Genomic DNA, 56,680 nt, shown 5'->3' with positions numbered 1-56,680 from the left:
CAGCACCAGGTCGAAGGTTTCCTTTTGCACCGCCTTGACCGCCGCATAACCGCTTTCCACCGCCAGCACCTTGGCGCCCATGTCTTCGAGCAACGTTTGCACCAGCAGCAGGTTGGCCGGGTTGTCGTCCACGCAAAGCACTTTGGGCGCGCGGCTGCCCACCGGCTCGTTGGGCTCGTTGCGAGGTGGGCGCGGGTTGACCAGGTCGGAAAGCGAGCGGCGCAGCTTGCGGGTGCAGGCCGGCTTGGCCTGCAATTGGCTGTGGGGGTTGGGCACGGAGAGGTGGTACAGCGTCTGTTCAGTGGTGGGACACAGCACGAGTACCTTGCAGCCCAGATGCTCAAGATCCCAGATGTGCTGGCTGAGGCGTTCCGGCGGCATGTCGTTGCTGGTGATGCCCAGCACGGCCAGGTCGATCGCCTGGTCGGTCTGGTGGGCGACGGTCACACCGTTGGTCAGGTTTTCCAGGGTGTTGAACGGTGTCACTACCAGACCGCAGTCCTCGAGCTAGTGTTGCAGGGCCTGACGGGCCAGTTCATGGTTTTCCAGCACTGCTACGCGCCGACCCAGTAACGGCGGGCCAGGCAAATCCTCGGCGTCGTCACGGGTCTTGGGCAGGCGCAGGCTGATCCAGAACTCCGAGCCTTCGCCCGGCGTGCTGTCAACGCCGATTTCGCCACCCATCTGCTCCACCAAGCGCTTGGAAATCACCAGGCCCAGACCGGTGCCGCCCGGTTGCCGGGACAAGGAATTGTCGGCCTGGCTGAACGCCTGGAACAGGGCCCGCACGTCCTGGTTCGACAGGCCGATACCGGTGTCCTGAATGCTGATGCGCAGTTGCACGCTGTCTTCGTGTTCGTCTTCCATCATGGCGCGGGCGATGATAGTGCCTTCGCGGGTGAACTTGATGGCATTGCTCACCAGGTTGGTCAGGATCTGCTTGAGGCGCAGCGGATCGCCCACCAGCGACAGGGGCGTGTCCCTGTAGACCAGGCTCACCAGCTCCAGTTGTTTGGCGTGGGCGGCGGGGGCGAGGATAGTCAAAGTGTCTTGCAACAAGTCCCGCAGGTTGAACGGAATGTTGTCGAGCACCAGTTTGCCGGCCTCGATCTTCGAGAAGTCGAGGATCTCGTTGATGATGCCCAGCAGGCTGTCAGCGGATTTTTCAATGGTGCCCAGGTAATCGAGCTGACGCGGGGTCAATTCGCTTTTCTGCAGCAAATGGGTGAAACCGAGGATGCCGTTGAGCGGCGTACGGATTTCGTGGCTCATGTTCGCCAGGAATTCGGATTTGATCCGGCTCGCTTCCAGGGCTTCCTTGCGGGCCAGGTCCAGTTCGATGTTCTGGATCTCGATGGTTTCCAGATTCTGGCGCACGTCTTCAGTGGCCTGGTCGATGCTGTGCTGCAACTCTTCCTGGGCGTTCTGCAAGGTGCTGGCCATGCGATTGATGCCTGACGCCAGCTCATCCAGTTCCTGGCTGCCCAGTGGTGGCAGACGGGTTTCCAGGTGACCATCCTTGAGTTGCGCCACGGCTTGCTTGATCTGGCTCAGGGGACGATTGATCGTGCGACCCATGCGCAACGCCAGCAGTGCGGTCAGGCACAGGCCGGCGCTGATCAACAGCAGGCTGGCGAACAGGCTGCGATAGCCGCGCAGTAACATGCCACTGTGGGACAACTCCAGTTCGACCCAACCCAGCAGCCGATCGGCTTCTTCGGGAATCAGCTCGCCGGCCAGGTTGCGGTGCTTGCCGAATACTGGCAGCAGGTAACGCGTGGCATCGTTGCCGGTGCGTTGCAGTAATTGGGCACTGTTGCCCTCCGGGGCGCGGTTGAGCATGGTCGGGCCGGCGTGGGCCAGCGATGTGCGATCGGGGGCCAGGAAGGTCACGGCGCGCACGTCCGCTTGCTCGAGGGACTGGGTGGCGATCCGCTCCAGCAGATCGGTGTCCTGGTGGCTCATGGCTGGGGCGACCAGCGGTGCCAGCTGTTCGGCGATCATTTCGCCTCGTTGCAACAACTGGGCGTGCAGGTCCGATTGCTGCATCCAGGTGAAGTAGCCGCCCAGGACCAGCGCCATCAGGCTGGTCGGCAAAAGGGTCAGCAACAGCACGCGGCCTTTGATTCCCAGTTTCTTGAGCACACTTTTCTCCTGCATCCAGCGGTCTGTTTGAGCTTTGCGCGCATCCGGCACGCAATACCTGCGCAGTGTAGCGACTTGCGGGCGGGCAATCTTCGTAAAATTCATGTCGCCGTGCATCGGTCTCGCGGGTTACCGTGCCTCGGCGATACCGTCAATTCAATCAATTCGCCCTAAATGCGCATGATTGCTGAGCTGCAGCTTGCAGCCCCATTTCGTGGCTTATTCCCATAAGCCATAACCACCACACTTTGCGTGATATGGCCGCGCCGGGTTTGCCGGTATGATAGGCGCCCCCGCAGTCCGGATTGCGAATACGCCATGACCGTGCAGTACCCCACTATCGCCGATTGCGTCGGCAACACTCCGCTGGTTCGTTTGCAGCGCCTGCCCGGCGTGACCAGCAACACGCTTTTGCTCAAGCTCGAAGGGAATAACCCGGCGGGTTCGGTCAAGGACCGGCCGGCGCTGTCGATGCTCACCCGTGGCGAATTGCGCGGGCAGATCCGGCCCGGCGATACGCTGATCGAGGCGACTTCCGGGAACACCGGCATCGCCCTGGCCATGGCGGCGGCGATCAAGGGCTACAAGATGATCCTGATCATGCCCGACAACTCCAGTGCCGAGCGCAAGGCCGCGATGACCGCCTATGGCGCCGAATTGATCCTGGTGAGCAAAGACGAAGGCATGGAAGGCGCCCGGGACCTGGCTGAGCGCATGCAAGCCGAGGGGCGCGGCAAGGTGCTCGACCAGTTCGCCAATGGCGACAATCCCGAAGCCCACTACACCACCACCGGCCCCGAGATCTGGCGCCAGACCGATGGCACCATCACCCATTTCGTCAGCTCGATGGGCACCACCGGCACCATCATGGGCACCTCGCGCTATTTGAAAGAACAGAACCCGAACGTGCAGATCATCGGCCTGCAACCGATGGAAGGCGCGGCCATCCCCGGTATCCGTCGCTGGCCCGAGGAATATCTGCCGAAGATCTACCAGGCCGACCGCGTGGACCGCATTATCGACATGGCCCAGAGCGAGGCGGAGGACATCACCCGTCGTCTGGCCCGTGAAGAAGGCATCTTTTGCGGCGTCTCTTCGGGCGGTGCCGTGGCGGGCATGCTGCGCTTGTCCCAGGAAGTCGAAAACGCGGTCATTGTCGCGATCATTTGCGACCGAGGCGACCGCTACCTGTCGACCGGCATTTTCGACGCGCCCAACTGATGGCCAAGCAAGAAAGAGGTCTGCGCTTCCAGCCCAGCGGCGGAAGCCGGGCCCCGCAGGTGCCTGCCGGAAAGAAGCAGCGCTTGACCATCGAACGCTTGGCCAACGATGGGCGCGGGATTGCCTTTGTGGACGGGCGCACCTGGTTCGTGATCGGCGCCCTGGCCGGCGAAGAGGTCGAGGCGCGGGTGCTGGGGGCCCATGGCAAGGTGGTCGAGGCCCGCACCGAGCGAGTGTTTCTGTCCAGTGAACTGCGCCGTGCGGCGCCGTGCGTCCATGCCGGTCGCTGCGGCGGTTGCAGCGTCCAGCATTTGCCCCACAACGAACAGCTCGCCCTGAAACAGCGCATGCTCGCTGAGCAGTTGTCGCGGGTCGCCGGCGTGCAGCCGGATGAATGGGCCGCGCCATTGAACGGGCCGGAACTGGGTTACCGGCGTCGCGCCCGCGTGGCGGTGCGCTGGGACCAAAAGGCGAAAAAGCTCGACGTCGGATTCCGTGCCGTGGGCAGCCAGGACATCGTTGCCATCGGCGATTGCCCGGTGCTGGTACAGCCCTTGCAACCGATCATGAGCGGCTTGCCGCAGATGCTCCGTCGTTTGAGTAAACCCCAGGCGCTGGGCCATGTGGAATTGTTCGCCGGCTCGTCCCTGGCAGTGTTGCTGCGGCACATGTCGCCACTGTCGGCACCTGACCTGACGATTCTCAAGGATTTCTGCGCCACCCACCAAGCCCAGTTGTGGCTGCAGGGTGAGGGCGAGCCGCAACCGGTCGAACCGGGACAGACGCTGGGTTATCGCCTTGACGCCTGGGACCTGGAGCTGGCTTACCGGCCGGGTGATTTCATCCAGGTCAACGCCGGGGTCAACGCGGCGATGGTGGCCCAGGCACTGGATTGGCTGGCGCCCAAACCCGAGGAGCGGGTGCTGGACTTGTTCTGTGGTCTGGGCAACTTTGCCTTGCCCCTGGCCAAGGTTGTGCGCCAAGTGGTGGCGGTGGAAGGTGTACAGGCCATGGTTGACCGCGCGGCAGCCAATGCCGTCAGCAACAATTTGAATAACACTGCCTTTTTTCAGGCCGATTTATCCCAGCCGTTGTCGGGTGCCGAGTGGGTCGGCGAAGGCTTTTCTGCGGTACTCTTGGACCCACCCCGCGACGGTGCTTTCGAGGTGGTGCGCAAACTGGCATCCCTGGGCGCCAGGCGGTTGGTATATGTATCGTGCAACCCGGCAACTTTGGCCCGGGACACGGTCGAATTGATCAAGCAGGGCTACCGGTTAAAACGTGCCGGGATTCTCGATATGTTTCCTCAGACGGCACATGTCGAGGCCATGGCGTTATTTGAAGCGAGCCAGGATGGCTTGTCCGACTGACCCGTTCGTGCCAACCACCACAGCCCTGGGCGGGGGCACGGGCAACGAAGGTCAGCGTTATTGACGCATTGAATCTGCGTCATAGGGAAGGTATGTAAAGATGGTACAGGTGAGAGCACACCAGCCGATCAACACCGACGGCAGTATCAATCTCGAGGCTTGGCTCGATCACGCGGTCAGTATCGACACGGCACTGGATCGCGAAGCCTTGAAAGAAGCCTGTGAGTTCGCGCGTGAAGCGGAACAGCAACACAACGCGGCGAAGAACCTCTGGTCCGAAGGCACCTCGAGTTTTCAGACGGGCCTTGAGATCGCCGAAATCCTTGCCGACCTCAAGCTCGACCAGGATTCCCTGGTGGCTGCGGTGCTTTACCGTGGTGTGCGCGAAGGGCAGATCCAATTGCCGGTGGTCAGCCAGCGCTTCGGCACGGTGGTCGCCAAGCTGATTGACGGCGTGCTGCGCATGGCGGCGATCAGTGCCAGTCTCAGTCCGCGCCAGTCCATGGTCCTGGGCACCCAAGGCCAAGTGGAGAACCTGCGCAAGATGCTGGTGGCCATGGTCGACGACGTGCGCGTCGCACTGATCAAACTGGCCGAACGAACCTGCGCGATCCGCGCGGTGAAGTCCGCCGACGACGAAAAGCGCAACCGCGTCGCCCGGGAAGTGTTCGATATCTACGCGCCACTGGCCCATCGCCTTGGCATCGGCCATATCAAGTGGGAGCTGGAGGACCTGTCCTTCCGCTACCTGGAGCCCGACCAGTACAAGCAGATCGCCAAGTTGCTGCATGAGCGGCGCCTGGATCGCGAGCGTTTCATCACGGATGTGATGACCCAGTTGCGGGAAGAATTGCAGGCCACCGGCGTGGAGGCCGACATCAGCGGCCGGGCCAAGCACATCTATTCGATCTGGCGCAAAATGCAGCGCAAAGGCCTGGAGTTCAGCCAGATCTACGACGTCCGCGCTGTTCGCGTACTGGTCCCGGAAATGCGCGACTGCTACACCGCGCTGGGTATCGTGCACACCTTGTGGCGGCACATTCCCAAGGAGTTCGACGACTACATCGCCAACCCGAAGGAAAACGGCTATCGCTCGCTGCACACGGCGGTGATCGGCCCGGAGGGCAAGGTGCTGGAAGTGCAGATTCGCACCCACGCCATGCACGAGGAAGCCGAGCTTGGGGTTTGCGCCCATTGGAAATACAAGGGCACCGACGTCAAGTCGGGCTCCAACCACTACGAAGAGAAAATCTCCTGGCTGCGTCAGGTGCTCGAGTGGCATGAAGAACTCGGTGACATTGGCGGTCTGGCCGAACAACTGCGGGTCGATATCGAACCGGATCGGGTCTATATCTTCACCCCCGACGGCCATGCCATCGACCTGCCCAAGGGCGCCACGCCGCTGGACTTTGCCTATCGGGTCCACACCGAGATCGGCCACAACTGCCGTGGCGCCAAGATCAACGGGCGGATCGTGCCGCTCAACTACAGCCTGCAAACCGGTGAGCAGGTCGAGATCATCACCAGTAAACACGGCACACCGAGCCGCGACTGGCTGAACCCGAACCTGGGCTACATCACCACATCGCGAGCGCGGGCGAAAATCGTTCACTGGTTCAAGTTGCAGGCTCGCGACCAGAACGTCGCCGCCGGCAAGACCCTGCTCGAGCGCGAACTCAGTCGCCTGGGTCTGCCGCAGGTGGATTTCGACAAGCTGGCCGAAAAGGCCAACATGAAAACCGCCGAAGACATGTTCGCCGCTCTCGGTGCCGGCGACTTGCGCCTTGCGCAACTGGTCAACCTGGCTCAGCAACTGGTGGAGCCGGAGCGCGGCAACGAGCAGTTGGAACTGATCCCGCGCAAGGCCACCGGCTACAAGCCCGGCAAGCGCGGCGACATCCAGATCCAAGGCGTGGGCAACCTGATGACCCAGATGGCCGGCTGCTGCCAGCCGTTGCCTGGGGATGCGATCGTCGGCTACATCACCCAGGGCCGTGGGGTGAGCATTCACCGCCAGGACTGTGCTTCGGTGCTGCAACTGGCCGGCCGTGAGCCGGAGCGGATCATCCAGGTCAGTTGGGGCCCGGTGCCGGTGCTCACCTACCCGGTGGACATCATCATTCGCGCCTACGACCGTTCCGGCCTGCTGCGTGACGTGTCCCAGGTGTTGCTGAACGAGCGGATCAACGTGTTGGCGGTCAACACCCGTTCGAACAAGGAAGACAACACGGCGCTGATGTCCCTGACCATCGAGATTCCGGGGCTGGATGCGCTGGGGCGGTTGCTGGGGCGGATTTCCCAACTGCCGAACATCATCGAGACCCGGCGTAATCGTACGCCGGGGTGATGAGGCACTGTTAAACCCTGTCCAGTGTGGGAGCGAGCCTGCTCGCGATCGCGGTGTGTCAGCGCACATTGAAGTTGGATGTGCCTCCCTCATCGCGAGCAGGCTCGCTCCCACAGTGACTCATGTAATGAGATGGATTGATGTATAGCCTCGAAGACCTGCTGCACCTGATGAACCGTCTGCGCGACCCGCAGTACGGCTGCCCGTGGGACATCAAGCAAACCTACGAAACCATCGTTCCCCATACCCTGGAAGAAGCCTATGAAGTGGCCGATGCCATCGAGCGCGGCGACTTCGATCACTTGCAGGGTGAACTGGGTGACCTGTTGTTTCAGGTGGTGTATTACAGCCAGCTGGCGCGAGAGGAAAACCGCTTCGAATTCGCCGGAGTGGTCGACAGCATCACCCGCAAGCTGATTCGTCGACACCCTCATGTGTTCCCTACCGGTGATCTGTATGCGCCCATGGACTTGCCGCGATTGAGCGAAGAGCAGGTCAAGCAACGCTGGGAAGAGATCAAGGCCGAGGAACGGGCCGAGAAGGCCGCCGCGCCCGAGCAGTTGTCGCTGCTCGACGATATACCGGTGGCGTTGCCGGCGCTGTCCCGTGCGGCGAAGCTGCAAAAACGTGCGGGGCAGGTCGGTTTCGACTGGCCGGGCCCGTTGCCGGTGCTCGACAAGGTCCGGGAGGAGTTGGACGAAGTCCTCGAAGCGATGGCTGACAACGATTCGGTGGCCATCAGCGATGAGATCGGCGACCTGCTGTTCAGCGTAGTGAACCTGGCCCGGCACCTGAAAATCGACCCGGAAACGGCCCTGCGTGACGCCAATGGGAAATTTGAGCGACGTTTCCGATTTATCGAACAGGCATTGCGCGACACCCACCGTCCCATGGAAGATTGCACCCTCGAAGAGTTGGACGCCTTATGGGGCGAAGCCAAACGTCAGGAAAAGAATTTGCCCAGCTGTGGCTGAGGCTGTTGCCTAAGTGAGTAAGCACCATGAGCCTTTCCCTTCGCGACCAGTTGCTCAAAGCAGGGCTGGTCAACCAAAAGCAGGCCAAGCAGGTCGGCAAAGAGAAACAGAAACAGCAGCGTCTGGCCCATAAGGGTCAGATCGAACTGGATGACTCCCAGCAGCGTGCCGCCCAGGAGGCGATGGCCGAGAAGGTCAAGCGCGATCAGGAACTCAACCGTCAGCAGCAGGAAAAAGCCGAGCAGAAAGCCCGGGCCGCGCAGATCAAGCAACTGATCGAAGTCTCGCGTTTGCCGAAGCTGACCACTGAGGACTATTACAACTTTGTTGACGACAAGAAGGTCAAGCGCATCTCGGTCAACACGCTAATGCGCAACAAGTTGAGCAGCGGCTCGCTGGCGATCGTCCATCATGCCGGCGGCTACGAAGTGATCCCGCGCGAAGCGGCCCTGAAAATCCAGGAGCGCGATCCCAAGCGCATCGTGCAGCTCAATACCCAGACCGAAGAAGTGGACGCGGATGATCCGTATGCGGCGTATCAGATCCCTGATGATTTGATGTGGTAAGGATGAACTGAACACTAAACTGTGGGAGCGAGCCTGCTCGCGATGGCGATCTGTCAGCCAACATTGATGTTGCTGATCTACCGCTATCGCGAGCAGGCTCGCTCCCACAGGGATTGTTATCGTTCAGGATTCTGCCATTTCCCGCGAGCGCTGCCTTTCCTGGCATTCCAGCTCGGCCTTATAGCTATTGGCATCCGTCTCGGAGTGGAACATCCCCACCAGCAGGTCCTGTTGATGTACATCCCAGATGCGGATCCCGGCGGCAATACCTTCATGGGACATGTGAGCGTCATCGCGTTCAGTTACTTTCACAGTCATCTTGCAAGCTCCAATCTCTGTTATCTGCAGCAAGGCGTGTGCAGGACTTTGTTATAGATTTGGGTAGCCGGCTAAGTAAATGCCTGGGTCTGTTAAGAAAATTTCATGAAAAGCTCAGCGATCCCGCAGGCCAGGCAATGCGCGGCATTCGGTCGCAGGTGTTTTTCATGAAGAAGGTTTCATGTTTCGGGGGCGAAATGTGAGGCGTCACCTTGTGGGAGCGAGCCTGCTCGCGATAGCGGTATGACTGATACACCGCTATCGCGAGCAGACTCGCTCCCACAGGTTTATCTTCTGCAGGTGCAGTTTTAGTGTTCAGGAAATCCGGGCATAAAAAAGCCCCGCACTGGGCGGGGCTTTCCTTGGTGTCGGCGTCGGTCAGCTGCCTTTGACAGCCTTGCCGTTAACCGTACCGTCCTGGAGCATGATGTTGTACTCCTTGCCGTCGGTCTCGACCTGTTGCAGGCGTACCAGCAGGTAATCCCAATCCTTGGCGAACCAAAGCACCGTGATGCGTTTGCTTTTTGTCGGGTCGCGCACGCGCTCGACCTTGATCGCGTCGATCTGGCCGGCCTTGGTGTCGACCTTCTCTGGGCCCAGTACGCGGAAGTCGTAGGTGTCGATCTCGCCATCATCGACAACCTGATAGCTCATGCTTTTCTTGCCGGCCGCTACATCGTGCTGCAGGGCCAACTGATACGTGGATTTATCGACCATGCCACGGTTGAGTGGCAGTTTGACCGGATCGCCGCGATCGGTGCCGGTGACCATCTTGGTGTTCCAGTCGAAATCCAGGTCGGCTTTCTTGGCCTTGCCCAAGCCGCCACGTTCAAAGTGGTAGGACTGTGGCAGCAGCGTGTCCTTGTCCAGGGTCAGGGTGCTTTCTTCCGTCAGGCTGGCGATCATCATCGAAGCCTTGAAGCTCAGCTTCCAGGTGCCGTTGGCCTCTTTGGTCAGGCTGCGCTCGGCGGTGCCGCTCATGGGCAGCTGTTTCCAGTCGGCGGTGTAGCTGGCGGAGAACGGTTGAAGGTCTGCGGCCTGTGCCAGGGGCAGGGCAAGCAGAGCGCAAGCGAAGAGCAGGGCGCGACGCATAAAATCTCCTAGTATCGAATCAAATGGCCGCTGGCGGCGAGCAACTGGCCGTCCAGTGAGGCACCGCGATCGTCGAGGGTCAGCCGGCCTTCGGCAAACCAACGCACGGCCATCGGGTAGATCTGGTGTTCCCGGGCGTGAACCCGTTGGGCCAGGCTTTGCGGCGTATCGTGCAACTCTACCGGTATTACTGCCTGTACGACCAGTGGTCCGCCATCGAGTTCCTCGGTGACGAAGTGCACCGAGCAGCCATGCTCCGTGTCTCCGGCCTCCAGCGCGCGCTGGTGAGTGTGTAACCCTTTGTATTTGGGCAGCAGCGATGGATGGATATTGAACAGGCGGCCCTGGTAGTGACGCACGAAGCCGGCGCTGAGGATGCGCATGAAGCCGGCCAGAACCACCAGTTGCGGATTGAACGTGTCGATCTGTTCGATCAGCGCGGCATCGAAGGCTTCGCGGCCATCGAACGCTTTGTGATCCAGGACGCGGGTGTCGATCCCCGCGTCCCTGGCGCGTTGCAGGCCGTAGGCATCGGCGCGGTTGGAAATCACCGCGCGGATGCGGACCGGGCTATCGCCGGTCCGCGTGCTGTCGATCAGGGCCTGCAAGTTGCTGCCGGTGCCGGACAACAGCACCACGACATCACAGGTTGCAGGCTTCTGTTCTTGCATCAGTGAGCCTTAAGGTTTTTCAGCTCGACCTGGGCAGCGCCTTCGGCGGCGGTACTGATCTGGCCGATGACCCAAGGTTGCTCGCCGGCTTCACGCAGTACATTCAGGGCCGTTTCAACGTGCTCCTGGGCTACGCAGATCACCATGCCCACGCCGCAGTTCAGCACGCGGTGCATTTCGGTTTCATCGACGTTGCCTTTCTCTTGCAGCCAGTCGAACACGGCCGGACGGGTCCAGCTCGCCACGTCAACCACCGCCTGGGCGCCTTTTGGCAATACGCGCGGGATGTTGTCCAGCAGGCCACCGCCGGTGATGTGGGCCATGGCCTTGACGGCGCCGGTGTCCTTGATCAGCTTGAGCAGCGGCTTGACGTAGATGCGGGTCGGGGCCATCAGCAGGTCGGCCAGTGGCTTGCCGTCGAGCTGGGTGTTTTCGATGTCGGCACCCGAGACTTCGATGATCTTGCGGATCAGCGAATAACCGTTGGAGTGCGGGCCGGACGATGGCAGGGCGAGCAGGGCATCGCCAGTGGCGACTTTCGAACCGTCGATGATTTCGGATTTTTCCACGACACCGACGCAGAAACCGGCCAGGTCGTAGTCTTCGCCTTCGTACATGCCTGGCATTTCAGCGGTTTCGCCGCCGACCAGGGAGCAGCCGGACAGCTCGCAGCCGGCGCCAATGCCGGTGACCACCTGGGCGGCGGTGTCGACGTTCAGTTTGCCGGTGGCGTAGTAGTCGAGAAAGAACAGCGGCTCGGCGCCGCAAACCACCAGGTCGTTCACGCACATGGCCACCAGGTCGATGCCGATGCTGTCGTGCTTGTTCAGGTTCAGGGCCAGACGCAGCTTGGTGCCGACGCCGTCAGTGCCCGAAACCAGCACTGGTTGCTTGTAGCCGGCCGGGATCTCGCAGAGGGCGCCGAAACCGCCCAGGCCGCCCATGACTTCCGGGCGCGCAGTGCGCTTGGCGACGCTCTTGATGCGTTCGACCAATGCTTCACCGGCGTCGATGTCTACACCGGCGTCCTTGTAGCTCAGGGAGGGTTGCTTGCTCATGATCCAGGCCTTTAGGGGGGATTTCTGGGTAACGACCGACCGCCGGGGCCATTGAATAACCGTTGTACGAATTATTCCGGGTGCCCAGCCATTGCCGGTCTGCGAAGGCGCGCGATTTTATCAGGCTTGAGGGGCAGCGGCCATCCTCGCGCCGACGGGCAGGGACATATCCTTGGAAAAAAACCGATATTTCTCCTATTGGTGCTGCGCCATGCGTCTGTATAAGGTGTAGCGGTAACCGGCTATGGTGATGACAGTGCGAAACTTCCAGCGGGCGTGTGAATGTTTTGCCAGGTGCTGTGGTCACAGCCATGCTCATTTTCTTCACACGGCCTGTTCCAGCCGTTATGTCCGGGAATCTTCCATGCGTTTTTTCAAACTCTTGTCTGTGGGTTGCCTGTCGTTGATCAGCGTGGCGAGCCATGCCGAAAACCTCAATAACCTCTATCAGGTGCTCGAGCCGGTCAGCAGCCAGGCCCCGCAAGAGCGTGACCAGGCGACTCTGCGCGCCCTCGACACGCTGGTGCTGCGCCTGACCGGCGATGCCAAGGCCGCCCAGAATCCCGGTCTGGCGGCGATCCGCAAGGACCCTCAGCAGATCATTCTTCAATATGGTTACGATGCCGGGCCGCCGGAAAGCCTCAAGGTGGATTTCGATCCAGCGAGCACTGACCGGGCCTTGCGCTCGGCGGGCTTGTCGCTGTGGGGCGCGAATCGGCCTGCGATTCTGGGCTGGTGGCTGAACGACTCGGCTGAAGGTTCCAACCTGGTGGGCGATGGCCAGGGCAGTGCCGAGCCACTGCGCCGCGCCGCCCAGCACCGTGGCCTGCCGCTGCACCTGCCCCTGGCGGATTTGAGCGAGCAGATCGTTGCTACCGCGCCAAACCTGGAAGGCAGTGACCCGGCCCCGCTGCGCGAAGCATCGCAGCGTTATGGCGCAGACGCCTTGTTGGCGGTCCATGCCAAGGAAGAGGGCGGCCAATGGCAGGCGACCTGGCGCTTGTGGCAGGGTGACCAGCGCGAGCAGGGCAATGCCCAGGGCGCCGACCCTGCCGCCCTGGCTGATGCGGTGATGCTGGCGGTGAGCCAACGCCTGGCGCCGCGTTTCGTTACCAAGCCGGGCGTGGCCACCGAGCAACTGCTGGAAGTGCAGGGCATGAACCTGGAACGTTATGCGGCGCTTGGGCGTTTGCTCGAGCCGTTCGGTGGGCAGTTACAGCGGGTTGAAGGGGACCGGATCATTTATCGGGTCAACGGCAGCGCCGAACAGTTAAAAGCGCAATTGGCCCTGGCGAAACTGCAGGAAATTCCTGCCGACGAAGCCGTCGCGCCAGTGCCTGTGGCCCAGCCAGCCGCTGATGGCTCAATTCCGGCCGCCGCGCCATCGCCTGAACCGACGGCCAACCTGCGGTTTCGCTGGTAGTTTTTCTTTCTTATATAGCTAGGAGTGGTTCATGGGCGATACGCGGCGTTGGTTCTGGTTGGGTGGGGTCGCCCTGCTGTGTGTGTTCATCTATTTGCTGCATCCGATCCTCACGCCGTTCCTGGTTGCGTTGCTCCTGGCCTATCTGTTCGACCCATTGGTAGATCGCCTGGAAAAACTCGGCCTGTCCAGGACCTGGGGCGTGGTGTCGGTGTTTGGGCTGATCATCTTGATTGTCATCGCCCTGATGCTGGTGCTGATCCCGATGCTGGCCAAGCAACTGATGCGTCTGTACGAGCTGGCGCCGCAGATGCTCGACTGGTTGCAGCACACCGCCGTGCCGTGGGTTCAGTCGAGGCTGGGGTTGGCTGAAGGGTTCTGGAAGTTCGACAAGGTCAAGGCGGCCATCAGCGAGCATATGGGGCAGACCTCTGACATCGTCGGTGTGGTATTGAGCCAGGCCACGGCCTCGGGACTGGCGTTGATTGGCTGGCTGGCGAACCTGGTGTTGATTCCGGTGGTGGCCTTTTATCTGCTGCGCGACTGGGACTTGATGATGGCCAAGATCCGCAGCTTGCTGCCACGCCATCGTGAAGAACGCATCATGACCCTGACCGGCGAATGCCATGAAGTGTTGGGGGCGTTTGTGCGTGGACAATTGTTGGTGATGGTGGCGCTGGGCTTCATCTATGCGGCGGGATTGATGCTGGTGGGCCTGGAGCTGGGGCTATTGATCGGCTTGATCGCCGGGCTTGCCGCCATCGTGCCGTACATGGGCTTCGTCATCGGTATCGGCGCGGCGTTGATTGCCGGCTTGTTCCAGTTTGGCGGTGATCTGTACCCGATGGTCGGCATCGTGGCGGTGTTCATGGTCGGGCAGGCTCTGGAAGGCATGGTGCTGACACCGTTGCTGGTGGGTGATCGCATCGGTTTGCATCCAGTAGCGGTGATCTTTGCGATCCTGGCAGGGGGGGAGTTGTTCGGTTTTACCGGGGTTCTGCTGGCGCTGCCGGTGGCGGCGGTGATCATGGTGCTGGTGCGTCATATGCACGATCTGTACAAGGATTCAGACATCTACAGTGGCGTCGAAGACCCCGAGCTATAACGCCAATGGCGGGCGCGGCGGTTGTCCCGGCGTCAGGGAAACCGTCGCTCCACCGTTCTGTCGCTGCAAACCTTTGATTTTGCTCGTGGTCCGGCGCATTGTGCGGTCCGCGTCACGGGTATAAACTTTGCGCACTTTACACAGAGGCCACTAACGGTTCTTTTGGAACTGTTCAGTCAGCATGAAACCGATTCAGCTGCCCCTAGGTGTGCGTCTGCGTGATGACGCCACCTTTATCAACTACTACCCAGGCGCCAATGCCGCTGCACTCGGCTATGTCGAGCGGCTTTGCGAAGCCGACGCCGGCTGGACCGAGAGCCTGATCTATCTGTGGGGCAAGGACGGGGTAGGGCGCACGCATCTGTTGCAGGCCGCTTGCCTGCGGTTCGAGCAATTGGGCGAGCCGGCGGTGTATCTGCCATTGGCCGAGTTGCTGGATCGCGGTGTTGAGATCCTCGACAACCTTGAACAGTACGAACTGGTTTGCCTGGATGATCTTCAGGCGGTGGCCGGCAAGGCTGATTGGGAAGAAGCGCTGTTTCATCTGTTCAACCGGTTACGCGACAGCGGCCGGCGTTTGCTGATTGCAGCCTCGACGTCGCCGCGGGAACTGCCGGTGAAGCTGGCCGATCTCAAGTCCCGTCTCACCCTGGCGCTGATTTTCCAGATGCGTCCGCTCTCCGATGAAGACAAGCTCCGTGCATTGCAGCTGCGCGCTTCCCGGCGTGGCCTGCACCTGACCGATGAGGTCGGGCACTTTATCCTTACCCGCGGCACCCGCAGCATGAGCGCGTTGTTCGAACTGCTCGAACGCCTCGACCAGGCGTCGCTTCAGGCCCAGCGCAAACTGACCATCCCTTTTTTGAAAGAAACCCTTGGCTGGTAGAAGTCGCAGCAATAGTGGCTTATAGCCTGCTTCTGCCACGTCAGAGCCCGCGCCCCTTCTGGGCTGCAGGCTGCATGGGGCCTGGTAACGGTTTCGGCGCTTAGATGTAAACCTAAAACCGAGAAGTCACATTTGCATCGATTGAATTTGCAAATGAGCTTGATAGTGGGCATAGTCTCGCCATCTTTACAACTTCAGCCACGGTCGTGCCCATGCTAAGTCGCTTCGCACCCCTGGTGCCTCTCGCACTCGTTACCCTGTTGTTCGGTTGCGCTGCCCACTCTCCAGTGTCCCAGCAAGCGCAACAACCACAGGTTCAAAATTCCGTTACTGCCCAGTCTTCCTCTGTTGCACTTCAGGAAGAAATGGCCACCGACAAAGAGCTGGCAGACTTCGCCGGCAGCAAGCCTTATCAGCTTCCGGTGCTGGCTGACAGCATCCTGGAGCGGGGCATGTCCTTGATCGGTACCCGCTATCGTTTTGGCGGTTCCTCCGAGGCTGGCTTCGATTGCAGCGGTTTCATTGGGTATCTGTTTCGCGAAGAGGCTGGCATGAGCCTGCCGCGCTCCACTCGCGAAATGATCAACGTGAAGGCCCCGCTGGTTGCTCGCAACGAGCTTGAGCCGGGCGATCTGCTGTTCTTCGCTACCAACGGTCGTCGTGGTCGCGTCAGTCACGCCGGTATCTACCTGGGTGATAACCAGTTCATCCATTCCAGCAGCCGTCGCAGCGGTGGCGTGCGCATCGACAGCTTGGGCGATAGTTACTGGAGCAAGACCTTCATCGAAGCCAAGCGGGCCCTCGCTATGGCACCAACCGTGGTCACTGCTCGCAAGTAAGCCCACAGTTTGTAAGGCAAACTTAAAGTCTTACTTGAAGTTTGCCTCATAGCCGCTAGAATCCATGATCATTGATTGATGGCAATCCGCCTGCGTATTCCGCAGGCGGCTTTGTTTTCAAGCCCACGGCAGAAAAGCCGCATCCAGATCAGGATTGTTCTGCATATGTCGACGTCGGCCCGCCTCGCTATCATGTTCTTTGTCGCGCTGCTCAGCGCTTGCGCCAGCCGTACTCCGCCACCTGCGCCAGTGCGGGCTCCGGTGGTATTCGCTCCCGCGCAAAGCTTTTCCCCGGTTGCCGAAGACGTGCTGTTCCGGGCGCTGGGGTTGGTGGGAACACCCTATCGTTGGGGCGGTAACACGCCGGATTCAGGCTTTGATTGCAGTGGCCTGATTGGCTATGTGTATCGCGATGCGGCCGGTATCTCCCTGCCGCGTTCCACCCGCGAGATGATTGGCATGCGCGCCCCCAGTGTGGGCAAGGAGGCGTTGCAAACCGGGGACCTGATTTTCTTCGCCACTAACGGCGGTTCTCAGGTCAGCCATGCCGGGATCTATGTCGGGGAAGGGCGCTTCGTCCACGCGCCAGCGACCGGCGGTACGGTCAAGCTCGACAGCCTGTCCAAGGCTTATTGGCAGAAAGCCTATCTGAGCGCCAAGCGGGTGCTGCAACCGGCGCATCTGGCGCGTAATCCCTGACGATTCAAGTTCGCTTTTTGCGCCGATCAGCAGAACTCTTGTGGCGAGGGAGCTTGCACCCGTTCGGTTGCGCAGCAACCGCCAGCAGCAGGGGGCCGCTACGCGACCCAGCGGGAGCAAGCTCCCTCGCCACAGGTTCCAGTGTTCAGGTCAGCTTCTTCAGCGGTTATTTAGCCCAAACCCGCCAAATCTTGTTCCCCACATCATCAGCCACCAACAGCCCGCCTTGCTTGTCGATCACCACGCCCACTGGTCGGCCTTGGGCTTTTTCATCGGCATTCAGGAAACCGGTCAGCACATCCACCGGTTGCCCCACCGGCTTGCCGGCATTGAAGGGGACGAAAATCACTTTATAGCCGCTGTGGGGTTTACGGTTCCATGAGCCGTGCTGCCCGATGAATGCCCCTTCGGTAAACGGCGCTGGCAAGGTGCTGCCTTCGGCGAACGTCAGGCCCAGTGACGCGGTGTGGGGGCCGACGGCGTAATCCGGGGCGATGGCCTTGGCCACCAGTTCCGGTTTTTGTGGCTCGACCCGCTTATCGACGTGCTGCCCGTAATAGCTGTAGGGCCAACCATAGAAGGCGCCGTCCTTGACTGAGGTGATGTAGTCCGGGACCAGGTCGCTGCCGATCTCATCGCGCTCATTCACCGCGGTCCATAGCGCGCCACTGCGCGGCTCCCAGGCCAAGCCGTTGGGGTTGCGCAGGCCCGAGGCGAAGATGCGGTGATTGCCGCTGGCGCGGTCCACTTCCCAGATGGCCGCGCGGCCTTCTTCGGCCTCCATGCCGTTTTCCCCGACATTGCTGTTCGAACCGGTAGTGACGTACAGCTTGCTGCCGTCCTGGCTGGCGATCACGTTTTTGGTCCAGTGGTGGTTGAGCGTGCCACCCGGCAGGTCGACGACCTTGGTCGGCTGCGCCTTGATTTGCGTATCGCCCTCTTTATAGGGAAAGCGAATCAGTCGGTCGGTGTCGGCCACGTAGAGATCGTTGCCCACCAGCGTCATGCCGAACGGCGAATTGAGGTTTTCCAGAAAGACCGTGCGGGTTTCGGCGATGCCGTCATGATTGGCATCACGCAACAGGGTAATGCGATTGGGGCTGGGCACTCCCGCGCCGGCGCGGCCCATGACTTTCTCCATGACCCAGCCACGAATGCCTTTGGCGTCGTCCGGTTTGGGCGGCGCGTTGGTTTCTGCCACCAGCACGTCACCGTTGGGGAGCACGTAGAGCCAGCGCGGATGATCCAGCCCCTCGGCGAATGCGCCCACTTGCAGTCCCTGCGCGGGGGTGGGCTTGGCGCCATCCGGCCAGCCGACCGCTTCAGCAATGTTGACGGTGGGGATCAGGGTCTTGTTCGGTTCCGGCAGTTTTGGCGAGGGGCCAGTGCCGTCGGAAACCTGCAGCGTGGAAGACTCGCCGCAAGCAACAAGCCCTGCGGCCAATGCGACGATCAGAAGGTGGGGTGGCTTGAGCATGCGGGCTTCCCTATGAGTGCATGGTAGTTACTCATAGAGAAGCTTAGACCCGTGATGGTTCAACCGTTCAGCCGTTGGCCTGCTTGAGCAGCACGGCGATGCCCGGATGATACTGCCCGGCCTCATTGCGCAATTTGCGATAGGCATAAGGGAAGTACCAGGCCACGGCGCAGGTATTTTCCTTCTGCAGTTCATCGATCATGTCCTGCAGCTCTTCTGGCGTGGTGCTTTGCTGAGCCTTTTGCGGTGCGACGAACAGGCAACCCAATCGCAGGTCACTGGAGTAACTGATACGTTTGGCGTCGCTGGTGATGTCGAGCAGCGGCTGAGTGAGGTTGAGACTCTTGACCTTCGGCCAGCGTTGAGTGGCCTGGATGAAAGCGCGCTCCTCGGTGCTGGCGATGAACAGGTCGGCGCTGACGTTGCGTTCGCCTTCTTCATTCTGTTTGCGGGTGGGGGTGTGCTGCAGCGTGACCATTTCGGCCATCCAGGCTGCGGCCGACATCAAGCCAAGATTGGCTTTTTCATCGAACCAGTAAGGTGTGTCGTTATCGCCGCGCACGGCGTTGTAACGGTCGATACAGTCAAACCAGCGTTCCAGCACCGGGCGCAGGAATTCCAGTTTTGGATTGCTGATGATCATGCCTTGCATGCTTTTGCCCCCTTGTTATTGTGATATCGGGTCGTGATGCCTATTTGATATCACTTGCCGCAGCATGGCACAAGATTGGCGTCATTTTATTGATCAGGGCCAATGTTCGTTGTTGAACCTGTGGCGGCTTTAATTGACGCTCCACCCCCAACCCTCTAACCTTCGCGGCTTGTTTCAGGTGCTCTGTGACCGGGCGATCGTCGGGTCGACAGAGTGAAACAGGGAAGCCGGTGAGTGCATACGAACCCGGCGCTGCCCCCGCAACGGTAAATGAGTCAACGCTGCGCCTGGCCCTGCACAGGGTCACCAGCCACTGTGTCCATATGACATGGGAAGGCGCGCAGCCCGGCATCACGCCGCTCATGAGCCCGGAGACCGGCCTGATTCATCCAACGGCATCACGGTGGGCGATGCCAGGCTTGTTGCCGTCTTTTTTGTGCCCGCCCGCCGTTATCCAATCCCAACGGAGAGCTCCCATGACCCAGACCCCCGATCGCGACGAACGCCACCTGGCGCGCATGCTGCGCAAGAAAGCCGTGATCGACGAGCGCATTGCCAACTCGCCCAACGAATGCGGCTTGCTGCTGGTGCTGACCGGCAACGGCAAGGGCAAGAGCAGTTCGGCGTTCGGCATGCTGGCCAGGTCCATGGGGCATGGCATGCAATGCGGCGTGGTGCAATTCATCAAAGGCCGAAACAGTACCGGTGAGGAGCTGTTTTTCCGCCGCTTCCCGGAACAGGTGCGCTTTCATGTCATGGGCGAAGGTTTCACCTGGGAAACCCAGGATCGCCAACGTGACATCGCCGCTGCCGAGGCGGCCTGGGCGGTCTCGCGTCAATTGCTGAGCGATCCGTCCATAGGCCTGGTGGTGCTCGATGAACTCAACATCGCCCTCAAGCACGGTTACCTCGACCTTGATCAGGTCCTGAGCGACCTGCAGGCCCGCCCGCCGATGCAGCACGTGGTGGTGACCGGTCGCGGCGCGAAGCCGGAGATGATCGAACTGGCCGACACCGTCACCGAGATGGGCATGATCAAGCATGCGTTCCAGGCCGGCATCAAGGCGCAGAAAGGCGTCGAACTGTGAGTGATGTTTCTTTAGCAAGTCGTCACTGCCCGGCGGTGCTGATCGCCGCCCCTGCTTCCGGGCAAGGCAAAACCACCGTCACCGCGGCCCTGGCGCGCTTGCACCGCAAGCAGGGGCGCAGGGTGCGGGTCTTCAAGTGCGGGCCTGATTTTCTCGACCCGATGATCCTTGAGCGGGCCAGCGGCGCACCGGTCTACCAACTGGACATGTGGATGGTCGGCGAGCAGGAAAGTCGTCGTTTGTTGTGGGAAGCCGCCGCCGAAGCCGACTTGATTCTGATCGAAGGGGTGATGGGGTTGTTCGATGGCACGCCATCGAGTGCCGATCTGGCCCGGCACTTCGGCGTGCCGGTGCTGGCAGTGATCGATGGCACGGCCATGGCCCAGACCTTCGGCGCCCTGGCCCTGGGGCTGGCGCGGTATCAGCCGGACTTGCCCTTCGCCGGGGTGCTGGCCAATCGGGTCGGCACCTTGCGTCATGCGCAGTTGCTCGAAGGCAGCCTGACCGAAGGCCTGCGCTGGTACGGCGCCTTGTCGCGGGAAACCGGCATCGAACTGCCAAGCCGCCATCTTGGGTTGGTCCAGGCCAGTGAGTTGAATGATCTGGATCTGCGCCTCGACGCCGCCGCCGATGCCTTGGCTGGCAGTTGTGAAGTGGCGTTGCCGCCCGCCGTGGAATTCGTCGCGCCAGCGGTGATTGCCGCGCATCCGTGGCTGGAAGGTGTGCGCATCGCTGTGGCCCGGGACGAAGCGTTTGCCTTCACCTATGGCGCGAGCCTGGATCTGCTGCGAGCCATGGGGGCGCAACTGAGCTTCTTTTCACCTATTCATGACAGCGAACTGCCGGAGGCGGACAGCCTGTATCTGCCCGGTGGTTACCCGGAACTGCACCATGTTGCGCTGGCGCAAAACGCGCCGATGCTGGCAGCGATCCGCGCGCACCATCAAGCAGGCAAACCCTTGCTCGCTGAATGCGGCGGCATGCTTTATCTGTTGGACTCGTTGACGGATGTGGACGGCACCCGCGCCGAGCTGCTTGGGTTGCTGGCCGGTGACGCGCAGATGCAAAAGCGTCTGGCGGCCCTGGCGCTGCAATCGGTGGAGTTACCCGAAGGCACCCTGCGCGGGCATACCTATCATCATTCCCTGACCAGCACCGAGCTTGCGCCCATTGCCCGAGGCCATAGCCCTAACGGCGGACGCGGGGCGGAGGCGGTTTTCCGGCAGGGACGGATGACGGCTTCCTACGTGCATTTCTATTTTCCGTCGAATCCGAGGGCGATTGCCGGGCTGTTTGCGCCTGACCCTGAAACCGTCTTCGCGAGCAAGCCCGCTCCCACAGGGGATCGCGTGATCTCAAGTACAGCACCCGCCGATGTGGGAGCGAGCCTGCTCGCGAAGCGACCATGACCGACAACGCCTTCCCCCAGGCCGAACGCGATGCCGTCTACCGGGCCATCGCCGAACGCCGCGACATGCGCCACTTCACCGGCGGCACCGTTGAGCCAGCGTTGCTGCGCCGCCTGCTGGAAGCTGCGCATCAAGCCCCCAGTGTGGGGCTGATGCAGCCGTGGCGGTTCATTCGCATCAGCGACCGCGCCTTGCGTGGGCAAATCCGTCAACTGGTGGAGCAGGAACGCATCCGCACCGCCGAGGCCCTGGGTGAGCGCAGCGATGAGTTCATGAAGCTCAAGGTTGAAGGCCTCAACGACTGTGCCGAAGTGCTGGTGGCGGCGTTGATGGATGATCGCGAGCGTTATGTCTTCGGTCGACGAACCCTGCCGGAAATGGACCTGGCCTCGTTGTCCTGCGCGATCCAGAATCTGTGGCTGGCCTCCCGTGCCGAAGGGCTGGGGATGGGCTGGGTTTCTCTGTTCGAGCCCCAGGCCCTGGCCGAACTGTTGGGCCTGCCCGCCGGCGCCAAACCGCTGGCAATATTGTGCCTGGGGCCGGTCGAGGGTTTTTACCCGGCACCGATGCTCGTCCTGGAAGGCTGGGCGCAGCCGCGTGCGCTGGATGAATTGCTCTACGAAAACCATTGGGGAGTCAGCCCATGAGTGTGGCGTTGCTCAGTGCCGCCGCAGTGGCGCTGGATGCGCTGTTGGGCGAACCCCGACGCGGGCATCCGCTGGTGGCCTTCGGTCGCTTTGCCGATCGTATCGAACAACGTTTCAACTCCGGCGGGCGTGGCTGGCGCAGTCATGGCGTGACGGCGTGGATCATCGCCGTGGTGCCGCTGACCTTGTTCGTGACGGCGCTGTCCTGGGCGCCGTTGGTGGGCTGGCTGGTGGAAATCCTGGCGCTCTACCTCGCCCTCGGCCTGCGCAGCCTCGGGGAGCATGTCGAGCCGGTGGCCCGGGCACTGCGTGGTGGGGATCTGGACGAAGCGCGTCGGCGGGTCGGCTACCTGGTCAGTCGCGAAACCGCCGAACTGGATGAGACGGCCGTCGCTCGTGCCGCCACTGAGTCGGTGCTGGAGAACGGCAGTGACGCGGTGTTCGCCGCGCTGTTCTGGTTCGCCGTCGCGGGCGCGCCGGGTGTGGTGTTGTATCGCCTGAGCAATACCCTCGACGCCATGTGGGGCTACCGCAACGAGCGCTTTGAGCGTTTCGGTTGGGCGGCGGCCAAGATCGATGATGGGCTCAACTATATTCCGGCGCGCCTGGTGGCGCTGACTTACGCCGTGCTTGGGAAAACCCGTCTGGCGCTCAAGTGTTGGCGCACCCAGGGCCCGACCTGGGACAGTCCCAATGCTGGGCCCGTGATGGCCGCCGGCGCGGGCGCACTGGGGGTCGAACTGGGTGGCGCGGCGGTGTATCACGGCCAATTGCATCAACGTCCGCCCTTGGGTGAAGGCGCCCCGGCGAACGCCGAGGCCATTGATCGCGGCTGGCAACTGGTCCAGCGTGGCGTATGGTTGTGGTTGCTGATTCTCTGCCTGGGAGCTGAGTTTTATGCTTGAGCACGGTGGACGCCTGCGCAACGCGGCCAGGCAATACGGGATTGCCGAGGCGCACTGGCTGGATCTGTCCAGCGGCCTGGCGCCCTGGCCGTTCGACGTGCCGGCGATTGCACCACGGGCCTGGGCACGCCTGCCCGAGACCGATGACGGGTTGGAACAGGCCGCCTGCGATTATTACGGCGCCATGCATGTGCTGCCGGTGGCGGGTTCGCAGATGGCCATCCAACTGTTACCGCGCCTGCGCCGTGCTGGCAAGGTCGGCGTCCTCTCACCCTGTTACGCCGAACACGCCGAAGCCTGGCGCCGCAGTGGCTACATCGTGCGCGAAGTGCTGGAGCCGGAAGTGGACTTCTTCCTCGACAGTCTTGACGTGCTGGTGGTGGTTAACCCGAACAACCCCACGGGCTTGCAGTTGAGCCCCGAGCGCTTGCTGGACTGGCATGCCCGACTGGCCCAGCGCGGTGGCTGGCTGGTGGTGGATGAAGCGTTCATGGATGTCACGCCACAACTGAGCCTGGCCGCCCATGCTCATCAGGTCGGGTTGATCGTGCTGCGTTCGTTTGGCAAGTTTTTTGGCCTGGCCGGGGTTCGCCTGGGATTTGTATTGGCCGAGCGCCACTTGCTCAAGTTGCTCGCCGAACAAGTCGGGCCGTGGGCCGTCAGCGGGCCGACCCGAGTGGTGGGCCAGGCGTGCCTGCTGGATACCGACGCCCACGCCCGCCAGCGCCAACGCTGCGAGGACACCAGTCAGCGCCTGGCGCTGACGCTCGAACGCCACGGCTTCAAGCCTCAGGGCGGCTGCGGGTTGTTTCAATGGCTGGTCACTGAACACGCCCAGGCACTTTACGATTTCATGGCCCTGCGCGGCATTCTTCTGCGGTTGTTTACCCATAACAGCAGCCTGCGCTTTGGGTTGCCGGCCGATGACGGTGAGTTCCTGCGCCTCGAACAAGCTTTCGAGGCCTACGCCAAGGACATTCAATGACCACTGTAATGGTGCAGGGCACCACGTCCGATGCCGGCAAAAGCACTCTCGTCACGGCGTTGTGCCGCTGGGTCAGGCGTCAGGGTGTGAGCGTGGTTCCGTTCAAACCACAGAACATGGCACTCAACAGCGCGGTAACGGCCGATGGCGGCGAAATCGGCCGTGCCCAGGCCGTGCAGGCCCAGGCGGCTGGTCTGGAACCGCATACCGACATGAACCCGGTGCTGCTCAAGCCCAACAGCGACACCGGCGCCCAGGTCATCATCCATGGCCGCGCCGTCACCACCATGAATGCGGTGGCCTATCACGATTACAAAGCCATCGCGATGCAAGCGGTGCTGGCCTCCCACGAACGTTTGAGCGCGGCGTATCCGGTGGTGATGGTGGAGGGCGCGGGGTCCCCGGCGGAGATCAATCTGCGCGCCGGTGACATTGCCAACATGGGCTTTGCCGAGGCGGTGGACTGTCCGGTGCTGCTGATTGCCGATATCAATCGCGGCGGCGTATTCGCCCACCTTGTGGGTACCCTGGAGCTGCTTTCGCCCAGCGAACAGGCGCGGGTCAAGGGCTTCATCATCAACCGTTTTCGCGGCGACATCGCCTTGCTGCAACCGGGCCTGGACTGGCTTGAGGCGCGCACCGGCAAACCGGTGGTTGGCGTGTTGCCCTACGTGATGGACCTGCATCTGGAAGCCGAGGACGGTCTCGATCAACGCCAGGCCGACAAGGCCGAGCAGGTGCTCAAGGTGGTGGTGCCGGTATTGCCGCGCATCAGCAACCACACCGATTTCGATCCGCTGCGCCTGCATCCGCAGGTCGACCTGCAATTCATCGGCCCGGGCCAGCCGATTCCTGCGGCTGACTTGATCATCCTGCCGGGTTCAAAGAGCGTGCGCAGTGACCTGGCCTACCTGCGTGCCAACGGTTGGGAGACGGCCATCCAGCGTCACCTGCGTTATGGCGGCAAATTGCTGGGAATCTGCGGTGGTTTGCAGATGCTCGGCCTGCAGGTCCACGATCCGCTGGGGCTGGAAGGGGCCGCGGGTTCCAGCACCGGGCTGGGCTTGCTGGCCTTCGAGACGACCCTGGAACACGAGAAACAGTTGCGCAATGTGCGCGGACGACTGGCCTTGGAAGAGGCCGAGGTCAGCGGGTATGAAATCCATGCCGGTGTAACCTCAGGCCCGGCATTGGAAAACCCGGCGGTGCAGTTGGATGACGGTCGCTGTGACGGCGCCCAGAGTCTGGATGGGCAGATTTTCGGCACCTATCTGCATGGGCTGTTCGAGTCACCGGCGGCCAGTAGCGCCTTGTTGCGTTGGGCCGGGTTGCAGAATGTGCAGGCGGTGGACTACCACGGCTTGCGCGAGCGGGACATCGAGCGGTTGGCGGATCTGGTGGAGCGGCATTTGGATACGGGGTTGTTGCGTGAACTCTGTGGAATCTAGGGTGGCTGCACTGACCTCATCGCGAGCAGGCTCGCTCCCACACTGGATCTGCGGTGTACATAAATCCCTGTGGGAGCGAGCCTGCTCGCGATGAGGCCGGCAGCAACACCGCCTATTTGAAAGGTAAAAACATGTTGCAACTGATCCTCGGCGGCGCCCGCTCCGGCAAGAGTCGCCTAGCCGAAAAGCTCGCCACGGACACCCGCTTGCCCGTCACCTACATCGCCACCAGCCAACCCCTGGATGGCGAGATGAACGAACGGGTCACCCAACACCGCGCTCGCCGTCCGGCCGAATGGGCGCTGGTGGAGGAACCGTTGGCCCTGGCGCGGGTGCTGCGCGATAACGCAGGTTCAGGGCAATGCCTGTTGGTGGATTGCCTGACCCTGTGGCTGACCAATCTGCTCATGCTCGACAACCCCGAGCAGTTGCACGCCGAGCGTGATGCTCTACTGGAGTGTGTTGGGGCTCTGCCGGGCGAAATCATTTTTGTCAGCAACGAGACCGGAATGGGTGTCGTGCCGCTGGGCGAGTTGACTCGCCGTTATGTCGATGAAGCCGGTTGGCTGCATCAAGCTTTGGCCGAACGTTGCCAGCGCGTCGTACTGACCGTTGCCGGGCTGCCCCTGACTCTCAAAGGTACTGCGTTATGAATCATCGCTGGTGGCTGGACCCGTGCAAGCCCCTCGACAGCCAGGCCCTGGAGCAGGCCGCGGTCCGTCAGCAACAACTGACCAAGCCGGCCGGCTCCCTGGGGCGGCTCGAAGCCGTGGCGGTGCAGCTGGCGGGTTTGCAAGGGCAGGTCAAACCTGGACTGGATCAACTGTGGATTGCGATCTTTGCCGGCGATCATGGTGTGGTGGCCGAAGGCGTATCGGCCTATCCCCAGGAGGTCACCGGGCAGATGCTCCTCAACTTCGTCAGCGGCGGCGCGGCGATCAGTGTATTGGCGCGGCAACTGGGCGCCTCGTTGGAAGTGGTTGACCTGGGCACTGTGACGCCTTCTCTGGCGCTACCCGGTGTGCGGCATCTGAACGTGGGGCCGGGTACCGCGAATTTCGTGCAGGGGCCGGCGATGACCGTGACCCAAGGCGAGCAGGCATTGCTGGCCGGGCGTGACAGTGCGCTGCGCGCTGTCGCCGCCGGAACGCAGCTGTTTATCGGCGGAGAAATGGGTATCGGCAACACCACGGCGGCCAGTGCCCTGGCCTGTGCCTTGCTTGACTGCCCGGTGACTCACCTGGTCGGGCCGGGCACCGGGCTGGACGCCGCGGGTGTCAGCCGCAAGGCTCAAGTCATCGAACGCGCCCTGGCGTTGCACGGCGCACAGCGCAACGATCCACTGCAAACACTGTTCAACCTGGGCGGGTTTGAAATCGCAGCGTTGGCTGGCGCGTATCTGGCCTGCGCCCAGCAGGGCGTTGCGGTGCTGGTGGATGGTTTCATCTGCAGCGTCGCAGCACTGGTGGCGGTGCGTCTCAATCCTCAATGCAGGCAATGGCTGTTGTTCGGCCATCGCGGTGCTGAGCCTGGGCATCGGCACGTTCTGGAAACCCTCGGCGCTGAGCCGCTCCTTGACCTGGGCCTGCGCCTGGGTGAGGGCAGTGGTGCGGCGTTGGCGGTGCCGCTGTTGCGCCTGGCGTGTGATCTTCACGGGCAGATGGCGACCTTTGCCGAAGCGGCTGTGGCGGATCGCCCAGCATGACTTTGCACCTGGACCTGCTGCGCCACGGCGAGACCGAACTGGGCGGCGGGCTGCGTGGCAGCCTCGACGATGCCTTGACGGACAAGGGCTGGGAGCAGATGCGCGAGGCGGTCGCGGCGGGCGGGCCCTGGGATCGGCTGGTGAGTTCACCGTTGCAGCGTTGCGCCCGTTTCACTGAGCAACTTGGCGTCCGGCTCGATTTACCGGTGCACCTGGACAAGGATCTGCAGGAGCTGCATTTCGGCGCCTGGGAAGGCTGCAGCGCGGCGGCGTTGATGGACACCGACGCCGAGGCGCTGGGCCGCTTTTGGGCCGATCCCTACGCATTCACTCCACCGGGCGGCGAGCCGGTGCTGGAGTTTTCGAAGCGGGTCCTGGCGGCGGTTGAACGCCTGACAGTTGCGTATGCTGGGGAGCGCGTGTTGCTGGTCAGTCATGGCGGCGTTATGCGCTTGCTGCTGGCCCAGGCCCGGGGTTTGCCGCGCGAACAGTTGCTCAATGTCGAAGTCGGCCATGGCGCGTTGTTTTCACTTCGCGTCCAATCTGGTCCAGTGCTCAAAGAGGCGGTCTGACCATGTTGCCGTTCTGGATCGCCTTGCAGTTCCTGAGCAGCCTGCCGGTTCGCTTGTCGGGCATGCCGGAGCCGGCGCAGTTGGGGCGTTCGTTGCTGTGCTATCCGCTGGTAGGGCTGTTGTTCGGTGGCTTGTTGTGGGGGCTTGATGCCATGTTGCTTGGCACGCCGCTGCTGCTCCATGGCGCCCTGTTGCTGACCGCGTGGGTGCTGCTTAGCGGCGGCCTACACCTGGATGGCCTGGCCGACAGCGCGGATGCCTGGCTCGGCGGCTTTGGCGATCGCGAGCGCACGCTGCTGATCATGAAAGACCCCCGCAGCGGGCCGATCGCGGTGATTACGCTGGTGTTGGTGCTGTTGCTCAAATTCGCCGCATTGCTGGCGCTGATCGAGCAACGGCAAACCCTGGCATTGATCCTGGTGCCGGTGTTGGGCCGTGGCGCATTGCTGGGGTTGTTCCTGACCACGCCCTATGTACGGGCCGGCGGGTTGGGGCAGGCGCTCGCCGACCATCTGCCGCGCCACGCGGGCTGGCAGGTATTGCTGGCCTGCGCGGTGGGATGCGTGCTGGTGGCGGGCTGGAGCGGGGTAGCGTCGCTGCTGATCGCCCTGGCGATATTTATCGGCTTGCGCCAGATGATGTTGCGCAGGCTGGGAGGTTGTACCGGGGATACGGCAGGCGCCTTGCTGGAGCTGCTTGAAATGGGGGTATTGGTTGGGCTGGTGCTGATCTTGAATTGAGCGCTACCTGTCTGGCGGGGGGATTCAGCTTGAAATTTCCTGAATTAAAATTTGCATTCATTTAATCGCGGGTATATACACGCACTATGCTTGCCTCCCAATGTTTGTGCATCAACCTGCGTCGCGCCGCTCGGGGCGTCAGCAGGTATTACGACGGCGCCCTCGACGGCTTCGGGATCAACGTCGCCCAGTATTCCTTGCTGAGTAACCTGGCGCGCCTGGACCAACCGAGTATCTCTTCCCTGGCCGAGGCCATGGGCCTCGACCGCAGCACCCTGGGACGCAACCTGCGGGTACTGCAAGGTGAGGGGCTGGTGGCGCTGGCCGAAGGTGAAGACTTGCGTAATCGCATTGTCGAACTCACTGAAGCCGGGCATGCCCGGCTGGCGGCGGCGTTGCCGGCCTGGGAAGCGGCGCAACAACGATTGATCGATAAGCTGGGCGCCGAAAAGCGCGCAACACTGCTGGCCTTGCTGGATGAACTGGCGTGAAGCCGGTTCGTTCGATGATAAGCGGGTATATACCCGCGAGTGGAGAATAAAATGACATCGATGTGGCGTACCTGTGGTTGGGTTCTGGTGGGCGGTGCGCTGATCCTGGCGTTGTCCCTGGGGGTGCGGCACGGCTTCGGGCTGTTTCTGGCGCCCATGAGTGCCGAGTTTGGCTGGGGCCGCGAGGTGTTCGCCTTCGCCATCGCCTTGCAGAACTTGATCTGGGGCCTGGCGCAACCTTTTACCGGGGCCCTGGCCGACCGCTTCGGTGCCGCGAAAGTCGTGCTCATCGGTGGTGTGCTCTACGCCCTAGGCCTGGTCTTCATGGGCATGGCCGACTCGCCATGGTCGCTCTCATTGAGCGCGGGTCTGTTGATTGGTATCGGCCTGTCCGGCACATCGTTTTCGGTGATCCTCGGCGTGGTCGGGCGTGCCGTGCCGCCGGAAAAACGCAGCATGGGCATGGGCATCGCCAGTGCTGCCGGCTCCTTTGGCCAGTTCGCCATGTTGCCGGGCACACTGGGGCTGATTGGCTGGCTCGGCTGGTCTGCCGCGCTGTTGGCGCTAGGGCTGCTGGTGGCGCTGATCGTGCCGCTGGTGGGCATGCTCAAGGACGCCCCTGCACCGCTGACCGGTCATGAGCAAACCTTGTCCGAAGCGCTGCGCGAGGCGTGCAGCCACTCCGGATTCTGGTTGCTGGCGGTGGGCTTTTTTGTCTGTGGCTTCCAAGTGGTATTCATTGGTGTGCATTTGCCGGCCTATCTGGTGGACCAGCACCTGGCGGCCAGCGTCGGCACGACCGTGCTGGCCTTGGTTGGCCTGTTCAATATCTTCGGCACTTACACCGCAGGCTGGTTGGGCGGTCGGATGTCCAAGCCGCGCTTGCTGACCGGGTTATACCTGTTGCGGGCGGTGGTGATTGGCTTGTTCCTGTGGTTGCCGGTGACGACGACCACGGCTTATCTGTTCGGGATGGCGATGGGCTTTTTGTGGCTGTCGACGGTGCCTTTGACCAACGGCACGGTAGCGACCTTGTTTGGTGTACGAAATCTCTCGATGTTGGGTGGGATCGTGTTCCTGTTTCACCAGTTGGGTTCGTTCCTGGGGGGCTGGCTGGGTGGTGTGGTGTACGACCGAACTGGCAGTTATGACTTGATCTGGCAGGTGTCGATCCTGCTCAGTCTGCTGGCGGCGGCGTTGAACTGGCCCGTGCGTGAGCGTCCGGTGGCACGGCTGCAAGTTCAGGCAGGTGCGGCATGAGCCGCGTAGGCCCATGGTTGATTGCGGCCGGTGCCGGCCTGCTGCTGGTGATCGCCTGGTGGGGGTGGCATCAGGGCGGGCTGGCGTTGATGCAACTGGGCATGGGCACCTGCTGAGCGGTGGACGGCGCCGGGTACGGGGGAGTAACGTCGTGGTCTGACGTGCTTTCAAGGAGATTGCGACATGCTGATGCGCAGGCTTGCTGTACCCGCACTGCTGCTGGCTTTGACCGGGCACGCATGGGCCGCTGACTGCCCACCCATGCTGGAGGGCTCGCTGCCCAAGTTGCGGGCCAAGGAAAACATCGATCTGTGCCAGCGTTTCGCCGGCCAGCCGCTGGTGGTGGTCAACACTGCCAGCTTCTGCGGTTTCGCCCCTCAGTTCAAAGGTCTTGAGGCACTTAACCAGCGCTATAAGGGCGACGGTCTGCAAGTGCTGGGAGTGCCGTCCAATGATTTCAAACAGGAGTCCAAGGACGGCGAAGAGACGGCCAAGGTCTGCTACGTCAATTACGGCGTGACCTTCACCATGACCGAGCCCCAGCCGGTACGCGGCGCGGACGCCATCCCGCTGTTCAGGCATCTGGCCGAACAGTCCGGTGCGCCAAAATGGAATTTCTATAAATACGTCGTGGACCGCCAGGGCAAGGTTGTCGCCAGTTTTTCCAGTCGGACCAAGCCTGATGATCCCGACTTCATCAAGGCGGTAGAAGCGGCTATCGCCTCCCGACCCTGATCACCAGTCACGAAAAAGCCCCGCCTCTTTGCAGAGCGCGGGGCTTTTTTCGCTTCAGATGGCGAGGGATTCAGGCCCGCCGTGAATCATCAGAAGCGGTAGGTTGCACCAACACCGAAGCCGTTTGCACTGTTTTCGTATTCAGCGTTGTAGGACTGGCCCAGAGCGTTGCTGTGATTGACGCTGACTTTCTCTTCCTTGAGGTAGGAATACGCCACGTCGATGGTCAGGTCTTCGGTCGGGCTCCAACCGGCACCCACGCTGAAGATGGTCCGGTCGCCGGTAGGAATGCGTGGCGAGCGGTCGATGTTGTTGGTAGGCGACTGGTCGAAGGTCAGGCCAGTACGCAGCACCCACTGCTTGTTCAACTGGTAGGACGTGCCGATGGCGTAGGCCCAGGTGTCGTGCCAGTTCTGTTCCTCGGTAATGGTGCCAAGGAACGCAGGGGCCAACGCGCCACCGTTTGCAGGCGTGACGCCTTCGTTGTTCACGGTGATTTCTTTCAGGCGGCTCCAGCGAGTCCAGGTGCTGCCGGCATAAAGGGTCCAGGCATCGTTGAGTTGCTGGGTGACCGAAAAGTCCACCGATTCTGGTGTCGTGATGTCCAGCGAAGCGTCATAGCGCGCGCCATTCAGGAATCCGGCGGGAGTACCGGCCCCTGGGCTCACCTTGGTGTGGCCTTCAAGCTTGTACTTGACCTTGGAATGGTAGGTCAGGCCAACACGAGTGGTGTCTGTCGCCTGGACCAGCACGCCGATATTGTAGCCATAGCCAATGTCGTCGCCCTTGATCTTCACGTCGCCATCGTTCGGTGAAAGCGGCGTGGTCAGAGTCGATTCCAGTGCACCGGAAATATGGTTGATGGTCGGGCCGAAACCGATCGACACCTTGTCGTTGAAGGCGTAGCTGACGGTTGGCTGGAAGGCGACGACTTTCACTTCGCTCTTGCTGCCGAAGTTGCGACCCTGGAAGCTGCTTTCGTAATCGGTGATCAGGCCGAACGGTGCGTATACACCCAGGCCGAAAGCCCATTGATCATCGATAGGCTTGACGTAGTAGCCCATCGGAACGGCAGTGAGCGGCACCATGTCGCCCTTGTTGGTGCCCGATTGGCTACCGCTGGCGTCGTTGATGTCGGTGGACGCGTCGATAGCGGCCAAACCGCCCGTCACTTGCTGGCGCTTGAGGCGCGACATGCCGGCCGGGTTGCCAAACACAGTGCTTGCATCATCGGCAGAGGAAGAACGCCCAGCGAAACCGGTGCCCATGCCACTGATGCTTTGTTCGTTCAAGGCAAAGCCACTGGCGAAAATCTGCGTGGATGCCAAGGTAACGGCAAGGCCAAGGGTGGTTTTGAGCATCATTTTTTTCATTGTTAGAACTCCAGGTGATCACCGGGGCGAAAATTACCAACATTTTCGTGTAAGCGCTATAGGCTGTATGGCTTGATTTAGAGCGGTTTTGTAGGACAATCAGACCAGATTCGCGACTGTTGCAGGAACTTTCCAGATCTCACCTTAGCAGGCGACCTGATTCAGCGGCGAAACACAACTTTGCCAGGCGCAGGTGAAATCCCGCAGGCGCCCTTGAGGATGAAATGTCTGGCGCCAGATTCGGGCCATGCCTACCAGGTCATCGGCTTCAGGAAGCGCGAGGTTCTGTTCCTCCACCAAAAGCCAGGCAATGGCGGTGGCGTAACGCAGATTGACGGTCAATTCCAGGTGCGGGCCGCTGAGAAAAGCGTGCTGGCTGGCCAGGCCTCGCACCAGGCTGGCTCGTTCCGGGTCGAGCGCCAGGTAATGGTCCCAGAGCGCCCGGTGGCGAGGTTCGGGAATGCGGTACAAGCCGTGCCCGCGACGGTCATGCAGGGCTGATCCCAGGGCGGACTGGCTGGCGGCAATCCCCAGCAACAAGGATTCCGCCGTTGCACTGTGGCGCTCCAGGTACAGGAGCGTCGGGCGGATCACATATCGACACAGTTCGCTGGCAGCGATACCCATAAAACCCTCGAAACGTGAAATGGGCAGAGCCTGAATAGGTGTGGGCTTGGCAGCAGTGGTTCGGTTCAGGCTCCGCCGGAAGCGGATCATGCCGCTTGACTTGAAGTGTAGTGTCATATTCCCGCTGTAAAGGACTGTTTTTAAAACATCTTCGCCGAACGGTTATAACCGTTATATCCCCCAGTGCTTAAGCCGTTGCGCTTTATCGAGAAAATTTGGGCAATAAAAAACCCCGCTTTTGGGGCGGGGCCTTAGGGTTTCAGCCTTTGCGGCGTATCAGGCAACCAGTGCCTGACGGGTACGCTCGATCACGGCCTGCAGCGGTTCGGCGCTGGAGTACTGATCGGGGTACAGGCGTTCGCTGTGACGGGCGATGCCATGTTCGTTGACCAGCGTGAAGCTGAAGCAGCCTTTGCGAGCGGCCATGATCAGGCAGTTCATTGGGGCAAAAGCGTTGGTTAGGGTGCGGATGGCATCCTGTGTATGGATTTGAGTAGACATGTTATGGGTGTTCCTACAAATGACACGGTTAAGAACCGTGCAACGTTAAAACGTTCCAGTAACGTCGACCACCATTGGTCGAACGAAGAACCCGACTGGAACAAAGCAGCCAGTTTGAGCGCTATATAAAGTGCGCGCTTGGGCTGGCAGGTAGGTACTTAGGAGGGCAGGCAGCACATCAAGGGCAAAGGTTCTGGGCCCGGGGTGAAGATCCTGATCAATTTTGCAGGCTGGTTCGGTCAGAGTAACGAGTCTGGCAACACCCTTTGCAATCGATCAAAGGCAGTGTTGACGCAAGAATTACCTGGAAACCATCGAGGGGGTCGGTCTCTTTTTCTCGGTGAGGCTTCTCTTGAAGAAGGCTGACCGTGGAGATGTATTCGACCCGGAATTGACTTTCAGCTTGGTACTAACGCCGCGGATAGTAACGGATCGAGTGGTCGAAGGGAAGGACGATGGGCAAAAAAGATCTTCCTGGCCGCTGCCTGATCGTTTGTCTGCCCATAGGGGGGGCGGCCATAGCACAGGAACCGATCAATGGTTTTGCGCTCAGCCAATGGACAACGACCCGCACGTCGTCAGGTTATCCCCAGGTTTTACCGCACAAATGCGCCAAAACGGCGCAGCGATATAACCGGTTGGCGTGTTACTTGTGCACACTCGATCCGGTGGTTGTCACCGTATTGTCATGTGGAAACAATCTGGGGTGGGTGCCTGTATCCAAAATTTAAGTCAATGAAAAACATCGCTTTTTTTTACTGGTGAAAAAATCGTCAGTTTGAGCGCAGGCCCCGTTCCACAGGGCTTACGGCGACTTCAGGGGGGGTTGTCCACTGAGTTATCCACAGCTTCTGTGGATTGTCCCAAGCGCTTGCTCTAGCACGGGCGTGCCGGATTTTTTCGACTTTACCCGTGCGAAAAAAGGAGTAGAGTGGCGCGCCTTCCTGATCTGTCCCACAGTGCTTTATGAAGTTTCGCTCAGTATCAAATCCTGTTACCTCCGCACCCTCCGGTGTTACCCCACCCAAACGCATTTCCATGCGCGTGGCCGAATGGCTGCTCGACAGTCCGCGCCTTGGGGAAAACACCAGTGTCAAACACTTGGCCGGCCGTTTACTCAAGCAACCCGCCCGGGAAGGCGTGGTGGCTGCGCAAAGTCGCCTCGGTCAGTTGATGTGCCGTGAATGCGGGAACGCGCGCGATCGTCGTATCGGCCAGGATCTGCTGCGTCAGGCTGCCAGGGCCGGGGATCATCGTGCGCGCCAGGCGCTGGGTGAAATCGAAGACTGAGCTGGGCATCCCCTGGCCGCTTGGTTAACCTGCGGGTTTTATTTCATCGGCGGGAATTGTCATGGCTATGGATTTGACCAGCCTGTTGTTTGGCCTGGCGGGTGCTGCGGTGCCGCTGCTCGCCCTGGCCTGGCACCTGCAACGCCAGGCCAGCGCCGCGCAAACCGAACTCGCGTTACTGGAGGAGCGTCTGGCCACCGCCCACATGGCCCACGACGGCTTGAACGCTCAGCTCGATGCGTGCCGCGATGAAATCAGCGACCTGGGCCAGGCCAACGCCGCCCGGCAAGCCGAGCTTGCCGCCGCTTGTCGCGAAGTCGAGTTGCTGCAGATCGAACGCGATAATGCCCGAGACGCGGCCCACGCCTGGAACCTGGAGCGCGCCGCAAAAGAAGCGGAACTGCGGCGTCTTGATGCCCAGGCGGCTTCGTTGCATGCCGAACTGCGTGAGCAACAGGAAAGTCATCAGCAACGTCTGGACGATCTGCAAGGTTCGCGAGACGAGTTGCGGGCACAGTTCGCCGAGCTTGCAGGAAAAATCTTCGATGAACGTGAGCAACGCTTCGCGGAAACCAGCCAGCAGCGGCTGGGGCAGTTGCTCGACCCGCTCAAGGAGCGCATCCAATCCTTTGAAAAACGTGTCGAGGAAAGCTATCAAGCCGAGGCGCGGGAACGCTTCTCCCTGGGCAAGGAGTTGGAGCGGCTGCAACAGCTGAACCTGCGCCTGAGCGATGAAGCGACCAACCTGACTCGTGCCCTCAAAGGCCAGAAGACCCAGGGTAACTGGGGCGAACTGATTCTGGAGCGGGTGCTCGAGCACGCCGGCCTGGAGAAGGGCCGCGAGTATCAGACCCAGGTCAGCCTCAAGGGCCCGGACGGCGAACGGTTCCAGCCGGACGTGCTGATTTACCTGCCCGGCGACAAGCAGGTGGTGGTGGATTCCAAGGTCAGTCTCACGGCCTATCAACAATACGTGGCCGCCGAAGACGACAGCATCGGCCAACTTGCTCTCAAGCAGCACGTGGTGTCCTTGCGGGCCCACGTCAAAGGTCTGGCCGGCAAGGATTACAAGCGCCTGGATGGTTTGCACAGCCTGGATTTCGTGTTGTTGTTCGTACCGATCGAGGCCGCATTTTCTGCCGCGCTGCAAGCCGAACCGACGCTGTTCCAGGAAGCCTTCGACCGCAACATCGTGATCGTCAGCCCAACGACGCTATTGGCGACGTTGCGGGTGATCGACAGTTTGTGGAAACAGGAACGTCAAAGTCAGAACGCCCGGGAAATCGCCGAGCGGGCAGGGTGGCTGTACGACAAGTTCGTACTGTTCATCCAGGACCTGGACGAAATTGGCAGCCGTTTGCAGCAACTGGACAAAGCCTACAGTGCTGCGCGCAACAAACTGACAGAAGGGCGCGGCAACCTGATCAGCCGCAGCGAACAACTCAAATTGCTTGGCGCCCGGGCCAGCAAAAGCCTGCCAGCCGAACTGCTCGAACGGGCCATGACGGATGTCGATGGGTTGCCAGAGTTGCCCGAAGAAACTGCAAAAAGCCAGGAGTGACGCACGCCCTGGCTCGATGCAACACCGGTGGCAGGGCGCGTGCTTATCACAACGGCAAATGCCGACTCAACAATGCCCTCAACGCAGCCGGCTTCACCGGTTTGGCCAAGTAATCCAGACCCGCCGCATGCACTTGCGCCACCGTCTCGGGGCGGCCATCGGCGCTGATCACCACGCCAGGTATCGGTTCACCCATGCGGGTGCGTAGCCAGGCCATCAGCTCGGTTCCGGTCTCGCCATCGTCCAGATGAAAATCCACCAGGGCCAGTTGCGGTCGGCTACCCTCGGTGAGCAAACGTTCGCACTCCTGGCGGTTACGCGCCGTCGACACCTGACAGCCCCAGCGAGTGAGCAGGCTGTTCATGCCGATCAGAATGCTGTCTTCGTTATCGATACACAGCACCTGAGCGCCCTTTGGCAAATGACCATTGGGTTCGGCAACGGGCTTGGGCAAGGCCGTCTGCGCGTGGGCCAGCGGTACGCTGACGCTGAATACACTGCCGCGCCCAGGCCAGGAACGCACCCGCAAAGTGTGACCCAGCACGCGGCACAGCCCGTCGGCGATCGCCAGGCCCAGGCCCAGGCCTTTTTCCGCACGGGTCTGATGGCTGTCGAGGCGTTTGAACTCTTCGAAAATGATCTCCAGTTTATCTTCGGCGATGCCCGGGCCGCGATCCCACACCTCCAGGCACAATTCGCCATTGCGACGGCGAACGCCCAGCAGGACGGGGCCCTTGGCGTAACGGAAGGCGTTGGTAAGGAAGTTCTGCAGCACCCGCCGCAGCAACTTGATGTCGCTGTCGACCCGCAGTCGTGAGCCCCGCACCCGGAATTTGAGGCCTTGTTCCTGGGCCAGTACCTTGAACTCGGCGCCCAGGGTGTCGAACAGTTCGTTGAGGGCAAATGGATTGCGGTCAGGGTTGATCTTGCCGTTTTCCAGGCGAGAAATGTCCAGCAGGTCGGTGATCAGGTCTTCGGCCGAGCGCAGCGAACTGTCCAGGTGGTGCACCAGTTGCCGGGCCTCGCTCGGCAAGGCGTCGTGCTGATGCGAGAGCGCTGCGGAGAACAGGCGCGCGGCGTTGAGCGGCTGCATCAGGTCATGACTGACTGCTGCCAGGAACCGGGTCTTGGATTGGTAGGCCGACTCGGCGGTGCCCTTGGCTTCGGTCAGGGCCATGTTCAGTTGCGACAGTTCCCGGGTGCGTTCTGCCACCCGTTGTTCCAGCCCTTCGTTGGCTTCGGTCAGGGCCTGTTCGGCTTCGCGGAAAGCGGTGATGTCGGTAAAACTCATGACAAAACCGCCGCCGGGCATGGGGTTGCCGATCAGCTCGATCACCCGGCCATTGGGAAACAGCCGTTCAGAGGTGTGCGCGCGGCCCTGGCGCATCCAGTGCAGACGTCGAGCGACATGGACCTCTGCTTCGCCTGGGCCACAAAGGCCGCGTTCGGCGTTGTAGCGGATAATGTCGGCGATGGGTCGACCAACACTGATCAAGCCGTCCGGGTAGTTGAACAGCTCCAGGTATCGGCGGTTCCAGGCCACCAGCCTGAGGGACTGATCGACCACGCTGATACCCTGGGTGATGTTTTCGATGGCACCTTGCAGCAGTGCGCGGTTGAATTGCAGCACTTCCGAGGCTTCATCCGCGATTCGGACCACATCCTCCAGCTGCATCTCCCGACCTTCAATCGCGGCTTTTACCACCGCCCGCGTCGACGAAGCCCCCAGCACACCCGCCAGTAGTCGTTCGGTGTGGGCGATCCATTCGCTGTCGGCATTCTGGTTCGGGTTGAAGCCTTTGCCCTGGCGGTAGGCGAAGCGAATGAAACTCTGGCGCGCCCGTTCTTCGCCAACGAATCGCGCGGCCAGTTGCAACAGGTCATCTATGTGCACCGCCAGCATCGAGCGCGGGTTGGGGCGGGCGCTGATTTCCTGGCCGATGAAGCGTCCGGCCTGCCAGTGTTCCGACACCCGGGTGCGCGACAGCACGGAGATCCAGGCAAACAGGGTGAAGTTACCGGCCAGGGATAACACGACCCCTTGGGTCAGCGGTGAAATCGGCAGGTTCAAGGGGTTGCCATGCAGCCACGCAAGTCCCGGGAAACTATTCAGCGACCAGCCCAGACTGTGGGCCGCGATCGGCAACACCAAGGTGTAGAACCACAGGAAAATCCCCATGGCGAGGCCGGCGAACACCCCGCGGCGATTGGCCTGTTTCCAGTACAGCGCGCCGAGCATGGCGGGTGCCAGTTGGGTTACGGCAGCGAAGGCGATCTGGCCGATGGTCGCCAGACTCGCCGTCGACCCCAGCAGGCGGTAGCTGACATAGGCCAGCAACAGGATCACCACGATGCTCACCCGGCGAACCGACAGCATCCACTGACGAAACACTTCGAAGGGCCGCTCGGCGTTGTTGCGGCGCAACAGCCAGGGCAGCAGCATGTCGTTGGAAACCATGGTGGACAACGCGACACTCGCCACGATGACCATGCCGGTGGCCGCCGAGGCGCCGCCAATGAACGCCAGCACCGCTAGCGCCGGGTGGGCCTGGGCCAAAGGCAGGCTGATGACGAACGAATCAGGTAACACCGAGTCGGGCAGCAGCATCTGCCCGGCCAGGGCGATAGGCACTACGAACAACGCAGCCAGGGCCAGGTAGGCGGGGAACACCCATTTGGCCAGGCGCAGATCCTGGGGCTCGATGTTCTCGACCACGGTCACGTGGAACTGCCGCGGCAAGCAGATGATCGCCATCATCGCCACCCCGGTCTGCACCACCATGGACGGCCAGTTGATGGTTTCTTTCCAGTATTGTTCCAGTCGCGGCGCGAGCATCGCCTGGTTGAACAGATCATCGAATCCGTCGTAAAGGCCGAACGTGACAAAGGCGCCTACGGCAAGGAAGGCGAACAGCTTGACCAGCGATTCAAAGGCAATGGCCAGCACCATGCCCCGGTGGTGTTCGGTGGCGTCCAGGTTGCGCGTGCCGAACACGATGGTGAACAGTGCCAGGATCAGCGAAACGATCAACGCAGTGTCCTGGGCGCGAGTGCCCATGGCGTCGGCACCAGCGCCGATCAACAGGTTGACCCCGAGCACGATGCCTTTGAGCTGCAAGGCAATGTACGGCAGCACCCCCACCAGGCAGATCAGGGCGACCACCACCGCAAGGGACTGGGATTTGCCGTAGCGTGCGGCGATGAAGTCGGCGATGGAGGTGATGTTTTCCTGCTTGCTGATCATCACCATCTTCTGCAGGACCCACGGTGCCAGCACCAGCAACAGGATCGGCCCGAGGTAAATCGGCAGGAATGACCAGAGTTGTTCGGCAGCCTGGCCTACCGCGCCAAAAAATGTCCAGCTGGTGCAGTACACCGCCAGCGACAGGCTGTAGACCCACGCCCGCACCCGAGGGGGCAACGGTGTGCTGCGCCGGTCGCCGTAGAAGGCGATGGCGAACAGGATGGCCATATAGGCCAGGGCAACAACGGCAATCAGCCCGCTGGACAACGACATGGAAGCTCCTGAACGAAAGACCCCGGGGGCAGGGCCCGGCAGAACAGTCTCGCATGCCCGCTCGGGTTCGTCAGTGTCGACCAAGGTCGAGACGTGCCGAGGTGTCGCGATTTGCGCCCAGCGTTGGGTCATGGAGTGTTCTGGCTGGCCGCCATCGCGAGCAGGCTCGCTCCCACACTGGATCCTCGCTGAACACAAATGTTGGTTCACCACCGACCCAATGTGGGAGCGAGCCTGCTCGCGATGGCGGTATTACTGGGTCAACGCGATATCCACCAACCGATACAACTCCTCAACCGCCAACGGCTCGGTGGCAAAGAGGATACGAAACACCGTCGGCGCGACCACTACATTGATCAGTCGCTCGACCCCTGGGTTTGGCTCGTTGGGATAGCGATCCAGGATGGTCTGCAACTGGCCGCTGAGGATTGCCACGCAATAGCCCGGCGTGGCGCAGGCCTGGATGTCGCGCATCATGTCGCGACCGGGTTCGGAGCTCATTTCGTCCAGGTACTGTTCGGCCCAGGCGCGAAGATCCCCACGCAGGCTGCCGGTGTCCAGCGGTGCGCTGTCCGGGCGCATGCGGGCAATCGCGACGTCGCCCAGCAATGCCGGCAGGTCGCCCCAACGCCGGTAAATGGTGGACGGGGTGACGCCTGCGCGGGCCGCGATTTGCGGCACGGTCAGGCTGGCGCGGTCCTGCTCCTGGAGCAGGCTGCGAACCGCCGAATGAATCGACTCTTGTACCCGGGCGCTTCTGCCGCCGGGGCGTAAACCTTCTTTAATAGCCATGGATCGGACCTTAACACAAAGAATTTGCTTTAAGCGCACATCGATAGCACACTCTGCAAAAGCAAAAAATTAGCTTTTGTGGAGTGTGCCCATGTCCCGTCCAGCTTCGACCCGTGCCAGTCTGATATTCCTGGCGATCACCCTGCTCGGTTTCCTCGCTGCGTCCAGCGCGCCAACCCCGTTGTATCACCTCTATCAGGAACAACTGCAGTTTTCCCCTGGGGTCCTGACGCTGATTTTCGGCGTGTATGCGTTCAGTCTATTAGCAGCTTTGCTGACCGTGGGTTCGTTGTCGGATTATCTGGGACGCAAACCGGTGATTTTCGTCGCGCTGGTGCTCAACATGCTGGCGATGCTGCTGTTTATCAACGCCAACAGTATTGCCTGGTTGATCGGTGCACGGTTGATTCAGGGCTTCGCCACCGGCATGGCCACCAGTGTGCTTGGCGCGGCCTTGCTGGACTTCGATCGTCGGCAAGGTCCGCTGATCACTAGCGTAGCGCCCTTGCTGGGCATGGCTTGCGGTGCATTTGGCTGTGGCATGTTGGCCGAGTTCGCGCCGTTGCCCCTGCAACTGACGTACTGGATTTTGCTGGGATTGTTCCTGATCCAGGCCATTTACCTCTGGTTTTTGGCCGAGAGCGTCAGTCCGCAGCCGGGTGCCTGGCAATCCTTGCGCCCCACCTTGCATGTGCCGATCCAGGCACGGCGCGCCTTGTGGCTGATACTGCCCTTGAACCTGGTGGCCTGGGCGGTGGGCGGCTTCTACTTGTCACTGGCGCCGTCATTGGTGCGGGCCGCAACCGGAACCACGTCCAACTTGATTGGCGGCGCGCTGGTGGCGGTGTTGACGCTCACCGGAGCGTTGAGCATCTACACGCTGCGCAACCAGGTGGCGGACAAAATGCTGCGCCTGGCCGCCAGCCTGTTGCTGGTCGGTCTGGCGCTGGTATTGATCGCAGTGCACGCTGCTAGCTTGCCGTTGTTCTTCGTCGGCACGCTGGTCACCGGCAGCGGTTTTGGCGCAGGCTTTCTGGGGGCATTGCGCAGCATTATGCCGTTGGCCTTGCCCCATGAGCGGGCTGGGTTGATGTCAGCGTTTTATGTCCTCAGTTACCTGGCTTTCAGCCTGCCGTCGCTGCTGGCGGGGAGCCTGACCCGGGTGTTCGGGTTGATCCCGACCACCGATGGCTTTGGCGCGGTGTTGATTGTGCTGGCGACTGTTGCCTTGCTCGGGCTGTCGCGTCAGGCGCGGCCATCGCCTGGTTTGGGTTAGTCTTGGCACCTCTGTGTTTCTTTGGGGCGATCTCTGTTGAACATCATCCGCAGCAAATCCTTTACCGGCGACCGCGCCTGGGCAGCGCTGGATATCGCCAACATGAACGGCATCACCACGCGCCTGCACTGGACCGATCAGCCCTATAAATGGCACATCAACGATGGACAGGAAGTGTTCGTGGTGCTCGATGGGCAAGTGCAGATGTGCTATCGGCAAGAGGGTATCGAGAAAGATACCTTGCTGAGTGCGGGGGATATTTTCTATGCCTCGGTGGGCACCGAACATGTGGCCAAGCCATTGGGAGAAGCGAGAATTCTGGTGATCGAGGCCGAGGGCAGCGTTTGAGTAATATTTGTAGAATCGATAATGTATACAGATATTACCCGTTATATAGATATTCGATCTGGCTCTAGCATGGCTTTATCTCGTCCGAGAGTAGGAGTTCGCCATGCCATGCTGTGCTGCCACAAACCGTTTGCGTCCACTCAGTCATTTGCCCAGGCCATTGGAAGCTGTTCGCCAGTTCACGCCTAACTGGTTTGCTGTCGTCATGGGCACCGGCGTATTGGCCCTGGCCCTGGCGCAATGGCCGGGGGATGTCCCGGGCCTGCGCGTCCTGGCCGAAGGGGTGTGGTGGTTCGATGTCCTGTTGTTCGTGTTGTTCACGGGGCTGTACACCGCGCGTTGGGTGTTGTTCTTCGACGAGGCGCGGCGGATTTTTGCTCATTCAACGGTTTCGATGTTTTTCGGCACCATTCCCATGGGGTTGGCGACCCTCATCAATGGTTTGTTGGTATTCGGTCTGCCGCGTTGGGGCGAGGGCGTGGTGCCGTTGGCAGAAACGTTGTGGTGGATCGACGTGGCGATGTCCCTGGCCTGTGGCGTGCTGATTCCGTTTTTGATGTTCACCCGTCAGGAACACCGGATCGACCAGATGACCGCCGTGTGGCTATTGCCGGTGGTGGCGGCCGAAGTCGCTGCCGCCAGTGGCGGCTTGTTGGCACCGCACTTGGCAGACGCCCATTCGCAACTGGTCATGCTGGTCACCAGCTACATTCTCTGGGCATTTTCCCTACCTGTTGCGTTCAGCATCCTGACGATTCTGCTGCTGCGCATGGCCTTGCACAAACTGCCCCACGAAAACATGGCCGCCTCGAGCTGGCTGGCCCTTGGTCCGATCGGGACCGGTGCCCTGGGCATGTTGTTGCTGGGAGGCGATGCGCCGCTGATTTTTGCCGCCAATGGCTTGCCTGGCCTGGGCGAAGTCGCCGCTGGCTTGGGGTTGGTGGCCGGTATCACCCTGTGGGGGGTCGGGTTCTGGTGGATGTTGATGGCGCTGTTGATCACCGCACGGTATTTGCGCACGGGCATCCCGTTCAATCTCGGATGGTGGGGATTTACCTTCCCCTTGGGCGTGTATGCGCTGGCAACGCTGAAGCTGGCGAGCTTGCTGAGCCTGGGGTTTTTTACCGTCTTCGGTTGTGTACTGGTGGCGATGCTGGCGGTGATGTGGCTGATCGTCGGCCGGCGCACGGTGCTCGGCGCCTGGCACGGTGAGCTGTTCGTGTCGCCGTGCATTGCGGGGCTGGCGAAATAATCGTTAAAGACAGGTAATGTGTGGCCTGGATCGGAAAACCTCATTCCAATAAGCGACCACGCCACTCAGGAACATGGAAGATGAGTCACCCCTCGCAGTTCACCTTGCTCCGCACGCGGCGTTTCTTGCCGTTTTTCATCACGCAGTCCCTGGGCGCGTTCAACGACAACGTGTTCAAGCAATCGCTGATCCTGGCGATTCTCTATCGGCTGACCATCGAGGGCGACCGTTCGATCTGGGTCAATCTGTGTGCGCTGCTGTTTATCTTGCCGTTCTTCCTGTTCTCGGCACTGGCGGGGCAGTTTGGGGAAAAATTCGCCAAGGATGCGTTGATACGTCTGATCAAACTTGGCGAAATCGTCATCATGGCGATCGGCGCGGTGGGTTTTCTGTTCGATCATTTGTGGTTGATGCTGGCGGCGCTGTTCGCCATGGGCACTCAGTCGGCGCTGTTCGGGCCGGTGAAATATTCGATCCTGCCGCAAGCCCTGCGCGAAGACGAATTGGTCGGCGGCAATGGCCTGGTGGAGATGGGCACCTTCCTGGCGATCCTCATCGGCACCATCGGCGCCGGGATCATGATGTCCTCGGCGCATTACGCGCCGGTGGTGGCGACTTCGATTGTCGTTATCGCCGTGCTTGGTTACCTGGCGAGTCGCGGCATTCCGCGGGCGGCGGCGGCCTCGCCGCAGATGCGCCTGAACTGGAACATTTTCAGCCAGTCCTGGGCCACGCTTAAATTGGGCCTGGGACAAACCCCCGCGGTGTCCCGCTCCATTGTCGGCAACTCGTGGTTCTGGTTTGTCGGGGCGATTTATCTGACACAGATCCCGGCCTACGCCAAGGACTGGATGCACGGTGACGAAACCGTGGTGACCTTGATCCTGACGGTGTTCTCGGTGGGGATCGCCCTGGGTTCGATGCTGTGCGAGAAGTTATCCGGGCGTAAAGTCGAAATCGGCCTTGTGCCCTTCGGCTCGTTCGGCCTGACCGTGTTCGGGCTGCTGTTGTGGTGGCATTCCGGTGGAATTCCCGGCAGCGCCGAGGGCTACGGCTGGCTCGAAGTGCTCGGTTTCGGCCACGCCTGGCTGGTGCTGATCGACATCCTCGGGCTCGGTGTCTTTGGTGGTTTCTACATCGTGCCGCTGTACGCACTGATCCAGTCGCGCACCGCCGAGAATGAGCGGGCGCGGGTGATCGCCGCCAACAACATCCTCAACGCGTTATTCATGGTGGTTTCGGCGATTGTCTCCATTGTCCTGCTGGGCCTGCTGGAACTGTCGATTCCCCAGCTGTTCCTGGTGGTGTCGCTGCTGAACATTGGCGTGAACACCTACATCTTCAAAATCGTCCCTGAATTCAGCATGCGTTTCATGATCTGGCTGCTGAGCCATTCCATGTACCGCGTGGAACATCGCAACCTGGATGCGATTCCCGATGAAGGCGCCGCGTTGCTGGTCTGCAACCACGTGTCCTTCGTCGATGCCTTGCTGATCGGCGGCGCGGTGCGTCGGCCGATTCGCTTCGTGATGTACTACAAGATCTACAACCTGCCGGTGCTCAACTTCATCTTTCGCACCGCCGGGACGATTCCGATTGCCGGGCGCCAGGAAGATATCCATATCTACGAAAGCGCCTTTACACGCATCGCTCAATACCTCCAGAACGGCGAGTTGGTGTGCATCTTCCCCGAAGGAAAGTTGACGGCCGATGGTGAGATCAATGAGTTCAAGGGCGGACTGACGCGCATTCTTCAGGAAACACCGGTGCCGGTGATTCCCCTGGCGTTGCAGGGATTGTGGGGCAGTTTCTTCAGTCGTGACCCGAACAAGGGACTGTTTCGCCGGTTGTGGTCGCGGGTGACGTTGGTGGCGGGGCCGGCGGTCGCCGTTGAGGTGGCGGAACCGGCGAAGTTGCAGGCGTTGGTGGGGGATTTGCGCGGGGCTGTCAGGTAGGCTCAAAAACCTTGTGGGGAGCAGCACCTGTGAGAGCAAAGCTTGCTCCCACAGGTCTTCCAGTCCTGCTGACGAACTCAGGTGCTGACCTTAAGTCCGATCAACCCGGCAACGATCAATGCCACACTGGCCAGCCGAACCAGCGCCATGGATTCACCAAACAGAATGATCCCGGCAATCACCGTGCCCACGGCCCCGACACCGGTCCAGATGGCATAGGCCGTGCCCAGGGGCAGTTCCTTCATCGCAAGGCCCAGCAGGCCAAGGCTGATGGCCATGGCCGCAACGGTCAATGCAGTAGGGAGCGGGCGGCTGAAGCCGTCGGTGTACTTCAGGCCGACAGCCCAACCGACTTCGAACAGGCCGGCAAAAAACAGAATGATCCAGGACATCACACACCTCCATCAATGGATGGGGTCGTCCCCGGATTAAGATTGATCGAGTGGCGGGGTCGTCCCCGCGATGGGCGTATAGATTGCCCATTATTGACCACTCGATCAAGTCTGCCTTTCAGTCCGCCGCTTGGCGGGCGAGCAGTTCACGGTCCTGCTTTTCACTCATACGGCGGAAATACGTCGAGAGCAGTGCCCCGGAAATATTGTGCCAGACGCTGAACAGCGCGCTGGGTACCGCCGCCAGCGGCGAGAAATGCGCACTGGCCAAGGCCGCGCCCAAGCCGGAATTCTGCATGCCCACCTCCAGCGACAAAGTCTTGCGCTGGGCCAGGGGCAAACCGAACAGGCGACCGGTGAAGTAACCCAGCAGGTAACCGAAGCTGTTATGCAGCATCACGATGGCCATGATCAGCAGGCCGGATTCGGCGATCTTCGCCTGACTGGCCGCCACGACCGCCGCAACAATGATCACGATGCTCACTACCGAGATCAGCGGCAGCACTTCCACCGCGTGACGAACCCGATCACCCAACAGGCGCTGAGCAACGATGCCCAGCACGATAGGCAGCAGTACGATCTGCAGGATCGACCAGAAAAGCGCCGAGAACGACACCGGCAACCAGGCCGACGCCAGCAGCCAGATCAGCGCAGGCGTCAGCAAAGGCGCGAGCAGGGTGGTGATGGCTGAAAGCGACACGGCCAAAGCCAGGTCTCCGCGGGCCAACCAGGTCATGACGTTGGAGGAGGTGCCGCTCGGGCAGCAACCCACCAGAATCACCCCGACGGCAATCTCCGGTGGCAGGCTGAATACTTGGCAAAGCAACCAGGCCACGCCGGGCATGATTACAAATTGTGCAATCACGCCCAGAACCACCCGCCCTGGATGCCGGCCCACTTCGGCAAAATCTTCCAGCTTGAGCGCCAGGCCCATGCCGAACATCACCAGCCCGAGCAAGGGGACGATGGCGACTTTCAGGTCGACGAACCACTGCGGCAGCAAGAATGCCAGCACGGCAAAAAACAGCACCCAGTAAGCGAAGGTATTGCCGACAAAACGACTCAATGCAGCCAGTGCGCGCATGACCTGATCCTTATTATGTAAGTAGCACCACAAAAACAATGTGGGAGCGAGCCTGCTCGCGATAGCGGAGTATCAGGCAACCTGTCGGTGACTGTCACTCCGCTATCGCGAGCAGGCTCGCTCCCACAAGGGTAATCATTGGGCTGTTAGATCCCCTGAGGCATCTCTTCACCACCCAGGGCCTCGACCAGCGCCGGCAGGAACTCGCCAAACGTCAACATCATCAGCGTGAAGCTGGCGTCCAGTTGGCCGAGGGCCTCGTCGCCGCCGTCCTGTTCCGCCTGGTCCTGCAACAAGTCTTCGAACTTCAGGCGCTTGACCACCATTTTGTCGTCGAGCACGAAAGACAACTTGTCTTGCCAGGCCAGCGACAGTTGGGTCACCACCTTGCCAGTGTTCAAGTGCAGCTGGATTTCGTCGCTGGTCAGGTCCTGGCGCTTGCAACGCACAATGCCGCCATCTTCGTGGGTGTCGCGCAGCTCGCATTCATCCAGCACGAAGAAATCGTCGGCGGCTTTCTGAGTCTTGACCCAGTCGGTCATGATGGCGGTGGGGGCCGTCTTCACTGTCAGTGGCCGCACCGGCAGCGAGCCGAGGACTTCACGCAAGGTAGAGAGCAGGTCTTCGGCGCGTTTCGGGCTGGCGGAGTTGACCAGGATCAGACCCTGTTTCGGTGCGATGGCAGCGAAGGTGGACGAGCGACGAATGAACGCACGAGGCAGAAACGCCTGGATGATTTCATCCTTGAGCTGGTCCCGTTCCTTTTTATAGACCTTGCGCATTTGCTCGGCTTCGATTTCTTCGACCTTTTCTTTCAGGGCATCGCGTACGACACTGCCCGGCAGGATGCGTTCTTCCTTGCGCGCGGCGATCAGCAGGAAATCCTGGCTGATGTGCACCAGAGGCGCGTCTTCGCCTTTGCCGAACGGCGCTACGAAACCGTAAGTGGTCAACTCCTGGCTTGCACATGGACGCGCCAGTTTACTGGCCAGTGCAGTTTCCAACGCCTCGGCATCAAAAGGCAGATCTTGGGTCAGGCGATAGATAAGCAGGTTTTTGAACCACATGGGGTGAGTCTCTCCTTTATACAAAGGGGGGCATTATTCTCTTCGCGGGGCCATAGGCCAACCCTTCGCTAAGCCTTTGGAAGGCCTGAAAAAATTAAAGTAAAAAGTGCTTGCCAGCTTTGAGGACGCTCCGTAGAATGCGCGCCACACCGAAAGCGAAGGGTGATTAGCTCAGCTGGGAGAGCGTCTGCCTTACAAGCAGAATGTCGGCGGTTCGATCCCGTCATCACCCACCATTCGCTCCAAGTGTTACGCGCAGCGGTAGTTCAGTCGGTTAGAATACCGGCCTGTCACGCCGGGGGTCGCGGGTTCGAGTCCCGTCCGCTGCGCCATATTCGGTAATCTGGAACACTGAACGCCAGATCACCACAGAAAGCCCGCTAACGCGGGCTTTTTGCTGTTTGCAGTTCCTGCGGTGCGCGCCAATCACATTTTTTTTGCTGAATAGTTAATTAAATCAGCACGTTACGAAAATTTGTGAGAGAATGCGCCCCGCATCGAAAGTGAAGGGTGATTAGCTCAGCTGGGAGAGCGTCTGCCTTACAAGCAGAATGTCGGCGGTTCGATCCCGTCATCACCCACCAAGCTTTCAACGCTACGCGCAGCGGTAGTTCAGTCGGTTAGAATACCGGCCTGTCACGCCGGGGGTCGCGGGTTCGAGTCCCGTCCGCTGCGCCATCTTCGGCAACCTGGAACACTGAACGCCAGGTTGCCATTAAAAAGCCCGCTCATTGAGCGGGCTTTTTGCTGTCTGGTGTTTACCGGTTAGCTACTGTTCGGCATTACGCCGATGACGGTAATCGCTGACCGCCTCGTACACGGCTTTGCGCAAGCGGTTGATGCCGCCGATGGGGCGGTGGGCTTCGATGCCGAACCACGGGTTGAAGGACTGGTTGTCGCAGGCCAGGTTCAGCTTGGGCGTATCGAAATCCTGGGCCGGCACGGTGATGCGCGCCACCGTCTCGAACGGTGCGTCACTTTCTCGCCATTCAATACTGGTGTCTTCGATCGGCATGTATTTGCTCGGGTCCTGGCGCTGGATCTGCAGGACAAAACACGCCGGTATCCGGTCTGTGGATAACTGTTGCGTCAGTGCGCTTCGCAAGAAATTCGGCAGTGCCTGGTTTTGTGCGGGCAGGGTGTAGCTCGGGCAGCTATCCGGGTCGGGCGCTACGCGAAATTTCGCGTTGGCCTCGCCAAACTTATAGGGCGATACCGAAAAATACGTGGTCTGGGTGGGGCTGGGTGGGGCTGGTGAAAGTGTTTCCAGAGCGATGAACAGGTGACGGATTTGCCAGCTGCGCGGATCCAGGCTTGGGAAGAACGCCATCGCTTTTTTTCCATCGGCCTGGGCGGCCACATTCTGACGATATTCGGCGACATCGCTGACGAAGAAGTTCGGATGATTGAACATCACAAAATCCTGTTCACCTTGTGACTGGCGGTCCCCCAGCAGTTGTTTGCCCGGCACGTCCAGCAGTTTGATCGCCATTCCTCGCGCATCGCGCAGGCTGTCGAACTGCGGGTAGGCGTTGCCGTTGGACAAGCGCATCGTCGCTTGCCAGACCTTCCCCGGCTCGGCAAATACACCCTGGCGCAACGGTGCTGGCAGATCGTCCGGCACCTGCACTTGCGCCATGACGCAGCCGTGGGCCTTGGCATGGGCATCGCGCAGGTAGCGCGTGCCTTCGCGGTGCTGATCGACGATACGGATGGCGGTCTGGATGATGTCCTGGGTCATGGCCGCTTCGCCGGGTGGAATCTGCTCTTTATCCGAGACCGGTCCGCTGTGTTGCCAGGCGAACCAGGCCGTGGCCAGCGCCCAACCGAGTAGACCGATGCCCAGCAACCACAGGAGCGTCTTGCCCAAAAAGGCGCCGAGGCGCAGCCAGAGCGTAATCAGCATGGGTCAATCCTTTTGCTTGAAGGTTTCATCATCACAGTTGCGATTCCAATGGCCCGCCCAGCACCTTGAGGTACTCCAGCAACGCCCAGCGCTCCTGTGGCTGCAGCAGCCGACCAATCACGCCATTGCCCCGCTCACCGGCGCGAAACTCATGGCCACTGTTGTGGTTGCCGGTGATGCGGGTGTCGAACAAAAAGCCATTCGTGAAGGCTTCTGTGCGATAGCCCAGGTGCCGTGGGTCGTATTCGAAGCTGCCTTTGTAGAAGGTGATCGCCCGTTCGTCCTGAGGAGACAGCAACTGATAGATCGTCGGCACCGAGCCGTTATGCAGGAAGGGCGGCGTGGCCCAGACGCCAGCCAGGGGCCGGGCTTTGTAGGCGCGCAGTTCGCGTACGCCGATGGGCAGGCCAAAACCATCCAGCGCCGGGCGCTCCAGTGGTGTGACGCCTGCGTCACGGTAAGCCCGTTCTTCCACGAACGCGGTCACGTAGGCCAGGCCTTTAGCGACTGAAACCTGGCTCAAATCCAGCGGCGTCGTCGGGGTCGGATGCAGTTGCACGTCCAGCTTTGCCAGTTCGGCCGGGTCCCATTGCAGGCTGGTCAGGTCGAAGCGGTGGTCGGCAATGTTGTTGGCGGTGCCTGGGTCGGTGCCGATCACCTTCACCGGCAACATCTTCAGCTGCTGGACGGGCCTGTCAGGACCTTGAACAACTTTAGGCACGTGGCAGCCGGCACAGTTTTCGGCGAACAGCGCCCGGCCCTGTGCGGCCAACGGCCTATCGATAGGCCCAAGCAGCTCCTGAGGCCACTGCGGGGCCTTGAGCAACTGCAGGGTTTCTTCAATCTTGTGCAGATCGCGAACGCGCACGCTGGAGGGGTATCGCGCATCACCTTGCAATGGTTTGCCCTGGGCGTCGAAGAAATTCAAGGTGGCGCCGACACCCAACGCTTCGCCGACGTTGCGCGCCATCGGTTGCTGGGCCGAACCGTTCCACTGTACCCAGTCGAATGTCCAAATGTCCCACAACTGCGGGTAATCCACAGGTGCGTTGGCGACGCGGTAATTCTCGGCCGAGATAGCATCGCCGAAGCTGGCATTGGCAATACGCCCAAAGGCATCTGTACGGCCAGGCCCTTCTTCAGTGGGGTAGAGGCCGCGGTGAGTGTCGTTCCAGGCCACGCGCAAGAAGATGTCCAGGGAGGCTTTGAATGATTGGCGCAGCTGTTCATGGCGGGCGTCGTAGTCCTGCCCCAGGACTTGGCGGGCAAAGCGTTCGAATTTCCAGGGGTTGTAGTAGGTCGAGGCCAGACTGGCGACCAAGGCCTGTCCGAAACTGCCACCGCGTAATGTGGGAACGCTGGAAGGCAGGACGTGCTGGGCCGAGCCACCATCGATCCGTATCGCCTGGCCCTTGAAGTGCAACTCACCGGTATGACAGGCGGCGCAGGTGATATCCAGGAACTGGTCGGCGCTGCCCGGATTCTGGTGGCGGGTGAAACCTACGGGCAGATTGCCAGGATTGTCCGCCGACGGTTTCTGCGCCGGGTCCACCAGAAAGCCGAATCGGGCCAGGTATTCAGGCGAAGCAAAGCGCTGCTGCGAGAACGGCAATTCGAGGGCGGTGAACCAGTCATAGCGCAGGCCTTTGACTTGAGTACCCTGGGGCGTGAAATAGTACGTCTGGCGTTCGGCGGCGCTCCATTGATCCAGATAATGCACCTTTTCGACCGGGGTATAGACCGGCAGGCGAGGGTTAGCCACGTAATAAAGCACCACGGCCACGGCGACGACGAGCAGCACGAGGAGCAACAAGAGAAGGCGAGATAGCAGGCGCACGGTAACGTCCTTGTTTTTTTGATATGCCCTTATGCCTCAGTGCCGCGTGGCCGGCAAGTGGCCATTACCGGCGGCGCTACGGGGAGTGGCCATTTGTCCCTGTAGGTAATAGGTGACAGATGCTTCATCCGCCCTGCATTAAAAAGCGTTTGTGGTCGTGAACTTATCAGTGCTTTGCTGCTCACATGCCGGTAGCCATTGGTCGTGGCCGCCTGATAAGCTCGCGGCTTTACTCGATTGCCCTTATGGCGCATGAACAAGGAAATAGCATGAAACAGCATCGGTTGGCGGCGGCGGTGGCCCTGGTTGGCCTGGTACTCGCGGGTTGCGACTCGCAGACCAGCGTAGAGCTGAAAACCCCGGCGCAGAAAGCTTCCTACGGTATTGGCCTGAACATGGGCAAAAGCCTCGCTCAGGAAGGTATGGATGACCTGGACTCCAAAGCAGTCGCCCAGGGCATCGAAGATGCCGTCGGCAAGAAAGAACAGAAGCTGAAAGACGAAGAACTGGTCGAAGCCTTTGCCGCACTGCAAAAACGTGCCGAAGAGCGCATGGCCAAAATGAGTGAAGAGTCGGCAGCCGCCGGCAAGAAATTCCTCGAGGAAAACGGCAAGAAGGAAGGGGTTACTACCACCGCTTCCGGTTTGCAGTACGAAGTGATCAAGAAAGCCGACGGCCCGCAGCCTAAGCCGACCGACGTCGTGACTGTTCACTACACCGGTAAGCTGACCGACGGTAAGGTATTCGACAGCTCCGTCGAGCGTGGCAGCCCGATTGATCTGCCGGTCAGCGGTGTGATCCCGGGTTGGGTCGAAGGCCTGCAACTGATGCATGTCGGCGAGAAGTACAAGCTGTACATCCCAAGCGACCTGGCCTACGGCGCCCAAAGCCCGAGCCCGGCCATCCCCGCCAACTCGGTTCTGGTATTTGACCTGGAACTGCTGGCGATCAAGGATCCGGCAAAAGAAGAAGCAGCCAAGTAACCGCGGCTGTTATAACGACAACGCCTCGCTTATGCGGGGCGTTGTCGCATCCGGGCTTTGGTAAACAGCAAAAAACCGAACGCTCGGCACGGGTTATAGTCATAGGCAATACAGACGCTGTGCTAGACCCAGTCGGGCCGTCAAGTCAATGAAATATTGGGTTTTTTTATGTGAGTAAAAAACGCCCGATTTGACTGAGAGCCTTATTTAACGGGGGCTTCAGCGCGCAAATGCAGCTCTGTTCACAAGGTTATCCACAATTTGTGTGGATAACATTTCAGTGGGAGAAAACATGAAGGCTCCGTGGAATTTTGCACGTTTTCTGCCCTTGGCAGGACGACTGCTGGCCCGCGGTCGATTGCCGACGTTGTTGTTTGCCGTCGCCAGCAAAGGCGCCCGGGAAGGCGGACGGTTAGGCAAGCTAAAGGAGGATCTGCGTTTGCTGCAGGCCCTGTGCCTGGCCTATTGGCGTGGCGAGTATCGGGCCGTCAGCGCCAAATCGCTGCTTTCTATCGTCGCCGGACTGATGTACTTCCTCAGCCCCCTGGACGCGATTCCGGATTTTCTGCCCATGTTCGGCATGTTTGACGATATCGCCGTGCTGGCGTGGATCATGAAGACCCTCGACGGTGAACTCGAAGCCTTCCGCGCCTGGCGCTATCGGCAATCCCCCGAAAAGCTCGCTCGAGTCGAGCGGCTTCCCGACACCCCGGAGCAGCTCCAGCTCCAAGGCCAGAAAAAACACTGATCCGGTTCTGTTTGCCTTCTGAGATTGATCGCCCCGCGACCTTAGCCGCTATTAGGATTACACTTCCAAGGAAAAAGCTGACTCGCTAAGTGTTGTTGTCCTACGGGGTAGACATGGATATTCAAATAATCACACGCGACGGAGAGCCCGAATACGCGGTTTTACCGTGGGAGCAGTACCAGTCGCTATTGAAGGCAGCCGGCATCAATCAAGCACCGCCGCAGGACGCCACAGTCCGTGATGCGGCGGCACCCGGTCAGGTTCTTCCTGGTCTGGATCAACTCCGCAGTTTGCGCGAAGGGAAGGGCATCGCCATTGAGGCGTTGGCCCGCACAGTAGGTATAAGCCCGTCTTATCTGGCCATGATCGAAAGTGGCGAGCGTCAGCCCGATGCCGCGATTCGGCGCAGTCTGGCCTGGGAGTTGGCGGTGCCGGGTTGGAGGGATCAATTGTGAGCGTTCGTATCAGTCGGCAGCATTGGGATGGGTTGTTGGGTGAGTTGGATCAGGCGCGCCGCCAGCGCCATTTGTTGACGTATCGGGCCTTGCTGGAGCGCTTGCAGCTTCCCAGTCCGGCCATGCAGACCTTGACTGCGGCCCTTGAACACTTAGCGGCGCTGGATGCCCGGGCTGAACAGCCGCTGCGAAGTTCGCTGGTCATCAGTCAGGGGGCCAGCCGGTTGCCGCGTACCGGCTTCTTCGAGTGCGTTGAGCGTCTCGGGCGCTTTTCCGGGCCTTCCGATGGCGTGGCCGCCGCTTCCTGGCACGCCTCGGAAGTGGTCCGGGTATTCGAATACGAGTACCCCGAATCAGCGGAGGCCTGAATGCTCTGGCGTATCAAGGCGCGGGCCGGCTACTGGCTGGCGCGGCGGTTGTTTCATTGGTCCTGGTTCGTTCGCCAGCCCCGTGGCTGGTCTTGGCTCGAGGGGCAGTTCTCGCGCATGGCAAATCTGGGCGATGTCGGTGCGCAAAGTTTCTACGGGCATATTCTGACATTTCGCGGCCAGGGGCTGGGTGCCCGGGAAGAGGGCGTTCGCCTGTTGCGGTTGGCGGCGCTGGCGGGTGACGGCAAGGCCGCCTATCAGGTCGGAGTGATCAGCCTCGCCGGTTCCGCCAGCAAGGCGCCGGACCCGATAGAGGCGGCGCGCTGGTGGGGGTTGGCGGCGAAAGCCGGGCATCCGTTGGCTGAGATCAAGCTCCAGGCGCTCGAAGGTCACGACCAGTAGTTTTATCCACAGGCATTTTTGGAAACATTTTTCCTTTCGGTCGGTTGTTCGTTTGTCGTGTAGGGCTATTTAGCGAATCGCCCTACGTTCACCGCCTCCTTCCCTGACTTATTTCCCCAGCCATCCCCGGCAAAGTCTCGCGCTCCCTGAGTGCTGCGAGACGTTTGCCCATGTTCGACCGTTTTTTCCTGCTGATTCTTGATCGAGCCGTGTCCTGATGGATCAGGTGAGCCGTATCGAGCAGGAACTCGACAGCCTCAAAGACACCCTGACGCTCTACCGCGAGCAGCTAGACCGCTTGTATAGCCAGACGGCGGACCGGGCCAGTCATGTGGCCGATTTGCCTTCGCTGATGGGCATGGAGCGGCTGATTCGCTTCGGCGATAGCACCACCGTCGTCAGCGCTGGCGACGATGATTTCCTCTCCACCGTCGTCCAGTGCCCTCAGGGCGGGGTGATGACCATCGAGAGTAAGTTCGAGTCGGTGTACGACATTCCGCTGGGCGACATCGTGGTGGATGTGGTGGACGTGGACAGCGGCGAGGTCAAACCGGTCACCCTGGATGCCCAGGGCCTGGGGATCTTCAAAGGGACGGCGGGTAAGACCTATCGGGTTCATGTCCAGGGCGAAGTGTCCCCCAAGCAAATCGCCGATCTGTTTTCTTCCTACGATGGCTTGAGCAAGGATCTGACGGACTGGTTACGCGGCGAGTGGCAGGGGTTCAAGCCGCAATGGACGCAACAATCCTTGGCGACCTCGGCGGCTGCGGTGGGCAACGGTTTGCTCGCTGGCAGTTGGAAGGCGATCGAGGGAGTGTGGGACAGCATCAGTCTGCTGTCGGACATTCTCAAGGATCCCGGCGCGTTTGCTGATCGGTTGGGCGAGAGCGCGGATCAGCTAAAAAAACTGGCGGAAGAAGCGCCATTGCTCATGGCCAAGCTGCAACTGCTGGCCAGTGACGAAGCCGCCTTGTGCTTGCTATTGCGCACCGCCAGCCTCTGGCTGGAGATGCTGCCACCCAGTGAGATGGCGGGCGAATCCGCCGAAGCTCTGTCGGCGGCGGTGGTGACGCTGCTGATCGATTTGTTGATCGGTGTAGTGCTGACCTTCGCCGGGGCGGGAGCTGGTATTGCTTACTTGTCGCTGCGTCTGGGCAAGCTTGGCGCGGGTTTGCTGAGTGCTGCCCAGCGGTTCGTCAGCGCTATCTTTGCGGTGGTCAACGGTTTCATGGCCTACGTAGATCGCTACAAAACCGTGGCGGTGCGGGGTGTAGCGGCGGGAATAAAGAAAGGCCGGATGCAACTGCGCTGGGACGCGCAGCGCAATACCACACTGAAAAAAGACGCACCCCACGACGACGCCCCGGCGCAATCGAAAAACCCCAACGGCGACAGCGCCGACACCGCAGCCCTGACCCAAACCAGCGGCTGCCCGGTGTCGATGGTCACCGGCGAGGAGCTGCTGACCCTGGACGACGGCACCCTCGATGGCTGCTTGCCGTTTGTCTTCACCCGCTTGTACCGCACCAGCGCGGTGGACCTGGACGTCGGCCTGGGCCGTGGCTGGAGCCATGCCCTGGCGCACCGCTTGTTGCTTGAGGGCGAGCAGGTCATCTGGATCGATCAGGAAAACCGACGCACCGCGTTTCCCCTGCCCAACGCCCAGCGCCCAGCGATCCACAACAGCCTGGCCCGTGCAGCCATTTACCTCGGGGCCGAGCCGGACGAACTGATCATCGCCCAACCCGGCGAAGGTGCACCTTTCCTACACTTTCGCGACGGCCATCTGACCGCCCTCAGCGACCGCTACGCCAACCGCCTGACGCTGCAGCGCAACATCCATGGCGACATCAGCCGCCTGGACAACGGTGCCGGGCGCTCCCTGCGCTTGCGTTACGAACAGCGCCACCTGATCGGCATCGACTACCAGAGCTTTCACCCGGCCCTGACCCTGGACGAAGCCTGGCGCACCGAACAAACGCTGGTTTCCTACCGCTATGACGGCCGTTTCCGGCTGATCGAAGCGACCAACGCCGCCGGCGAAAGCGAACGCTACGACTACGACGACCAGCACGTCATCCTCCAGCGGCAACTGGCCGGCGGCGCGAGTTTTTTCTG

At 60.9% G+C, this 56,680-nt stretch carries 51 protein-coding genes, 4 tRNA genes, 1 pseudogene and 1 riboswitch (1 of these 57 cut by a window edge); of the genes and pseudogenes, 39 read left to right on the top strand and 17 right to left on the bottom strand.

Going from position 1 to position 56,680, the window contains the following annotated elements:
• Positions 1–2,145 (bottom strand): annotated as a pseudogene (locus BM132_RS17395) (response regulator); it reaches 606 nt to the left of the window's first position.
• Positions 2,146–2,463: 318 nt separating this feature from the next.
• Here BM132_RS17395 and cysM point away from each other — a divergent pair.
• The 5 genes from cysM (at position 2,464) to BM132_RS17370 (ending at position 8,623) form a co-directional block, all read left to right on the top strand.
• Positions 2,464–3,366, top strand: a complete 903-nt coding sequence (gene cysM, locus BM132_RS17390; RefSeq protein WP_092402736.1) for a cysteine synthase CysM — start codon at positions 2,464–2,466, stop codon at positions 3,364–3,366.
• A complete protein-coding gene (rlmD, locus tag BM132_RS17385) occupies positions 3,366–4,736 on the top strand; it encodes a 23S rRNA (uracil(1939)-C(5))-methyltransferase RlmD (RefSeq protein ID WP_092457214.1) in 1,371 nt (456 codons plus the stop codon). Before cysM ends, rlmD begins: the two co-directional genes overlap by 1 nt.
• Positions 4,737–4,836: 100 nt before the next feature.
• Positions 4,837–7,083 (top strand): GTP diphosphokinase, encoded by a 2,247-nt coding sequence (gene relA / locus BM132_RS17380; protein WP_047228731.1) that lies wholly within the window; start codon positions 4,837–4,839, stop codon positions 7,081–7,083.
• Between the two features lie 140 nt (positions 7,084–7,223).
• Entirely contained in the window at positions 7,224–8,057 is an 834-nt protein-coding gene (gene mazG / locus BM132_RS17375; RefSeq protein WP_092457211.1) for a nucleoside triphosphate pyrophosphohydrolase, read from the top strand.
• A 26-nt stretch (positions 8,058–8,083) separates the two neighbouring features.
• Positions 8,084–8,623: a DUF2058 domain-containing protein gene (locus BM132_RS17370; protein WP_030142404.1), complete on the top strand. Its 540-nt coding sequence runs from the start codon at positions 8,084–8,086 to the stop codon at positions 8,621–8,623.
• Between the two features lie 123 nt (positions 8,624–8,746).
• On the opposite strand, the gene BM132_RS17365 is transcribed toward BM132_RS17370, so the two are convergent.
• From BM132_RS17365 to purM, 4 genes are all read right to left on the bottom strand, one after another.
• On the bottom strand, positions 8,747–8,941 hold the full coding sequence (locus tag BM132_RS17365; RefSeq protein WP_092457208.1) for a hypothetical protein: 195 nt from the start codon (positions 8,939–8,941) through the stop codon (positions 8,747–8,749).
• Between the two features lie 378 nt (positions 8,942–9,319).
• Positions 9,320–10,033, bottom strand: coding sequence for a DUF3108 domain-containing protein (locus BM132_RS17360; protein ID WP_047228728.1), 714 nt, complete (start codon positions 10,031–10,033; stop codon positions 9,320–9,322).
• A gap of 8 nt (positions 10,034–10,041) precedes the next feature.
• A complete protein-coding gene (purN, locus tag BM132_RS17355; protein ID WP_092402744.1) occupies positions 10,042–10,704 on the bottom strand; it encodes a phosphoribosylglycinamide formyltransferase in 663 nt (220 codons plus the stop codon).
• On the bottom strand, positions 10,704–11,762 hold the full coding sequence (gene purM / locus BM132_RS17350) for a phosphoribosylformylglycinamidine cyclo-ligase (RefSeq protein WP_092457205.1): 1,059 nt from the start codon (positions 11,760–11,762) through the stop codon (positions 10,704–10,706). The genes purN and purM overlap by 1 nt, the downstream gene beginning before the upstream one ends.
• 364 nt (positions 11,763–12,126) lie before the next feature.
• Here purM and BM132_RS17345 point away from each other — a divergent pair, with 364 nt between their 5' ends.
• The 5 genes from BM132_RS17345 (at position 12,127) to BM132_RS17325 (ending at position 16,714) form a co-directional block, all read left to right on the top strand.
• Positions 12,127–13,185: a DUF2066 domain-containing protein gene (locus BM132_RS17345; protein WP_092457202.1), complete on the top strand. Its 1,059-nt coding sequence runs from the start codon at positions 12,127–12,129 to the stop codon at positions 13,183–13,185.
• Between the two features lie 31 nt (positions 13,186–13,216).
• On the top strand, positions 13,217–14,290 hold the full coding sequence (locus tag BM132_RS17340) for an AI-2E family transporter (RefSeq protein WP_092457199.1): 1,074 nt from the start codon (positions 13,217–13,219) through the stop codon (positions 14,288–14,290).
• Between the two features lie 181 nt (positions 14,291–14,471).
• Positions 14,472–15,176, top strand: coding sequence for a DnaA regulatory inactivator Hda (gene hda, locus BM132_RS17335; protein WP_003178999.1), 705 nt, complete (start codon positions 14,472–14,474; stop codon positions 15,174–15,176).
• Positions 15,177–15,388: 212 nt separating this feature from the next.
• On the top strand, positions 15,389–16,015 hold the full coding sequence (locus tag BM132_RS17330) for a C40 family peptidase (protein ID WP_092402750.1): 627 nt from the start codon (positions 15,389–15,391) through the stop codon (positions 16,013–16,015).
• Between the two features lie 165 nt (positions 16,016–16,180).
• Positions 16,181–16,714: a C40 family peptidase gene (locus tag BM132_RS17325; protein ID WP_092457621.1), complete on the top strand. Its 534-nt coding sequence runs from the start codon at positions 16,181–16,183 to the stop codon at positions 16,712–16,714.
• A 166-nt stretch (positions 16,715–16,880) separates the two neighbouring features.
• On the opposite strand, the gene BM132_RS17320 is transcribed toward BM132_RS17325, so the two are convergent.
• Both BM132_RS17320 and BM132_RS17315 read right to left on the bottom strand, forming a co-directional pair.
• Positions 16,881–18,191 carry a PQQ-dependent sugar dehydrogenase gene (locus BM132_RS17320; RefSeq protein ID WP_092457196.1) on the bottom strand — a complete coding sequence of 437 codons (1,311 nt, stop codon included), beginning with the start codon at positions 18,189–18,191 and terminating at the stop codon, positions 16,881–16,883.
• Between the two features lie 67 nt (positions 18,192–18,258).
• A complete protein-coding gene (locus tag BM132_RS17315) occupies positions 18,259–18,843 on the bottom strand; it encodes a hypothetical protein (RefSeq protein ID WP_092457193.1) in 585 nt (194 codons plus the stop codon).
• A gap of 159 nt (positions 18,844–19,002) precedes the next feature.
• Positions 19,003–19,242: riboswitch (cobalamin riboswitch) on the top strand.
• Positions 19,243–19,319: 77 nt separating this feature from the next.
• Here BM132_RS17315 and cobO point away from each other — a divergent pair.
• The 13 genes from cobO (at position 19,320) to BM132_RS17250 (ending at position 30,828) form a co-directional block, all read left to right on the top strand.
• Positions 19,320–19,931: a cob(I)yrinic acid a,c-diamide adenosyltransferase gene (cobO, locus tag BM132_RS17310; protein ID WP_092402758.1), complete on the top strand. Its 612-nt coding sequence runs from the start codon at positions 19,320–19,322 to the stop codon at positions 19,929–19,931.
• Positions 19,928–21,340, top strand: coding sequence for a cobyrinic acid a,c-diamide synthase CobB (locus BM132_RS17305; RefSeq protein ID WP_092457190.1), 1,413 nt, complete (start codon positions 19,928–19,930; stop codon positions 21,338–21,340). Before cobO ends, BM132_RS17305 begins: the two co-directional genes overlap by 4 nt.
• Positions 21,337–21,987, top strand: a complete 651-nt coding sequence (gene bluB / locus BM132_RS17300) for a 5,6-dimethylbenzimidazole synthase (RefSeq protein ID WP_092457187.1) — start codon at positions 21,337–21,339, stop codon at positions 21,985–21,987. Before BM132_RS17305 ends, bluB begins: the two co-directional genes overlap by 4 nt.
• Positions 21,984–22,892 (top strand): adenosylcobinamide-phosphate synthase CbiB, encoded by a 909-nt coding sequence (gene cbiB / locus BM132_RS17295; protein ID WP_092457184.1) that lies wholly within the window; start codon positions 21,984–21,986, stop codon positions 22,890–22,892. The genes bluB and cbiB overlap by 4 nt, the downstream gene beginning before the upstream one ends.
• Positions 22,885–23,877 (top strand): threonine-phosphate decarboxylase CobD, encoded by a 993-nt coding sequence (cobD, locus tag BM132_RS17290; RefSeq protein WP_092457181.1) that lies wholly within the window; start codon positions 22,885–22,887, stop codon positions 23,875–23,877. The genes cbiB and cobD overlap by 8 nt, the downstream gene beginning before the upstream one ends.
• The gene (locus tag BM132_RS17285) at positions 23,874–25,325 is read left to right on the top strand and encodes a cobyric acid synthase (protein WP_092457179.1); all 1,452 of its coding nucleotides are present in this window, start codon (positions 23,874–23,876) and stop codon (positions 25,323–25,325) included. Before cobD ends, BM132_RS17285 begins: the two co-directional genes overlap by 4 nt.
• A gap of 131 nt (positions 25,326–25,456) precedes the next feature.
• Entirely contained in the window at positions 25,457–25,978 is a 522-nt protein-coding gene (cobU, locus tag BM132_RS17280) for a bifunctional adenosylcobinamide kinase/adenosylcobinamide-phosphate guanylyltransferase (RefSeq protein WP_092402866.1), read from the top strand.
• Entirely contained in the window at positions 25,975–27,030 is a 1,056-nt protein-coding gene (gene cobT, locus BM132_RS17275; RefSeq protein WP_092402770.1) for a nicotinate-nucleotide--dimethylbenzimidazole phosphoribosyltransferase, read from the top strand. Before cobU ends, cobT begins: the two co-directional genes overlap by 4 nt.
• A complete protein-coding gene (cobC, locus tag BM132_RS17270) occupies positions 27,027–27,602 on the top strand; it encodes an alpha-ribazole phosphatase family protein (protein WP_092402772.1) in 576 nt (191 codons plus the stop codon). The genes cobT and cobC overlap by 4 nt, the downstream gene beginning before the upstream one ends.
• Before the next feature lie 2 nt (positions 27,603–27,604).
• Positions 27,605–28,342, top strand: coding sequence for an adenosylcobinamide-GDP ribazoletransferase (locus tag BM132_RS17265; RefSeq protein ID WP_092457176.1), 738 nt, complete (start codon positions 27,605–27,607; stop codon positions 28,340–28,342).
• Between the two features lie 86 nt (positions 28,343–28,428).
• On the top strand, positions 28,429–28,833 hold the full coding sequence (locus BM132_RS17260) for a MarR family winged helix-turn-helix transcriptional regulator (RefSeq protein ID WP_092402776.1): 405 nt from the start codon (positions 28,429–28,431) through the stop codon (positions 28,831–28,833).
• 51 nt (positions 28,834–28,884) lie between these two features.
• Positions 28,885–30,093 (top strand): MFS transporter, encoded by a 1,209-nt coding sequence (locus BM132_RS17255; RefSeq protein ID WP_092402778.1) that lies wholly within the window; start codon positions 28,885–28,887, stop codon positions 30,091–30,093.
• 183 nt (positions 30,094–30,276) lie between these two features.
• On the top strand, positions 30,277–30,828 hold the full coding sequence (locus BM132_RS17250; protein WP_092402780.1) for a glutathione peroxidase: 552 nt from the start codon (positions 30,277–30,279) through the stop codon (positions 30,826–30,828).
• 89 nt (positions 30,829–30,917) lie between these two features.
• Here BM132_RS17250 and BM132_RS17245 read toward each other — a convergent pair whose 3' ends face one another.
• From BM132_RS17245 to BM132_RS17235, 3 genes are all read right to left on the bottom strand, one after another.
• Entirely contained in the window at positions 30,918–32,201 is a 1,284-nt protein-coding gene (locus tag BM132_RS17245) for an OmpP1/FadL family transporter (protein ID WP_092457173.1), read from the bottom strand.
• 144 nt (positions 32,202–32,345) lie between these two features.
• Positions 32,346–32,828 (bottom strand): hypothetical protein, encoded by a 483-nt coding sequence (locus BM132_RS17240; protein ID WP_092457169.1) that lies wholly within the window; start codon positions 32,826–32,828, stop codon positions 32,346–32,348.
• 276 nt (positions 32,829–33,104) lie between these two features.
• Positions 33,105–33,329 carry a hypothetical protein gene (locus BM132_RS17235; RefSeq protein ID WP_007898912.1) on the bottom strand — a complete coding sequence of 75 codons (225 nt, stop codon included), beginning with the start codon at positions 33,327–33,329 and terminating at the stop codon, positions 33,105–33,107.
• A 966-nt stretch (positions 33,330–34,295) separates the two neighbouring features.
• Between BM132_RS17235 and BM132_RS17225 the strand changes: the two genes are divergently transcribed.
• Together BM132_RS17225 and rmuC are read left to right on the top strand one after the other, a co-directional pair.
• Complete coding sequence (locus BM132_RS17225) at positions 34,296–34,619, top strand: SEL1-like repeat protein (RefSeq protein ID WP_092402786.1); 324 nt, start codon at positions 34,296–34,298, stop codon at positions 34,617–34,619.
• 205 nt (positions 34,620–34,824) lie between these two features.
• Positions 34,825–36,180 carry a DNA recombination protein RmuC gene (rmuC, locus tag BM132_RS17220; RefSeq protein ID WP_177193390.1) on the top strand — a complete coding sequence of 452 codons (1,356 nt, stop codon included), beginning with the start codon at positions 34,825–34,827 and terminating at the stop codon, positions 36,178–36,180.
• A gap of 46 nt (positions 36,181–36,226) precedes the next feature.
• On the opposite strand, the gene BM132_RS17215 is transcribed toward rmuC, so the two are convergent.
• Positions 36,227–39,697, bottom strand: a complete 3,471-nt coding sequence (locus BM132_RS17215; protein ID WP_092402790.1) for a hybrid sensor histidine kinase/response regulator — start codon at positions 39,695–39,697, stop codon at positions 36,227–36,229.
• 252 nt (positions 39,698–39,949) lie between these two features.
• A complete protein-coding gene (locus tag BM132_RS17210) occupies positions 39,950–40,489 on the bottom strand; it encodes a TetR/AcrR family transcriptional regulator (RefSeq protein ID WP_092457166.1) in 540 nt (179 codons plus the stop codon).
• Positions 40,490–40,580: 91 nt separating this feature from the next.
• Here BM132_RS17210 and BM132_RS17205 point away from each other — a divergent pair, with 91 nt between their 5' ends.
• From BM132_RS17205 to BM132_RS17190, 4 genes are all read left to right on the top strand, one after another.
• On the top strand, positions 40,581–41,765 hold the full coding sequence (locus BM132_RS17205; RefSeq protein WP_092402794.1) for an MFS transporter: 1,185 nt from the start codon (positions 40,581–40,583) through the stop codon (positions 41,763–41,765).
• 36 nt (positions 41,766–41,801) lie between these two features.
• A complete protein-coding gene (locus tag BM132_RS17200) occupies positions 41,802–42,113 on the top strand; it encodes a cupin domain-containing protein (RefSeq protein ID WP_092402796.1) in 312 nt (103 codons plus the stop codon).
• Positions 42,114–42,216: 103 nt separating this feature from the next.
• Positions 42,217–43,365: a TDT family transporter gene (locus BM132_RS17195; protein WP_092457164.1), complete on the top strand. Its 1,149-nt coding sequence runs from the start codon at positions 42,217–42,219 to the stop codon at positions 43,363–43,365.
• Positions 43,366–43,445: 80 nt separating this feature from the next.
• A complete protein-coding gene (locus tag BM132_RS17190) occupies positions 43,446–45,320 on the top strand; it encodes an MFS transporter (RefSeq protein ID WP_092457161.1) in 1,875 nt (624 codons plus the stop codon).
• A 77-nt stretch (positions 45,321–45,397) separates the two neighbouring features.
• On the opposite strand, the gene sugE is transcribed toward BM132_RS17190, so the two are convergent.
• The 3 genes from sugE to rdgC all read right to left on the bottom strand — a co-directional run bounded on the left by sugE (position 45,398) and on the right by rdgC (position 47,863).
• Positions 45,398–45,712, bottom strand: a complete 315-nt coding sequence (gene sugE, locus BM132_RS17185) for a quaternary ammonium compound efflux SMR transporter SugE (protein ID WP_092457158.1) — start codon at positions 45,710–45,712, stop codon at positions 45,398–45,400.
• A 118-nt stretch (positions 45,713–45,830) separates the two neighbouring features.
• On the bottom strand, positions 45,831–46,796 hold the full coding sequence (locus tag BM132_RS17180; protein WP_092402804.1) for a bile acid:sodium symporter family protein: 966 nt from the start codon (positions 46,794–46,796) through the stop codon (positions 45,831–45,833).
• Between the two features lie 146 nt (positions 46,797–46,942).
• Entirely contained in the window at positions 46,943–47,863 is a 921-nt protein-coding gene (rdgC, locus tag BM132_RS17175; RefSeq protein WP_047228694.1) for a recombination-associated protein RdgC, read from the bottom strand.
• 160 nt (positions 47,864–48,023) lie between these two features.
• Here rdgC and BM132_RS17170 point away from each other — a divergent pair.
• From BM132_RS17170 to BM132_RS17155, 4 genes are all read left to right on the top strand, one after another.
• A tRNA-Val gene (locus BM132_RS17170) sits at positions 48,024–48,099 on the top strand.
• Positions 48,100–48,118: 19 nt separating this feature from the next.
• Positions 48,119–48,195 (top strand) — tRNA-Asp (locus tag BM132_RS17165).
• A 176-nt stretch (positions 48,196–48,371) separates the two neighbouring features.
• Positions 48,372–48,447 (top strand) — tRNA-Val (locus BM132_RS17160).
• 17 nt (positions 48,448–48,464) lie between these two features.
• Positions 48,465–48,541, top strand: a tRNA-Asp gene (locus tag BM132_RS17155).
• A gap of 91 nt (positions 48,542–48,632) precedes the next feature.
• Here BM132_RS17155 and BM132_RS17150 read toward each other — a convergent pair.
• Entirely contained in the window at positions 48,633–49,769 is a 1,137-nt protein-coding gene (locus tag BM132_RS17150) for a catalase family protein (RefSeq protein WP_092457155.1), read from the bottom strand.
• A gap of 31 nt (positions 49,770–49,800) precedes the next feature.
• Positions 49,801–51,606 carry a di-heme-cytochrome C peroxidase gene (locus BM132_RS17145; RefSeq protein WP_092457152.1) on the bottom strand — a complete coding sequence of 602 codons (1,806 nt, stop codon included), beginning with the start codon at positions 51,604–51,606 and terminating at the stop codon, positions 49,801–49,803.
• 269 nt (positions 51,607–51,875) lie between these two features.
• Between BM132_RS17145 and BM132_RS17140 the strand changes: the two genes are divergently transcribed.
• The 6 genes from BM132_RS17140 to BM132_RS17115 all read left to right on the top strand — a co-directional run.
• The gene (locus tag BM132_RS17140) at positions 51,876–52,589 is read left to right on the top strand and encodes a BamJ family beta-barrel-assembly machinery protein (RefSeq protein WP_092457149.1); all 714 of its coding nucleotides are present in this window, start codon (positions 51,876–51,878) and stop codon (positions 52,587–52,589) included.
• A gap of 292 nt (positions 52,590–52,881) precedes the next feature.
• Positions 52,882–53,337 (top strand): YkvA family protein, encoded by a 456-nt coding sequence (locus BM132_RS17135; protein WP_092457146.1) that lies wholly within the window; start codon positions 52,882–52,884, stop codon positions 53,335–53,337.
• 113 nt (positions 53,338–53,450) lie between these two features.
• Positions 53,451–53,792, top strand: coding sequence for a helix-turn-helix domain-containing protein (locus BM132_RS17130; protein ID WP_092457618.1), 342 nt, complete (start codon positions 53,451–53,453; stop codon positions 53,790–53,792).
• Positions 53,789–54,160: a hypothetical protein gene (locus tag BM132_RS17125; protein WP_003179080.1), complete on the top strand. Its 372-nt coding sequence runs from the start codon at positions 53,789–53,791 to the stop codon at positions 54,158–54,160. The genes BM132_RS17130 and BM132_RS17125 overlap by 4 nt, the downstream gene beginning before the upstream one ends.
• On the top strand, positions 54,161–54,562 hold the full coding sequence (locus BM132_RS17120) for an SEL1-like repeat protein (protein ID WP_092457143.1): 402 nt from the start codon (positions 54,161–54,163) through the stop codon (positions 54,560–54,562).
• A gap of 217 nt (positions 54,563–54,779) precedes the next feature.
• Positions 54,780–56,680 (top strand): DUF6531 domain-containing protein (locus tag BM132_RS17115; protein WP_256244275.1); only part of this gene is annotated, 1,901 nt, incomplete at its 3' end.

This window comes from Pseudomonas sp. NFACC45 (assembly GCF_900113505.1).
In the GTDB taxonomy this organism is placed as follows: Bacteria; Pseudomonadota; Gammaproteobacteria; order Pseudomonadales; family Pseudomonadaceae; genus Aquipseudomonas; species Aquipseudomonas tehranensis.
This window is presented reverse-complemented; position numbering and strand designations above follow the sequence as displayed.

Excerpts from the sequence above, each read along its gene's own strand:
- mazG (WP_092457211.1), top strand. The coding sequence starts at position 7,224 with ATGTATAGCCTCGAAGACCTGCTGCACCTGATGAACCGTCTGCGCGAC.
- BM132_RS17360 (WP_047228728.1), bottom strand. The coding sequence starts at position 10,033 with ATGCGTCGCGCCCTGCTCTTCGCTTGCGCTCTGCTTGCCCTGCCCCTG.
- sugE (WP_092457158.1), bottom strand. The coding sequence starts at position 45,712 with ATGTCCTGGATCATTCTGTTTTTTGCCGGCCTGTTCGAAGTCGGTTGG.
- cobD (WP_092457181.1), top strand. The coding sequence starts at position 22,885 with ATGCTTGAGCACGGTGGACGCCTGCGCAACGCGGCCAGGCAATACGGG.
- rmuC (WP_177193390.1), top strand. The coding sequence starts at position 34,825 with ATGGCCCACGACGGCTTGAACGCTCAGCTCGATGCGTGCCGCGATGAA.
- BM132_RS17330 (WP_092402750.1), top strand. The coding sequence starts at position 15,389 with ATGCTAAGTCGCTTCGCACCCCTGGTGCCTCTCGCACTCGTTACCCTG.
- BM132_RS17205 (WP_092402794.1), top strand. The coding sequence starts at position 40,581 with ATGTCCCGTCCAGCTTCGACCCGTGCCAGTCTGATATTCCTGGCGATC.
- BM132_RS17265 (WP_092457176.1), top strand. The coding sequence starts at position 27,605 with ATGTTGCCGTTCTGGATCGCCTTGCAGTTCCTGAGCAGCCTGCCGGTT.
- rlmD (WP_092457214.1), top strand. The coding sequence starts at position 3,366 with ATGGCCAAGCAAGAAAGAGGTCTGCGCTTCCAGCCCAGCGGCGGAAGC.
- BM132_RS17190 (WP_092457161.1), top strand. The coding sequence starts at position 43,446 with ATGAGTCACCCCTCGCAGTTCACCTTGCTCCGCACGCGGCGTTTCTTG.
- BM132_RS17225 (WP_092402786.1), top strand. The coding sequence starts at position 34,296 with ATGAAGTTTCGCTCAGTATCAAATCCTGTTACCTCCGCACCCTCCGGT.
- BM132_RS17245 (WP_092457173.1), bottom strand. The coding sequence starts at position 32,201 with ATGAAAAAAATGATGCTCAAAACCACCCTTGGCCTTGCCGTTACCTTG.
- BM132_RS17325 (WP_092457621.1), top strand. The coding sequence starts at position 16,181 with ATGTCGACGTCGGCCCGCCTCGCTATCATGTTCTTTGTCGCGCTGCTC.
- BM132_RS17180 (WP_092402804.1), bottom strand. The coding sequence starts at position 46,796 with ATGCGCGCACTGGCTGCATTGAGTCGTTTTGTCGGCAATACCTTCGCT.
- bluB (WP_092457187.1), top strand. The coding sequence starts at position 21,337 with ATGACCGACAACGCCTTCCCCCAGGCCGAACGCGATGCCGTCTACCGG.
- BM132_RS17210 (WP_092457166.1), bottom strand. The coding sequence starts at position 40,489 with ATGGCTATTAAAGAAGGTTTACGCCCCGGCGGCAGAAGCGCCCGGGTA.
- rdgC (WP_047228694.1), bottom strand. The coding sequence starts at position 47,863 with ATGTGGTTCAAAAACCTGCTTATCTATCGCCTGACCCAAGATCTGCCT.
- cbiB (WP_092457184.1), top strand. The coding sequence starts at position 21,984 with ATGAGTGTGGCGTTGCTCAGTGCCGCCGCAGTGGCGCTGGATGCGCTG.
- BM132_RS17135 (WP_092457146.1), top strand. The coding sequence starts at position 52,882 with ATGAAGGCTCCGTGGAATTTTGCACGTTTTCTGCCCTTGGCAGGACGA.
- BM132_RS17215 (WP_092402790.1), bottom strand. The coding sequence starts at position 39,697 with ATGTCGTTGTCCAGCGGGCTGATTGCCGTTGTTGCCCTGGCCTATATG.
- BM132_RS17315 (WP_092457193.1), bottom strand. The coding sequence starts at position 18,843 with ATGCAAGGCATGATCATCAGCAATCCAAAACTGGAATTCCTGCGCCCG.
- BM132_RS17340 (WP_092457199.1), top strand. The coding sequence starts at position 13,217 with ATGGGCGATACGCGGCGTTGGTTCTGGTTGGGTGGGGTCGCCCTGCTG.
- relA (WP_047228731.1), top strand. The coding sequence starts at position 4,837 with ATGGTACAGGTGAGAGCACACCAGCCGATCAACACCGACGGCAGTATC.
- BM132_RS17365 (WP_092457208.1), bottom strand. The coding sequence starts at position 8,941 with ATGACTGTGAAAGTAACTGAACGCGATGACGCTCACATGTCCCATGAA.
- cobO (WP_092402758.1), top strand. The coding sequence starts at position 19,320 with ATGACCCAGACCCCCGATCGCGACGAACGCCACCTGGCGCGCATGCTG.
- BM132_RS17195 (WP_092457164.1), top strand. The coding sequence starts at position 42,217 with ATGCCATGCTGTGCTGCCACAAACCGTTTGCGTCCACTCAGTCATTTG.
- hda (WP_003178999.1), top strand. The coding sequence starts at position 14,472 with ATGAAACCGATTCAGCTGCCCCTAGGTGTGCGTCTGCGTGATGACGCC.
- cysM (WP_092402736.1), top strand. The coding sequence starts at position 2,464 with ATGACCGTGCAGTACCCCACTATCGCCGATTGCGTCGGCAACACTCCG.
- BM132_RS17320 (WP_092457196.1), bottom strand. The coding sequence starts at position 18,191 with ATGCTCAAGCCACCCCACCTTCTGATCGTCGCATTGGCCGCAGGGCTT.
- BM132_RS17140 (WP_092457149.1), top strand. The coding sequence starts at position 51,876 with ATGAAACAGCATCGGTTGGCGGCGGCGGTGGCCCTGGTTGGCCTGGTA.
- BM132_RS17235 (WP_007898912.1), bottom strand. The coding sequence starts at position 33,329 with ATGTCTACTCAAATCCATACACAGGATGCCATCCGCACCCTAACCAAC.
- BM132_RS17345 (WP_092457202.1), top strand. The coding sequence starts at position 12,127 with ATGCGTTTTTTCAAACTCTTGTCTGTGGGTTGCCTGTCGTTGATCAGC.
- BM132_RS17285 (WP_092457179.1), top strand. The coding sequence starts at position 23,874 with ATGACCACTGTAATGGTGCAGGGCACCACGTCCGATGCCGGCAAAAGC.
- cobT (WP_092402770.1), top strand. The coding sequence starts at position 25,975 with ATGAATCATCGCTGGTGGCTGGACCCGTGCAAGCCCCTCGACAGCCAG.
- BM132_RS17120 (WP_092457143.1), top strand. The coding sequence starts at position 54,161 with ATGCTCTGGCGTATCAAGGCGCGGGCCGGCTACTGGCTGGCGCGGCGG.
- cobU (WP_092402866.1), top strand. The coding sequence starts at position 25,457 with ATGTTGCAACTGATCCTCGGCGGCGCCCGCTCCGGCAAGAGTCGCCTA.
- BM132_RS17250 (WP_092402780.1), top strand. The coding sequence starts at position 30,277 with ATGCTGATGCGCAGGCTTGCTGTACCCGCACTGCTGCTGGCTTTGACC.
- BM132_RS17240 (WP_092457169.1), bottom strand. The coding sequence starts at position 32,828 with ATGGGTATCGCTGCCAGCGAACTGTGTCGATATGTGATCCGCCCGACG.
- BM132_RS17260 (WP_092402776.1), top strand. The coding sequence starts at position 28,429 with ATGCTTGCCTCCCAATGTTTGTGCATCAACCTGCGTCGCGCCGCTCGG.
- purM (WP_092457205.1), bottom strand. The coding sequence starts at position 11,762 with ATGAGCAAGCAACCCTCCCTGAGCTACAAGGACGCCGGTGTAGACATC.
- BM132_RS17150 (WP_092457155.1), bottom strand. The coding sequence starts at position 49,769 with ATGCTGATTACGCTCTGGCTGCGCCTCGGCGCCTTTTTGGGCAAGACG.
- BM132_RS17255 (WP_092402778.1), top strand. The coding sequence starts at position 28,885 with ATGACATCGATGTGGCGTACCTGTGGTTGGGTTCTGGTGGGCGGTGCG.
- BM132_RS17370 (WP_030142404.1), top strand. The coding sequence starts at position 8,084 with ATGAGCCTTTCCCTTCGCGACCAGTTGCTCAAAGCAGGGCTGGTCAAC.
- cobC (WP_092402772.1), top strand. The coding sequence starts at position 27,027 with ATGACTTTGCACCTGGACCTGCTGCGCCACGGCGAGACCGAACTGGGC.
- purN (WP_092402744.1), bottom strand. The coding sequence starts at position 10,704 with ATGCAAGAACAGAAGCCTGCAACCTGTGATGTCGTGGTGCTGTTGTCC.
- BM132_RS17130 (WP_092457618.1), top strand. The coding sequence starts at position 53,451 with ATGGATATTCAAATAATCACACGCGACGGAGAGCCCGAATACGCGGTT.